This is a genomic window from Streptomyces sp. UW30 (genome assembly GCF_008042075.1).
Lineage (GTDB): Bacteria > Actinomycetota > Actinomycetes > Streptomycetales > Streptomycetaceae > Streptomyces.
The window spans coordinates 858,540-915,051 of sequence record NZ_RDBN01000005.1 but is presented as its reverse complement, the minus strand read 5'-3'; the positions used below and the strand labels follow the sequence as shown (position 1 = coordinate 915,051).

Genomic DNA, 56,512 nt, shown 5'->3' with positions numbered 1-56,512 from the left:
GGCGAGCAGCGCCCCGGTCACGGCAGCCGTCCAGCGGGCCCGCCGCGCCACCTGCGCCGGGTCGTCGGCGTCGTGGGCGTCGTCGATGTCGTCCGGGTCCTGGATGTCCTCCAGGTCCTCGGCGTGCTCGTGCTCGGGCCTGTCGGTCCGGTCCTCCCCCGTCTCGGATATCTCGGAATCACCGCGTCCACTCATGGCGGGCGAGCGTAGCGCGTCGCGCTGCGAAAGCGGGTGCGGGGCCGCGCGGCCGGCTGCTAGCTTCCGAAGGTCGACCATCTCGCGGCACACCGCCGCCGACCTGGGCAGGTGCATTGTTTGAGCGTCCGACCGAGCTCCTTTCGTATCCCTTTCCGCTTCCCCGGACTCAAGGAGCCCGTTCACCGATGCCAAACGTCACCCGGAGGACCTCGGACGAGGACCTCGCCAAGCGGCTGACCCACCCCGGCCACCCGCGCAGCAACAGCTACGACCCCCGCTGGGTCGTCGAGAACCAGATGGGCCCGAACGCACTCTGGCTGCTGGAGTGGCTGGCCCCCGCCCTCGGCCTGGACGCCCTGCGCCCGTGCGCACGCGTCCTCGACCTGGGCTGTGGCCGGGCGATGACCTCCGTGTTCCTGGCCAGGGAGTACGACGCCCAGGTCACCGCCGCCGACCTGTGGATCGAACCCGACGACAACGCGCGGCGCGTCGCCGAGGCCGGTTTCGCCGACCGTGTGCTGCCGGTGCGTGTGGAGGCGCACGACCTGCCGTTCGCCGAGGGCGGCTTCGACGCGATCGTGAGCATCGACGCCTACCAGTACTTCGGGACGAACGACCTGTATCTGCCCACGCTCACCCGCCTGTTGAAGCCGGGCGGGCGGATCGGCGTCGTCGTACCGGCGCTGCGGGAGGAGCCGGACGGCATCGAGCCGCCGGAGCATCTGAAGCCCTACTGGGAGCCCGACTACTGGTGCTTCCACTCGGCCGACTGGTGGCGGCGGCAGTGGACCCGCAGCGGCGCCGTCGAGGTCGAGGCCGCCGACTGGCAGCCGGACGGCTGGCGGGACTGGCTGCTGTGGTGCGACGTGATCGCCGAGGAGAGCCCGGAGGAGTTCCATCGCACGATGGCCCGCCAGGTCGGTGACATGCTGCGGCTGGACGAGGGGCGTGCTCTGGGTTTCGTACGACTCGTGGGACGCCGGGTCTGAGAACGCGCCGAGGGGGATGCGTCACGGTCGACGCATCCCCCTCGGGGTTCACCACTGCGTGCCTCAGCCCTCGCTGACGCCCAGCTGCTCCAGGATCAGCTCCTTGACGCGCGCCGCGTCGGCCTGACCCCGGGTCGCCTTCATGACCGCGCCGACCAGGGCGCCGACCGCGGCCACCTTGCCGCCGCGGATCTTGTCGGCGATGGCCGGGTTGCCGGCGATGGCCTCCTCGACCGCGGTGGTCAGGGCGCCCTCGTCGGAGACGACCTTCAGACCGCGCCGGTCGACGACCTCGTCCGGCGTGCCCTCGCCCGCGAGGACGCCCTCGATGACCTGGCGGGCCAGCTTGTCGTTCAGGTCGCCCTTCGAGACCAGCTCGGCGACGCGGGCGACCTCGACCGGCGTGATCGACAGCTCGTCCAGCGACGTGCCCGACTCGTTCGCGCTGCGCGCCAGTTCGCCCATCCACCACTTGCGGGCGGACGCGGCGTCGGCACCGGCGTCGATGGTGGCGACGATCAGGTCCAGCGCACCGGCGTTGAGGATCGCCTGCATCTCGACGGCGGAGATGCCCCACTCGGCGAGCAGCCGGTTACGGCGGGCCAGCGGCATCTCCGGCAGGCCGGCGCGGATCTCCTCGACCCACTCGCGAGACGGTGCCACCGGCACGAGGTCCGGCTCGGGGAAGTACCGGTAGTCCTCGGCCTCCTCCTTCACGCGGCCCGAGGTCGTGGACCCCGTGTCCTCGTGGAAGTGCCGGGTCTCCTGGATGATCGTGCCGCCGCTGCCGAGGACGGCCGCGTGCCGCTGGATCTCGAAGCGGGCCGCACGCTCCACGGAACGCAGCGAGTTCACGTTCTTCGTCTCGGAGCGGGTGCCGAACTTCTCGGTGCCGTTCGGGCGCAGCGACAGGTTCACGTCGCAGCGCATCTGGCCCATCTCCATGCGGGCTTCCGAGACACCGAGCGCCTTGATGAGCTCGCGCAGCTCACGGACGTACGCCTTCGCCACCTCGGGGGCGCGCTCGCCCGCACCCTCGATCGGCTTGGTGACGATCTCGATGAGCGGGATGCCGGCGCGGTTGTAGTCCAGCAGCGAGTGCGAGGCGCCGTGGATACGGCCCGTCGCGCCGCCGACGTGCGTCGACTTGCCGGTGTCCTCCTCCATGTGGGCGCGCTCGATCTCCACACGGAAGGTCTCGCCGTCCTCCAGCTGGACGTCGAGGTAGCCGTTGAAGGCGATCGGCTCGTCGTACTGGGAGGTCTGGAAGTTCTTCGGCATGTCCGGATAGAAGTAGTTCTTCCGGGCGAAGCGGCACCACTCGGCGATCTCGCAGTGCAGCGCGAGACCGATCTTGATCGCCGACTCGACGCCGGTCGCGTTGACGACCGGGAGCGCGCCGGGCAGGCCGAGGCAGGTGGGGCAGGTCTGCGTGTTGGCGTCCTGACCGAGTTCGGTCGAACAGCCGCAGAACATCTTGGTCTTGGTGCCGAGTTCGACATGGACCTCAAGGCCCATGACGGGGTCGTACGACGCCAGCGCGTCCTCGTACGACACCAGGTCGGTCGTGGTGGTCACGGTGAAACTTCCCTCTCAGCCCAGCAGGACGTCGTCGTCGCCCAGCCGCTTCAGCTCGCGGTAGAGGATGGCGAGGCCGGTGGCGATGGCGGCGGCGGACACGGCGGCGTCGATCAGGCGCAGCGTGTCACTCTCCACGCGGGCCTTCTTCGCCTGCTTGGCGACACTGACCGCACCGAACGCGGTGGTGGCCATGGACAGGTACAGACCGGACTTGGACTTCTTGAAGTCCTTCGCCTTGGACAGCTTGCTCACAGCGACGGTGCCTCCTCGAGGAGCGGGTGCCCCCACTTTTCCACGAAGGCGGCCTCGACGGCGGCGCCGACCTTGTAAAGACGGTCGTCCTTCAGCGCCGGCGCGATGATCTGCAGCCCGACCGGGAGGTTGTCCTCCGGGGCCAGACCGCAGGGCAGCGACATGGCCGCGTTGCCCGCGAGGTTGGTGGGGATGGTGCACAGGTCGGCGAGGTACATCGCCATCGGGTCGTCGGCACGCTCGCCGATCGCGAAGGCGGTGGTCGGTGTCGTCGGGGAGACGATCACGTCGACCTGCTCGAAGGCCTTCTCGAAGTCCCGGGTGATGAGCGTGCGGACCTTCTGCGCGGAGCCGTAGTACGCGTCGTAGTACCCGCTCGACAGGGCGTACGTGCCGAGCATGATGCGGCGCTTCACCTCGGGGCCGAAGCCCGCCTCACGGGTGAGGGAGGTGACCTCCTCGGCGGAGTGCGTGCCGTCGTCGCCGGTCCGCCGGCCATAGCGCAGGCCGTCGAAGCGGGCGAGGTTGGAGGAGCACTCCGAGGGCGCGATCAGGTAGTACGCCGACAGGGCGAGGTCGAAGGACGGGCAGTCCAGCTCGACGATCTCGGCGCCCAGTTCCTTCAGCATCTCGACGGACTCGTCGAAGCGCTGGATGACACCGGCCTGGTAGCCCTCGCCGCGGAACTGCTTGACGACGCCGACGCGCATGCCCTGGACGCTGCCGTTGCGGGCGGCCTCGACGACCGGCGGGACCGGGGCGTCGATGGAGGTGGAGTCGAGCGGGTCGTGCCCGGCGATGACCTCGTGCAGCAGGGCCGCGTCCAGGACCGTACGGGCACAGGGGCCGCCCTGGTCGAGGGAGGACGAGAAGGCGACCATGCCGAACCGCGAGACCGCGCCGTACGTCGGCTTCACGCCCACCGTGCCGGTGACGGAGGCCGGCTGGCGGATGGAACCGCCGGTGTCGGTGCCGATGGCGAGGGGGGCCTGGAAGGAGGCGAGGGCGGCGGAGGAGCCACCGCCGGAGCCGCCGGGGATCTTGGTGAGGTCCCAGGGGTTGCCGGTGGGCCCGTACGCGCTGTTCTCGGTGCTCGACCCCATGGCGAACTCGTCCATGTTGGTCTTGCCGAGGATGACGACGTCGGCGGCCTTGAGACGCTTGGTGAGGGTGGCGTCGTACGGCGGGATCCAGCCTTCGAGGATCTTCGAACCGACGGTCGTCGGAATGCCCTCGGTGGTGAAGATGTCCTTCAGCGCGAGCGGGACACCGGCCAGCGGGCCGAGCTTCTCGCCCTTGGCGCGCTTGTCGTCCACGGCACGGGCCGCCGCGAGGGCGCCCTCGCGGTCGACGTGCAGGAAGGCGTGCACCTTCTCGTCGACGGCCTCGATGCGGGCCAGGTGTGCCTCGGCGACCTGCACGGCCGTGAGCTCGCCGGAGGCGATCTTCTCGGCGGTCTCGGCGGCCGTCAGCTTGATGATGTTGACGTTGTCCGTCATGGCGGTTAGTCCTCCCCCAGGATCTGCGGCACCTTGAAACGCTGCTGCTCCTGGGCCGGGGCGCCGGAGAGCGCCTGCTCGGGGGTGAGCGACGGACGGACCTCGTCCGCCCGCATGACATTCGTCAGCGGGAGCGGGTGCGAGGTCGGCGGTACGTCTTGGTCGGCGACCTCGCTGACGCGTGCGACCGCGCCGATGATGTCGTCCAGCTGTCCCGCGAAGTGCTCGAGCTCTTCGGGCTTCAGCTCCAGACGCGCCAGCCGTGCGAGGTGGGCGACCTCCTCGCGCGTGATGCCAGGCATGCAGCGATCCTCTGGGGTGAGTGTGTGTGTTTGAGGCCAATCCTATGGGGCGGGGGCCTGTGGCCGTGAAACGGTTTCCCCGCCCCGCGCCGGTGGGTGCCTCGTCACCGGCTGCGCCCGTCCCAGGCCTCGCTCCTGAGGAAGTGGTTGTCGTACCGCTCCTGCACCTCCAACAGGCTCTCCACGGTGGCCTCGCCGAGGGCGATGCGCTGGAGGTGGCGGAAGTACTCGAAGCGCTCGACGCCCGGGGTGATGACGATCAGCAGGTCTGCGTCGGCGCCCGGAACGGCGGAGAAGGCATGCGGCTTGCCGGGCGGCACGACGACGAGGTCGCCGGGGCCGGCGGTGACGACGTCGTCGCCGGAGAGGATCTCGGCGGCGCCGTCGAGCAGGAAGAACATCTCGGCGGAGTTGTCGTGCCAGTGCGGCTTGGCGCCGTCGGCGCCGCCGGTGAGCGTGACCCGCTGGGTGGACAGCGCGCCGCCGGTCCGACTGCTGTCGGCCAGTAGCCGGACGGTGGTGGGCGCCCGGCCGACGACTTCGGCCTCGGCCTCGCGGACGATCACGGACTCGTCGAACTTCGGAACGAACAGCGACATTTCCCCAACCCCCGGTGCGATGACGTTGTGGACGTGCTCAGACGAGGAAGAGCAGGACGGCACTGATGAGCACGACGACCGCCGTGGCGAAGTGAATCCCGAAGGCCACGGCCTTCGTGCCGCCGTGCCGCAGCACTATCAGTGTGTCGAACATCGGCACGATCGCCACGGCGAGCATGAACCAGGCCTCGGCGCGGGCGCCGACGAAGAACAGCAGCGCCAGGCCGAGCAGGCCGAAGGTGCCGTCCCGCAGGCCCTTGATGGAGAGATAGGCGCCGGCGTCGCCCTCCGGCCGGGCCGGGACGCCGTAGCCGGTGGCGGCGGAGGCGGGCTGGAACAGGAACCGGTAGCCGAGGAACACGCAGAACAGGTTGAGCACGACGGCCAGGGTGTACGCGGTCACGGTCATGGCTTCACTCCTTGCTAGCAGTGCTAGGGACAGGAGCGAAGCTAGCAGAGCACCGACAGTTGCGCTAGCGGTGCTAGAATTCCAGGCATGTCGATCCAGACGCGCAAGCAGCGCGAACGAGCGGAACGCGAGCGGCTGATCGTCACGGCCGCGCGGGAACTCGCGGAGTCGGAGGGCTGGGACGCGGTGACGACCCGCCGCCTCGCGGCGGAGATCGAGTACAGCCAGCCCGTCCTCTACAGCCACTTCAAGGGCAAGGACGCGATCATGGCCGCGGTGGCGGTGCAGGGCTGCGCCGACCTGGCGGAGGAACTACGCACGGCCCGTACGGCAGCGAAGGGCACGCGCGAGGCGCTGGCGGCGGTGGGCGAGACGTACACGGCCTTCGGCCGGCGACGGCCGGCGCTCTACGACGCCATGTTCACGTACCGGGTGGACCTGCCGTTCGCCACGGCCGAGGCCCCGGAGCCACTGAAGCGGGCCTTCGGCGAGCTGGCAGCGGCGGTGGAGCCTGTCGCCAAGGAGGGCGAGGACCTGGGAGTGCTGACGGAGACGTATTGGGCAGGGCTCCATGGGCTGGTCACGCTGATGCGCAGCGGCCGGCTGCCGGAGAGAGCTCATGAGCAGAGGTTGGCGCTGCTGATCGGACACTTCGCGGCAGCGCCCTGAAGGGGCGCGGGGCCGTATCGATCTGCGGCTCCGCCGCGATGGGAGTCCCCCTGATCCGAGCGAAGTCGAGAAACTCGGGGGGAGCGACCGGCCACGACGACCGGCCACGACGAACCCGCACACGCCCTACGACACGGCGCGGCACTCACACATGGAGAACTACTCGGCGGCCGGCAGCGCCGCGCGCGGCCGTTGCCATCCTCGCGAACCGCGCGCCCGCAGCCATGCCGTCGTCTCCTCCGGCGGCATCGCGGCGGCCACCAGCCATCCCTGTACGGCGTCGCAGCCCAGGTCCCGCAGCCGCTCCCACGTCTCGTCGTCCTCGACGCCCTCGGCGACCACGAGCAGGCCCAGCGAATGCGCCAGGTCCACCGTGCAGCGCACGATCTCCGCGTCCTCGTTGTCCACCGCGAGCCGGGCCACGAACGAGCGGTCGATCTTCAGCTCGCTCACCGGCAGCCGTCGCAGATGCACGAGGGACGAGTAGCCCGTGCCGAAGTCGTCCAGGGACATCTTCACGCCGTGCCCGGTCAGCCCGGCCAGCGTGTCCGCGGCCCGCTGCGGGTCCTCCAGCAGGACGTGTTCCGTTATCTCCAGTTGGAGCGCTCCCGCCGGGACACCGTGCCGGGCGAGCCGCGCGGCGACCGAGCCCGCGAACCCGGGGGTGTGGACGTCACGCGGCGAGACGTTGACCGCCACGGGCACATACAGCCCCTGGGCCCGCCACCGGGCCACCTGCGCGAGCGCCGTCTCCAGCACGTACTCCGTCAGATGCGGCATCAGCCCCGACGACTCGGCGATCGCTATGAACTCGTCCGGCGCCACCCTCCCACGCTCCGGGTGCACCCACCGGACCAGGGCCTCCAGCCCGGCGACCTGACCGTCGAAGCGGACCTTGGGCTGGTAGTGCAGCTCGACCTCCTGCGCGTCGAGGGCGCGCCGCAGGTCTCCGAGCAGGCCCAGCCGGTCGGGGGTGTTCGAGTCGCGCTTCGACTCGTAGACCTCCACGCCCGTGCGGTCCCGCTTCGCCTGATACATCGCCACGTCCGCGCGCCGCAGCAACCCCTCGGCGTCGAGGGCGTGGTCCGGGAAGACGGCGACTCCGGCGCTGGCCTCCAGGACCAGGGTGAGGCCGTCGAGGTCGAGCGGGGAGCTCAGGGCCGTGACCAGAGCGCGGGCGACCCGCGTCGCGGACGTCGTGGAGTCGGCGACCGGCAGTAATACGGCGAACTCGTCACCGCCGAGCCGCGCGGCCTCCGCTCCGCGCGGCAGCGCCAGGCGCAGCCGGTCCGCTATCTGCAACAGCAGCCGGTCACCGGCCAGATGACCGAGCGTGTCATTGACCGACCGGAAGCGGTCGAGGTCGATCAGCATCAGGGCGGCCCGGGCGCCGATGCGCTCGGCGTCGTCGAGCGCGGTCCAGATGCGCTCCAACAGCCACTGCCGGTTGGGCAGCCCGGTCAGCGGATCGCGCAACTGCTCCTCCGCCCGGGCCCGCGCTATCCAGAGGGTGGAGTCGAGGGCGACGAGCGGGATGGCGAACAGCGGCAGCAGCAGGGGCTTGGCGATGGCGACGACGCACACCAGGGGCGCGATGCCGAGCAGCGCGACCGCGACGAGGCCCTGTCTGACCAGGGCGGTGCGCTCGACGGTGGGCAGGCCGCCGCGCGGGGACTGCAGGTACCACAACAGGACCCGGGTGACCGCGAGATACGCGGCGGCGACGAGCACCACTCCGGGGGCGGTGTAGAGCGTCCAGCTGTCCGGGTTCCAGGGGTTCTCGACGGTCGGCACCCGGCCGAAGGCGGCCAGCACCAGTGCTCCGGCGGCGATGCCGAGGATGTCCACCGCGCCGTGCAGCACGCCCTGGCGCCAGCGGTTACGGCGGGCCACGCCGACGAGGACGACGACGGTGAGGCTGACCATGCCGGCGGGCACCCAGCCGTAGAGCATCAGCACCGCGAGGGTGAGGGCGGCGCCGGAGCCGGTGCCGCCCCACCAGCGCGCGCGGCCGAGGGCGACGAGATGGCCGACGATGACGCCGGTCAGCACGGCCAGCGCCCAGCCGACCGTGCCGGACGGGAAGAGGGCGTGGTGGTCGGTGAACGCCCGGTAGAACCCGGCGCCGAGGACGAACCCGGCGGCCGCGACGACCGCCGCGGGCAGCGCGGGCCACGACAGGTGGCGGTCGTGCTCGGCGTGCGGCAGCCCCGCGGTGTGGTCGACGCCGAGCTGCACGGCGCTGCGGCCGTCCGCCACGGTGGGCGGCCCGGCGGCACTCCCCGCGCCTCTTTCCGCGCGCGAACGCTCCGCGGTCCGCGTCGCCCACCCTCGCCATGCGTCGGCCATCCGACGCAGCCGTGAGTGCGGGGCGGCGCTCTCGGTCGGTTTCATTCCCGTCCCTCTCACAGCCGGCGGTGCCCACGCCACGCGGCCCGATGCCCGACAACGACCCTCAACGGCACCGCGTTGGAAAGCCCTTCCCCTCACCCTCCAAAGCCCTTCCAGAGCAAGGGGATGCCCCAACCGCAGCTGGGCACGGCAGGCGCACATCTCAACAGTAGGCCGCATAAGGCTTCCACGGGCAGCGGTCGTCGACGGTTGCCCGAATGCGCCCCAGCCACCCGTATGCATCTGATATGCGCCGATCGGGTGGCCTTCAACCGCTACTCCTCTGCGGGTAGGGCAACTTCGGCCGCCTCGTCGGGTCCCTGCTCCAGCAGGACATTGAAGCCGTCCTCGTTCAGAACAGGGACCTTGACCTGCATGGCCTTGTCGTACTTGGACCCGGGGTTGTCGCCCACCACAACAAAAGATGTCTTTTTCGAAACGGAACCGGTTACCTTCGCTCCGCGGCTCTGGAGCGCGTCCTTCGCCCCGTCGCGCGTGAAGTGCTCCAGTGTGCCGGTGACAACGACCGTGAGCCCCTCCAGCGGGCGCGGCCCCTCGTCCTCACCGGAGCTCTCCTCCTCCATGCGGACGCCGGCCGCCTTCCACTTGCGAAGGATCTCCTGGTGCCACTCCTCGGCGAACCACTCCTTGAGCGAGGCGGCGATGATCGACCCGACGCCGGCGGTGTTCGCCAGCTCCTCCTCGCTCGCCTGCTCGATGCGGTCGACGGAGCGGAACTCACGCGCCAGCGCCTCGGCGGCGACCGGGCCGACGTGACGGATCGACAGGCCGGTGAGGATGCGGGCCAGCGGGCGCTCCTTGGCGGCGGCGATGAACTCCAGCATCGAAACCGCGTTCTTCTTGAGCTCGCCCTGCTGGTTGGCGAAGACCGTGGCGATCTTCTCCTCGCCGGTCTTCGGGTCGCGCTTGGGCAGGCCGCTGTCCTGGTCGAGGACGTACGCCTTGATGGGCAGCAACTGCTCGACGGTCAGGTCGAACAGGTCGCCCTCGTCCACCAGCGGCGGATCGGCAGGCTCCAGCGGCTTGGTCAGCGCGGCGGCGGCGACATAGCCGAAGTGCTCGACGTCCAGCGCCTTGCGGCCCGCGAGGTAGAACAGCCGCTCACGCAACTGGGCAGGGCAGGAGCGGGCGTTCGGGCAGCGCAGGTCGACGTCGCCCTCCTTCATCGGCCTGAGCGCCGTACCGCACTCCGGGCACTCGGACGGCATCACGAACTCGCGCTCGCTGCCGTCGCGCAGGTCGACGACCGGTCCGAGGATCTCCGGGATGACCTCACCGGCCTTGCGCAGCACCACCGTGTCGCCGATGAGGACGCCCTTGGCCTTGACCACGTCCTGGTTGTGCAGGGTGGCGAACTCGACCTCGGAGCCCGCGACCGTGACCGGCTCGACCTGGGCGTACGGCGTGACCCGTCCGGTGCGGCCGACGCCCACGCGGATGTTGACGAGCTTGGTGTTGACCTCTTCCGGCGCGTACTTGTACGCGATGGCCCAGCGCGGTGCGCGCGAGGTGGAGCCGAGGCGGCCCTGGAGCGGGATCTCGTCGAGCTTGACGACCACTCCGTCGATCTCGTGCTGCACGGAGTGGCGGTTCTCGCCGTAGTACGCGATGAACTCACGGACGCCGTCGAGGTCGTCGACGACTCTGTTGTGCGTGGAGGTGGGCAGGCCCCAGGACTTGAGCAGGTCGTACGCCCCGGAGAGCCGGGTCAGGCCCTCGAAGCCCTCCAGGGCGCCGATGCCGTGGACGACCATGTGCAGCGGAAGGGTCGCGGTGACCTTCGGGTCCTTCTGCCGCAGCGAACCCGAGGCGGAATTGCGCGGGTTGGCGTACGGCTTCTCGCCCGCCGCCACCCGGCGTGCGTTGAGCTCTTCGAAGGCCTCCATCGGGAAGTAGACCTCGCCGCGGATCTCGACGAGCTCCGGAACGTGGTCGCCCGTCAGACGGTGCGGAATCTCCGCGATCGTCATGACATTGGGCGTGATGTCCTCACCGATCCGGCCCGTGCCGCGGGTGGCCGCGCGCGTCAGCCTGCCGTTCTCGTACGTCAGGTTCACCGCGAGGCCGTCGACCTTGAGCTCGCACAGGAAGTGGTACCCGGGGGTGCCGACGTCCTTGTGCACGCGCTCGGCCCAGGCGGCGAGCCCGGCGTCGTCGAAGACATTGTCGAGGGAGAGCATGCGCTCTCGGTGCTCGACCTCGGCCAGGTCTGTCTGGAACTCGACGGACACCTTCTGCGTCGGCGAGTCCGGCGTGCGCAGCTCCGGATACTCGTCCTCCAGCGCTTCGAGGGTGCGCAGCAGCTCGTCGAACTCCGCGTCGCTGACGACGGGAGCGTCCTTCACGTAGTACCGGAAGCGGTGCTCCTCGATCTGCTCAGCGATCTTCGCGTGCTTCTCCCGTGCCTCGACGGGCACCGTCGTCTCCGCTTGATTGTCGCCGGCCACCGTGTTGTCCTCCCGTTACTCTGGGTTGTCCGCGAGGGATCTCGCCGCCCGGGCGCAGTGGGCGAGAGCCTGGCGTGCGTACTCGGGGGAAGCCCCCGCGAGTCCGCACGACGGCGTGACCGTGACGGCCTCCGCGAGAAGCCCCGGTGACAGCCCCAGCCTGCGCCACAACGTCCTGACACCCATGACGCTACCGGCAGGGTCTGACAATGGGCCGTCCGTGCCGGGGACGACACCTGCGAAGAGCCGGGTCCCCCCTTCCACCGCCTCGCCGATCGCGTCGTCGTCACGCTCGGTGAGGAGCGAGAAGTCGAAGGAGATCGCCGCCGCCCCCGCCCGGCGCAGCAGGGCGAACGGGACGTCCGGTGCGCACGAGTGGACCACGACGGGTCCGTCGCCGTGAACCCCGACGACGTCGCGGAGCGCGGCTTCGACGATCTGCCGGTCCACGGCGCGGTGGGTCCGGTACCCGCTGGCGGACCTCACCTGTCCGAGCAGGACGGCTACGAGGGAGGGCTCGTCGAGTTGCAGCACCACCTGGGCGCCGGGGAAGCGGCGGCGGACCTCCGCGAGGTGCTGGCGCAGCCCCTCGGCGAGCGAGGCGGCGAGGTCGCGGCAGGCGCCGGCGTCGGAGAGGGCGGCCTCGCCGTTCCTCAGCTCAAGGGCGGCGGCCAGGGTCCAGGGCCCCACGGCCTGGACCTTCAGCGGCCCCTCGTATCCCTGGGTGAACTCCTCCAGTGCGTCGAGGTCCTCCCCCAGCCACGACCGGGCCCGCCTGGTGTCCCGCCCCGGCCGGTCGCCGAGCCGCCACCCGCTGGGCTCCACGCGCGCGTACAGCTCGACGAGCATCCCGGCGGTGCGGCCGATCATGTCCGCGCCGGGTCCGCGAGCGGGCAGCTCGGCGAGGAACGGAAAGTCCTCGAAGGACCCGGTGACGGTCCTGGCGGCCTCGCGGGCGTCGCCGCCGGGCATCGAGCCGACGCCGGTGGCTGCGCCGAAGCTGAACTGGGTGGTGTTGTCGCTCACCCCCGAAGCGTACGTAACCCTCCGGGGGGACCGTGCCCGGCCCGGCGCCGTAGAAGTGCCGTCAGTTTCCCGGGCGTACCGTCAGGTCGTTGACCTCCGCGTCCCTCGGGAGGTCCAGGGCCATCAGGATCGTCGTGGCGACCGACTCGGGGTCGATCCACTTCGACTCGTCGTACGCCTTGCCCTCCTGCTGGTGGACCTTCGCCTGCATGGGACTGGCGGTGCGGCCGGGGTAGACGGACGTGACCCTGACGCCGTTGTCGTGCTCCTCGTTGCGCAGGGAGTCGGCCAGCGCCTTCAGGCCGTGCTTGGACGCGGCGTACGCGGACCACTCGGCGCTCGCGCGCAGACCCGCGCCCGAGTTCACGAAGATCACATGGCCGCGGGCGACGCGCAGCTGCGGCAGGAAGTGGCGGGTGAGTTCGGCCGGGGAGATCAGGTTGACGTTGAGCTGGTGACGCCAGGCCTTCGGTGTCAGGTCACCCACCGGGCCCAGGTCGACGACGCCGGCGATGTGGAGCAGGGAGTCCACCCGGTCCGGCAGCGACTGGTGGGAGAAGGCCCAGGACAGCTTGTCCGGGTCCGCCAGGTCGCCGACCAGGGTGCGCGCGCCGGGGAACTGCGCCGCCAGCTCCTTCGCGCGGGCCGCGTCGCGCGCGTGGAGCACGAGATCGTCCCCGCGCGCGTGCAGGCGGCGGGCGACGGCCGCGCCGATGCCGGAGCCGGCTCCGGTGATCAGATGTGTAGCCATGCCCGCCATGCTCGCATCAGTGCCCGGTCACTCCGCGCCCCGGCTCTCCTCCAGGTACGCCAGCGCCCCCACCGGCTCCTGCGCGAAGAACACCAGGTCGGCCAGCGGGTGGGGCAGGAAGCCCTCGTCCTCCATGCGGCGGAACTGCTCCTGAAGGCCGTCGTAGAAGCCGGCGGTGTTGAGCAGGACCACCGGCTTGTCCGTGTGGCCGTGCTTCTTCAGCTCCAGGATCTCGGTTGCCTCGTCGAGGGTGCCCGTGCCGCCGACCATGATCACCACGGCGTCGGCCTTGTCCAGCAGCAGCCTCTTGCGCTCGGCGAGGTCCTTGGCGATCACCATCTCGTCGACGCCCGCGCGGGCCTTGGCGGCCAGGAACTCGACGGAGACCCCGACGAGCCGTCCGCCCGCCTCCTGCACGCCGTCCGCGACCACCTTCATCAGCCCGACGTCGGAACCGCCCCACACGAGCGTGTGCCCGCCCTTGCCCAGCAGTTTCGCGAACTCGCGTGCGGGGCGCGTGTAGCGGTCGTCGAGGTCGGCGGCGGAGAGGAAGACGCAGATTCGCATGCAGCCACCGTACGCGGGAAGAACCCGGCGCCCGCGAGTGCTTTCCCGGTATGGCTGATGGACACACGATCACGATCGAGCAGGACACACGACGCGTGCGCGCCGTTCACGGCGGCCAGGTCCTCGCGGAGAGCGAGCGGGCCCTGGCCCTGCGGGAGACGGGCTGTCCCGTGCGCTACTACATCCCCGCCGAGGACGTACGACTGGAGCTGCTGACCCCCTCCGACACCCACACCTACTGCCCCTTCAAGGGAACGGCCTCCTACTGGTCACTGCCGGACGCGGCGGACCTCGTCTGGTCGTACCCGGACCCGAAGCCGGACGTGGCCGAGATCAAGGACCACCTCTGCTTCTACGAAGTCGAAGTGTCGTGAACGATTAGTTCCGCGCCGTACGGCAATCTCCACAGACATGGACAAGCACACCAATTCAGCCGACGGGACGTCGATCGCGTACGAGACCAGCGGTGACGGCCCGGCGGTGATCCTCGTCAGTGGTGCGATGTCGACCGGGGGCACGGTGGCGCCGTTGGCCGTGCCCCTGTCGGAGCGGTTCCGGGTCGTCGTGTACGACCGGCGTGGACGCGGCCAGAGCGGCGACGCGTCGCCGTACGCGGTGGAGCGCGAGGTCGAGGACCTGGCCGCGCTGATCGACGCGGTGGGCGGCGAGGCGGCGCTGTACGGCACCTCCTCGGGCGGCGCGCTGGTGCTGCGGGCGGCGGCGAGCGGTCTGCAGGTGCGCCGGGTCGCGGTCTACGAGGTGCCGTTCGCCGTCTACGAGGGCGGTGCGCGCGAGCGCGCCGAGTACACCGAGCGGCTGACCGAGGCACTCGACGAGGGCCGGCGCGGGGACGCCGTGGAGCTGTTCCTGCGGATGACGGGGATGGCCGAGCAGATGATCCAGGGCGCCCGTCAGTCCCCCATGTGGGCCGGCATGGAGACGATCGCGCCGAGCCTGGCCTACGACAACGCCGTCATGGGCGACGGTCTGGTGCCCCGGGACCGGCTCGCCTCGATCACGGCGCCGGTGCTGGCCGTCGCGGGCAGCGCGAGCCCCGCGTGGATGCGCGAGGCGACGCGGACGGTCGCGCAGAGCGTGCCTGAGGGGACGTACCGGAGCCTGGAGGGGCAGACCCACATGGTGGATCCGGACGTTCTCGGGCCGGTGCTGGCGGAGTTCTTCGGGGCCTGATCGGGGCGGGGGACGGGCACACGCGTGTGCCCGGAGTTCGGCTCCGCCCGGGAGCCCCGTCTCAGACGGCCGTCGGAGTCGCCCGCACCGTCGACGCGATCGTCGCCGAGCCCACCACGCGCGTGCCGTCGTACAGGACGATCGCCTGGCCGGGCGCCACGCCACGGACCGGCTCGGTGAAGGAGACCTCCAGGGCGCCGTCGACCAGCTCGGCGCTCACCTCGGTCTCGCCGCCGTGGGCGCGCAGCTGGGCGGTGTAGGTGCCGGGCCCGGTCGGGGCGGCGCCGCACCAGCGGGGCTTGATCGCGGTGAGGGCACTCACGTCGAGGGAGGCCGCCGGGCCGACCGTCACCGTGTTGTTCACCGGCGAGATGTCGAGGACGTAGCGCGGCTTGCCGTCGGAGGCCGGGGTGCCGATGCGCAGGCCCTTGCGCTGGCCGATGGTGAAGCCGTACGCCCCGTCGTGGGTGCCGAGCTTGGCTCCCGCCTCGTCGACGATGTCGCCCTCCGCCTTGCCGAGGCGGCCTGCGAGGAAGCCCTGGGTGTCGCCGTCGGCGATGAAGCAGATGTCGTGCGAGTCGGGCTTCTTCGCGACCGCGAGGCCCCTGCGCTCGGCCTCCGCGCGGATCTCGTCCTTGGTCGTCAGGGTGTCGCCGAGCGGGAACATGGCGTGGGCGAGCTGCTTGTCGTCCAGGACGCCGAGGACGTACGACTGGTCCTTGGCCATGTCGGAGGCGCGGTGCAGCTCGCGCGTGCCGTCCTCGCCCAGCACGACCGTGGCGTAGTGGCCGGTGCAGACGGCGTCGAAGCCGAGGGCCAGCGCCTTGTCGAGCAGGGCCGCGAACTTAATCTTCTCGTTGCAGCGCAGGCAGGGGTTCGGGGTGCGGCCTGCCTCGTACTCGGCGATGAAGTCCTCGACCACGTCCTCGCGGAAGCGGTCGGCGAGGTCCCACACGTAGAACGGGATGCCGATGACGTCGGCGGCGCGGCGGGCGTCGCGGGAGTCCTCGATGGTGCAACAGCCCCGCGCGCCCGTACGGAAGGATTGAGGGTTCGCGGAGAGGGCGAGGTGGACGCCGGTCACGTCGTGGCCCGCCTCGGCGGCGCGGGCGGCGGCAACGGCGGRGTCGACCCCGCCGGACATGGCGGCGAGGACGCGGAGGGGGCGGGAGGGCTGCGCGGTGTCAGTCATAACCCTTCCAGGGTAAGGGGGCGCGGGAACCAGGGCCCGCGAGTATCCGTTGACGATCACATGGGACAGCGGAAGGCTTCGAAGGACGGCGACCGGAAGGTCGGGCGTCGTGCGTTGCTCATCGGGGGGACGGCGGCCGCGCTGGGCACTGCCGTGCTGGCCCGCGACGAGCTGGCGCGCCTGTGGTGGCGGGTGCCGGGCGTGGAGAAGCCGCGCAAGGAGGGCGAGGTCGACTTCGCCGGGGCGCGGTGGGTGGCGGCGTCGGACGCGAACTGGCGGCGGGCGGACCGGCCCGACGACTACGGCATAGACATGGTGATCATCCATGTCACCCAGGGCAGCTTCGACAGCGCGGTGAAGGTCTTCCAGGACCCGGAGCACGGGGCGGCCGCGCACTACATCGTCCGCAAGGACGGCCGCATCACGCAGATGATCCGCGAGCTGGACGTGGCGTACCACGCGGGCAACCGCGACTACAACGAGCGCAGCGTCGGCATCGAGCACGAGGGCTTCGTGGAGCGCCCGCAGGACCTCACGGACGAGATGTACGAGGCCTCGGCGCGTCTGACGGCCCGGATATGCGCGCGCTACGACATCCCCGTCGACCGCGAGCACATCATCGGGCACGTGGAAGTGCCGGGCACGGACCACACCGACCCCGGGGAGCACTGGGACTGGGACCGGTACATGAAGCTCGTGCGGGCGGCTCGTACGGCGAAGGCGTAGCCGCAGCCGCTCCATGTCAGGCCGGCCGCCTTACGTCAGGCCGGCCGCCCGTGCCCGTTCCACCGCCGGGCCGATCGCCTTGGCGACCGCCTCGACGTCGGCCTCCGTGGAGGTGTGGCCGAGGGAGAAGCGCAGAGTGCCGCGGGCCAGGTCGGGGTCGGTGCCGGTGGCCAGCAGGACGTGGCTGGGCTGGGCGACGCCCGCCGTGCAGGCGGAGCCGGTGGAGCACTCGATGCCCTGGGCGTCCAGCAGCAGGAGCAGGGAGTCGCCCTCGCAGCCGGGGAAGGTGAAGTGGGCGTTGGCCGGGAGGCGGCCGCCGGGTGCCGGGTCGCCGCCGAGGATCGCGTCCGGGACGGCCGTACGGACCGCTTCGACCAGGGCGTCGCGCAGGGCGCCGATCTCGCGGTCGAACCACTCGCGCTGCTCGGCGGCGAGGCGGCCGGCGACCGCGAAGGAGGCGATGGCGGGGACGTCGAGGGTGCCGGAGCGGACGTGGCGTTCCTGGCCGCCGCCGTGCAGGACGGGGACGGGGGTGCGGTCGCGGCCCAGGAGCAGCGCGCCGATGCCGTACGGGCCGCCGATCTTGTGGCCGGAGACGGTCATCGCGGCGAGGCCGGAGGCGGCGAAGTCGACGGGGACCTGGCCGAAGGCCTGGACGGCGTCCGCGTGCAGGGGGACGTCGAACTCCCTTGCCACGTCGGCCAGTTCACGGATCGGCATGATCGTGCCGATCTCGTTGTTGGCCCACATCACGGTGGCCAGGGCGACGTCGTGGGGGTCGCGGGCGATGGCTTCGCGCAGGGCGTCGGGGTGGACGCGTCCGTGGGAGTCGACCGGGAGGTACTCGATCGTGGCGCCCTCGTGCTCGCCGAGCCAGTGGACGGCGTCGAGGACGGCGTGGTGTTCGACGGGGCTGGCGAGGACGCGCGTGCGGGCCCTTTCCGGGTCGGCGTCGCGGCGGGACCAGTAAAGGCCCTTGACCGCGAGGTTGTCGGCCTCGGTGCCGCCGGAGGTGAAGACGACCTCGCTGGGGCGGGCGCCGAGCGCTTCCGCGAGGGTCTCGCGGGCCTCCTCGACGGTACGCCTCGCGCGGCGGCCGGATGCGTGGAGGGAGGAGGCGTTGCCGGTGACGCTCAGCTGGGCGGTCAGCGCCTCTGCCGCCTCCGGGAGCATGGGGGTCGTCGCGGCGTGGTCGAGGTAAGCCATGGTGGCCACGATTCTAAGGGGCGCCGGTAAGGGACCTGGCGTCAAGGTTGGCCCACTGCGGCCGGCTCGCGCGCCCCACTTGCGTCACCCGTGGAGGCGATGGCCTCATCGCCCCTGCGAAACGGCTGGTGACGCGGATGCTTCAGCGCCGTCGGCTCGCGGCTGCGGCTCGTCCCTGGCCGCTTGCCGCAAGCTCGGGGCCCTGCCCCGGGCGACGGTCAGAAGCTCCACGACAGCGTGCTGTCCATCTGCATGAACGCCAGCAGGACGAGCAGGTCGGCAACCCCCAACCCCATGCCCAGGTACGCCCGGCCCTTGCGGCCGGTGCCCCGCCAGAGGGACGCGGCGGCCAGGACGATCGCGGTCGGGCCGAGGAAGACGTTGAAGACCAGCAGGCCGAGGAGGCCGAGGATGAAGGACGCCACGGCCATGCCGTCGGCGTCGCGGGTGCGGGTGCCGGGGCGGGCGGTGGCCGGTGCGGTGAGTTGCATGGGTGTCAGCTCCCGAGGTGTCGGTTCGGTCCGGTGGATGGAGTCAGTTGCGGCGGGCGTGACGCTCGCGGGCGGCGAAGACGGCCAGCCAGACGGCGATCACAGCGGCGGTGACGACGGTGAAGGCGAGCGGTGCGTGGGCGACGGCGCCCAGCAGCACGCCCAGCAGCAGGAGCGCGGCGACGAGGAACAGCATGGGTCGGATCCCCCTCCGAGATCTCGTGTGACGATCTCTCTCGTTACATTTCGGTGAACAGTTGTAGTAACAGTTGTTCACTGACTCCAAGTCTAGCGCGCCCCACGGCTTTTCAATTCCAGAGAACAGTTGTTAACTGCATGGCATGAGTCACACCCTCGGCCTTCGGCAGGCCCAGAAACAGAAAACCCGCCAAGCGCTGCTGGACGCGGCGTTGGCACTGCTGGAGGAGCAGAGCCTGAGCAGTCTGGGCCTGCGCGAGGTCACCCGCGCCGTAGGCGTCGCCCCGACCGCCTTCTACCGGCACTTCCGCTCCACCGCCGACCTCGGCGTCGCCCTCGTCGAGGAGGCGCTGGGGAGCCTGCACCCGATGATCCGGACGATCGTGTCCTCGGCCGGCGAGAGCGACCAACGCGTGGAGCGTGCCGTCGATCTGATCGCCCGCCACGTCGAGACGCATCCGGCGCACGTCCGCTTCATCGCCCGCGAGCGGCACGGCGGGGTGCAGTCCGTGCGGGAGGCGATCCAGGACCAACTGGCCCGGTTCGCCGACGAGGTGAAGGTCGCGCTCGCCAAGGACCCGATCTCCGAGGGCTGGAACGACGACGACCTCCTCATGCTGGCCAACCTCTACGTCGACCAGATGCTGATCACCGCCTCGCTGTTCCTGGACGTGCTGGAGGCCCCGCAGGAGGAGCGGCGCCGCGTCACGCAGGCCGCGAACCGCCGGATGCGACTGATAAGCATCGGCCGGGAGCACTGGCTGGACTGAGCACCGCAGGCACGAACAGGGCGGCACCCCCGGTCACCGGGAGTGCCGCCCTCGCCGTTCGGCTGCGTACGGCGTCGTGCGTCAGCTCTTGGTCGCCGAAGCCGCCGCGCTGGGCGCGCCGCTCGGGGCACCGCTGGGCGCCGCCCCGCCGCCCTGGCCTGCGCCCGGACCGCCGCCGCAGCCGCCGCCCTGACCCCCGCCGGGACCGCCCGGCCCGCCCTGACCGCCACCCTGGCCACCGCCGGGAGCGCCACTGGGAGCGCCACTGGGAGCCCCGCTCGGCGCACCCGAGGGAGCACCGGACGCCCCGGCCTGACCGGCCGCCCCGGCCGACGGCGCGCCGGAGGGCGCCCCGCTGGGCGCACCCGAAGGCTGCTGACACGACGACTGCTGCCCGGAGTTGCCGCCGTTCGAGGTCGACGACGAGTCGCCGGACCCGCAGGCCGCTAGGGCCAGGGGCGAGAGCGCCAGCAGGGCCACGGCGGGGAGGAGACGCGCACGCTTCATGAGAAACAGCTCCAAGGAAGATGAGGAAAGTCCTGGGGCGGGAACTCAACCAACGCCGCTTAGGGCTTCCTTGGGGGCCTGCTGTCGACGGCCTGTGCGCGCGGCAAAGTAAGACTCAAGTCACCCCGCTGACCTGCACGTTCACCGAGAGCCTCGCGCTACTCGCTGGTACAGGGCCGTGACAGAAGGAGCCGTCAGCTCCCGGCGCCGCCGAGCCTCGCCCGTGCAAGCTGCCTCGACTGGGCCACCAGTCTGTCCGCGCTGTCCCAGACCTCCGCGTCCTCCTCCAGGAAGCCGCCCGCGAGGTTGCGGGTCGTGATCGACACCCGCAGGGGGCCCGGGGCCGGGCGGCAGCGTATGTGGACGGTCAGCTCGACCGTGGGGACCCAGCCGGAGATGCCGATCTCGAAGGCGGTCGGAGGCAGCGCGTCCACCGCGAGGAGCAGGGAGAAGGGGTCGGCTTCGCGGCCGTCGGCCAGGCCGAACCAGGCCCTCATCTCGCCCTTGCCGGAGGGCTGCCCGAGTGCCCAGCCCAGGGTGGACGGGTCGAGCTTGAGCATCAGACGGTCGGCGATGGCAGAGCTGCCGTCGACGGGGGCGGGGCCGTCCTCGGGGCCGAAGCAGTGGTCCATCGGCGGGATCGCGGGCGGCTTGGCCGTCGTACGGACGTCGTCGGGCAGGGAGTCCAGGTCGCCGTAGGAGGCGAGGACGCGGATCCGCTCGACCTCGCGGCCCTGCTCGTCGTACTGGAAGAGCGAGGCCTGGCCGGTGGACAGGGTCCGGCCCGTGCGCACCACGTCCGTGCGGACGACCGCCGGGCCCGGCTGGGAGGCGGTGAGGTAGTGCGCGGAGATCGTGAACGGGTCGCCGTGCGGCAGGGCGTCCGCGAGGGCGCGGCCGAGAACTGCCAGCAGATAGCCGCCGTTGACGGCGCTGATGATGGTCCAGCCGGCGGAGAGGTCGATGTCGTAGACGCCGGGCTCGCGCCGGGTGAGCGCGGTGTCACGGTCGAACTCGCTGTCGCCGATGGTGGCCCGCGGGGCCGTCGGGGCAGAGGCTGCTTCTGGCATGGATGAACGGTACAACAGCTAACTACTAAGCGGTAGCTTTTGAATCTGGCGAGACGCGGCCCACTTTTCGGTAAGTGTCCGGCTCGCCCGAAACCCGAAGCCCGATCTCCCCCTCTATCAGGACATGAGTCTCACCGGGACCACGTTCCTCTACACGCTTGTCGCGCTGTGCGTCGTCGCCGTCGTCCTGCCCCTGATCTTCTGGTCACGGGTGCGCGGACCCCAGGTGGTGCGGGCCGCCGCCCGGGTGCTGATGGTGTTGTTCGCCCAGGGCACGGCCGTCGCCCTGGTCTTCACGATGGTCAACAACTCCAACCAGCTGTACGACAACTGGGGCGACCTGCTGGGCACGAGCGACCATGTGCACGAGGCCGCCGACCTCGGCGCGAGCGGAACCGGCGGGATCGCCCTGGAGAAGCTGCCCAAGGTCCGGCAGACCTTCAAGCCGGGCAAGGGGCCGGGCATGCGCGCGGAGGGCGGCGTGCTCGTCACACAGCTCAAGGGCCGGGTGTCCGGGGTGCACGCCGAGGTCAACGTCTGGCTGCCGCCGCAGTACCACGAGCCCGCCTACCGCAACCACAGGTTCCCGGTCGTCGAGGTGCTGCCGGGCTATCCGGGCTCGTCGAAGGCGTGGTACGGCACGATGGACGCGCCCCAGCAGCTGGCGCCGCTCATGCGCAGCGGGCAGATCGAGCCGTTCATCATCGTCTCGCCGCGCACCACGCTGCTGCCCGGCAAGGACACCGGCTGCGCGAACATCGCCGGCAAGGTCAACGCCGACAGCTGGATCAGCCTCGACGTGCCGAAGATGGTCACGGACAACTTCCGGGCCCAGGCCGCGCCGGACGGCTGGGCGGTCGCCGGGTACTCGGCGGGCGCGCACTGCGCGGCCAAGCTGGCCGTCGCCCACCCCGACCGCTACCGGGCCGCGGTCAGCATGTCCGGCTACAACGACCCCGTCGCCGTACCCCAGTCGCTGGCCGGCAAGTCCCCGGCCCTGCGGAACGCGAACAACCCGTACGTGCTCCTCCAGAACGCCCCTGTCCCGCCGCGCATCGCCCTGTACATGTCCGGTCAGCCGAACGACGGGTACGAGGCGGCCATGGCCCTCAAGCGGATCGCGAAGGCGCCGACGCGGGTGGACGTGGTGTTCGTCCCGAGCAGCGCCGGCGGCCACACCATGGCGCTGTGGAAGCCGCAGGTCGTCCCGGCGTTCCGCTGGCTGAGCGAGGTGATGGGGAGCCCGCACCGGGCCCGTACGGCGCCGGGCTCCGGCGGTACTACTCCTCTCGCACCGTCGACCGACGGTTCCAGGCACGCGGAGCTCGCCAGTGGAACCTCATCGCCAGCAGACGCAGCACGAAGGCCGTGATCGCCGCGAGCGTGCTGGTGAGCGGGGTCAGGGCGTCGTAGTGGATGCACAGGACGGTCATCGTGGCGCCGACGATCGCAGGCACCGCGTACAGGTCACGGTCCCAGCGCAGCAGTGACGGGACCTCGTTGGCCAGGACGTCACGCAGCACACCGCCGCCCACGGCGGTCGCGAGGCCCAGGGCGACGGAGGCGGTGAGGTTGAGGCCGTAGTCGTACGCCTTCGTCGTCCCGGCGACGCAGAACAGGCCGAGGCCCGCCGCGTCGAAGACGTTCACGCCGGTCTGGATGCGCTCCACGTGCGGGTGGAGGAAGAAGACCAGGAGCGCGGCGAGCAGCGGGGTGAGGAAGTACCCCAGGTCCGTGAAGGCGGCTGGCGGCACAGCGCCGATGACCACGTCCCGGAACAGTCCGCCGCCCAGGGCGGTGACCTCGGCGAGGACGGCGATGCCGAAGACGTCGAAGTTCTTGCGAACGGCCAGCAGGGCGCCGGAGATCGCGAAGACGAAGATGCCGATCAGGTCGAGCGTGTGCTGGACGGACGGGCTGAACAGTTGATGGAGCACCCGTACATTCTCACCCAGCACCGGGCCCCCGCCTTGCAAAGGAAGGCGGGGGCCCGGCTTGGGTTACTTCTCGGTGGTTTCGGAGGACGACGCCTCGGTCTCGCCGGTCTCCTCCGAGGATCCCGTGACCTCGCCGGTCTCCTCGCCGGTCTCCTCCGAGGACTCCGCGCTCGCCTCGGTCTCGTCGGCTGCCTCGGACGCGGCCTCCGGCTCCGCCGCCTCGGACGCGGTCTCCGGCTCCGCCGCCTCTTCAGCGACCGCCGCCGACTCCACGACCGCCCCCGCCTCCGCGACCTTCGCCGACTCCGCGAGCACCTCGTCGGCCACCAGCTCCGCCGCCTCCTTGGCCACGCTCAGCAGGACCGTGTCCTGCGGCTGCTGGTCCTCGAAGTTCTCGGGGTGGTGGCACGCCACCTGCTGCCCGGGCCGCAGCTGCAGCAGCGGCGGCTCCGTCGTCCGGCAGATCTCCGTCGCCTTCCAGCACCGCGTGTGGAAGCGGCAGCCGCTCGGCGGGGAGATCGGCGAGGGCACGTCGCCGCGCAGCAGGATGCGCTCGCTCTTGACGCCCCGGCGCTTGGGGTCCGGGATCGGCACCGCCGACAGCAGGGCCTTGGTGTACGGGTGCATCGGCGCCTTGTACAGCGACTCACGGTCGGCGAGCTCGACGATCTTGCCGAGGTACATCACCGCGATGCGGTCCGAGACATGCCGTACGACGGACAGGTCGTGGGCGATGATCACGTACGTGAGGCCGAGCTCCTCCTGGAGGTCGTCCAGCAGGTTCACCACCTGCGCCTGGATCGACACGTCCAGGGCGGAGACGGGCTCGTCGGCCACGACCAGCTTGGGGTTGAGCGCGAGGGCGCGCGCGATGCCGATGCGCTGGCGCTGGCCGCCGGAGAACTCGTGCGGATAGCGGTTGTAGTGCTCGGGGTTGAGGCCGACCACCGACAGCAGCCGCTGGACCTCCTTCTTCACCCCGCCTTCGGGCTGGACGCCCTGGAGCTTGAAGGGGGCGCCGACGATCGTGCCGATGGTGTGCCGGGGGTTCAGCGAGGAGTACGGGTCCTGGAAGATCATCTGCACGTCACGGCGCATCGGGCGCATCTGCCCGACACCGAGGTGCGTGATGTCCCGGCCCGCGAACTCCACCGAGCCGCCGGTCGGTTCGAGCAGCCGGGTGATCAGCCGGCCCATCGTCGACTTGCCGCAGCCCGACTCACCGACGACGCCCAGCGTCTCGCCCTTGCGCACCTCGAAGTCGATGCCGTCGACCGCCCGCACCGCGCCGGTCTGCCGCTGGAGCAGGCCCTTGCGGATCGGGAAGTGCTTCTTCAGACCGGTCACCTTCAGCAGGACCTCGCCGTCGCCGGCACTGTCCTTGATGAGGGGCGGACCGCTCTGTTTCGGGATGCTCACCGCTTTTTCGTCGCTCACAGCTTCGGCGCAATCTCTTCGGTCCAGATCCGCTCCCGCTGCTCCTGGCCCATGTGGCAGGCGGCCCAGTGCCGCTCGCCGACCTCGGTCAGCTCGGGGCGGACCGTGCGGGTGACGTTGTCCTTCGGGATGTCGGCGTAGGGGCAGCGCGGGTTGAAGGCACAGCCCGACGGGACGTTGATCAGGGAGGGCGGGGACCCCTTGATCGGGATGAGGCGGTCGGTSTCGTCGCGGTCCAGGCGCGGCATCGAGCCGAGCAGGCCCCAGGTGTAGGGGTGGCGGGGCTCGGAGAAGACGGAGTCGGCGGGGCCGCGCTCCACGGGCCGGCCGCCGTACATCACCAGCAGGTCGTCGGCCATCTCCGCGACGASACCGAGGTCGTGCGTGATCATGATGACCGCGGAGCCGAACTCCTTCTGCAGATCCCGGATCAGGTCGAGGATCTGCGCCTGCACGGTGACGTCCAGGGCGGTGGTCGGCTCGTCGGCGATGAGCAGCTCGGGGTTGTTCACCAGCGCCATGGCGATCATGGCGCGCTGGCGCATACCGCCGGAGAACTCGTGCGGGTAGCCGTCGACGCGCTTGTCGGGCTCGGGAATCCCCACCCGGTCCAGCATCTCGACGGCCCGCTTGCGGGCCTCCTTCTTGCTCACCTTGTGGTGGACCCGGTACGCCTCGATGATCTGCTGGCCCACCGAGTAGTACGGGTGCATCGAGGACAGCGGATCCTGGAAGATCATCGCCATCTTGCGGCCGCGCAGCCGGCGTACGTCGTCGGGGTGGGCGGCGATCAACTCCTGGCCGTCCAGCCAGACTTCGCCGGTGACCTTGGCGTTGGCCGAGCGGTGCAGGCCCATCACGCCGAGCGAGGTGACGGACTTGCCGGAGCCGGACTCGCCGACGATGCCCAGGGTCTTGCCCCGCCGCACGTCGAAGCTGACGCCGTCGACGGACTTGACCAGACCGTCGTCCGTGTTGAAGTGGATACGCAGATCACGTACCGAAAGGAAGGCGTCGTCCGTGTCGGACGGGGCGGCTGCGGCGGGTTCGCCGAGCGCCGCTTTCTCGAGCTTGCTCACGAGTACCTCACCCGGGGGTCGATGGCGGCGTACACCAGGTCGACGACGAGATTGCAGAAGACGATGAAGAACGCGGCGACCAGCGTCACGCCCATGACGATGGGCAGGTCGTTGTCCTTGATGGACTGGACCGCGTAGGCACCGATGCCCTGCAGGGAGAAAACGGTCTCGGTGAGCACGGCGGTGCCTACCAGGGTGCCGAAGTCCATGCCGAAGATGGTGACGATGGGGGTCAGCGCGGCGCGCAGGCCGTGCTTGGTGACGACCGTCGTCTCCTTGAGGCCCTTGGCTCTGGCCGTGCGGATGTAGTCCTCGCCCATCGTCTCCAGCATGCCCGCCCGGGTGAGTCGGGCGTAGAGCGCGGAGAAGAGGAAGGCGAGGCTGACCCAGGGCAGGATCAGATGCCAGGCCCAGTCGGCGGGGTTCTCGATGAACGGAACGTACTCGATGCTGTCCCAGACCGGGACTTCATAGACGAAGATCGCGTTCAGCAGCTGGCCGGTGAAGAAGATCGGCAGGGAGACGCCGGCGAGCGCGATGAACATCGAGATGCGGTCGATCGGACTGCCCTTGCGCAGCGCGGAGATGACGCCGATGGTGACACCGGTGATCACCCAGATCACGGCCGCGCCGATGGCCAGCGAGAAGGAGACCGGAATCCGCTCCGTCAGCTGGGGCCACACCTCGACATGGCTCTTGAAGGAGTAGCCGAAGCAGGGGGCGCCGCAGTGGGTCGCCTCGGGGCCGAACTTGTAGTCGGCGCCCACCACGAGACCCTTGATGTAGTCCCAGTACTGGACGGCGATGGGCTGGTCCAGCCCGAGGTTCTGCTTGACGGCGGCGATGGACTCGGGGTTGGCGTCCTTACCGACGTACTGCGTGGCCAGCTGATCGGCGGTCTGGCCACCGAGGCGTGGCACCAGGAAGAAGATCGCGAAGGTGACTGCGCTGACCACCAGCAGCAACAGCACTGCGCCAAAGACGCGTCGGATGATGTACGCAGCCACAGCTGTACGGCTCCGGGTGGCCGCGGCGGTTTGTGGCCGCCGCGGCCACCCGGTACCTTCACCTGCCTTTCAGGGTTCCGGCCTGCGGGTTACTACTTGGTGGAGCTCATCAGCAGGTAGTCGTACATGCCGAGGTAGGCCTGCGTGACCGTGACGTTGGCCGCGGACTCCGGCCGGAGCAGCAGGTTCTTGCGGTAGATGACGGGGACGACCGACGCGTTGTCGAGAACCATCTTGTCGATGTCGCCCCAGGCCTTGGTGCGGGCCGCGTCGTCGGTGTTGGCGATCGCGTCCGTCAGGGCCTTGTTGATCTTCGGGTCGTTCAGCTCCATGAGGTTGGTGCCGCCCGAAGGCTTGATGGCGGAGCCGTTGACGACCTGGTCGAGGAAGCCGTACCCGGTCGGCCAGTCAGAACCCCACGCCATGGACAGCATGCCGAGCTTGTGCTCGTGGACGTAGGTCGGGACACCGGCGAAGTTGGTGAAGTACTTGCCGGAGGGGAACTGCTTGATCTCGACGTTGACGCCGATCTTCTTCAGCGACGCCTGGACGGCCGTGGCCTGCGCCACCTCGGCGGGGCGGTCGGAGCGAGCGGTCAGGATCGTGTCGAAGCCGCTGGGCTTGCCACACTGCTTCAGCTCTTCCTTGGCCTTCGCCACGTTGCCCTTGTGGCCCTCGGTCGCGTAGGTGTCGAACTTGGCGTAGCCGTTGACCGACGGCGGCAGCAGCGTGGTGGCCACGTCACCCTTGGGCGTGCCGCCCATGGCGTCGAGGACCGACTGCTTGTCGAGGCCCCACTGGACCGCCTTGCGGCAGTGGATGTTGTCGAACGGCGCCACGTTGACGTTCAGCGCGATGTACTGCGTCGCACCGGCGTACGAGTTGTCGGTCATGGCGGCGTTCTTGCCCTGCAGGACCTTCGGCTGCGTCTGCGGCTGGACACCGGTGCCCGCCGCGTCGGCCGTGATCTTGTCGGCGAGCAGGTCGTTGTCGACCGTCACCGGGTTGACCTTGAACTTGATCGAGATCTTGTCCGGCAGCGCCTTGCGGATCGGGTCCGTCTTGGCGTCCCAGTTCTTGTTGCGGACGAGGGTGGCGGCACGGCCCTCCTCGTACGACTCGAACTGGTACGGGCCGGAGGACACGATGTTCTGGACGTACTTGGCGCCCGTGTCCTTGGCCTGCGGCACCGGAGCCGTCTGCGAGAACGTCGCCAGGTAGTCGAAGTCGGCGAACGGCTGCTTCAACTTGAAGACGATCGTGGTGTCSTCCGGCGTCTCGATGGACTTGATGCCGTCCGCGGACTTGTCCTTGTAGGGACCCTTGTACTTGYCGCCRCCCTCAAGGTACGCCTTGAAGTACGTCGGGCCGTTGGACAGGGCCTCGGGCGCGAAGTTGGAGCGCTCGATGGCGTACTTCACGTCCTTGGACGTGATCGGCGTACCGTCCTGGTACTTCAGACCCTTGCGCAGCTTGTACGTCCAGGTCTTGGCGTCGGCACTGGCGGTGCCGAGAGACTCTGCCAGGTCCGGGACGACCTCCAGGCCTTCCTTGCCGGCCGCCGGCTTGAAGCTGGTCAGCGCACGCGCGTAGAGGCGGGAGAAGTTCTGCACCCAGCCGTAGTACGTGTTGCCCGGGTCAAGGGAGTCCGGTACGTCCGAGTGCTCGTACGTGACCGTGCCCCCCTTCTTCGTGGACGCGTTGACAATGGAGGACAGAGCGGCGTCCTTCTTGCCGCTGCCTCCGCCGCTGCCGTCGTTGTCGTCTCCGCCACCACATGCGGCAGCACCCAGCGAGAGCGCCAGGACCGACGCTATGGCGGCGGTCACCCTTCTCGTCTTCACCTGAGGAAAGCCCCCTCTATCGATGGATCACTTGCTGCGAGGGTCGAGGGCGTCACGCAGCCCGTCACCCAGCAGGTTGAAGGCCAGGACGGTGATGAAGATCGCCAATCCGGGCACGAACATGTACTGCGGATCTGCTGTGTACAGATCGACAGCGTTGCTGAGCATCCCGCCCCAAGAGGCCTGCGGCGGTGCGATGCCGACTCCGAGGAAGCTCAGCGCCGCCTCGAAGAGGATGTTCGTCGGGATGATCAGCGTCGAGTAGACGAGGATCGGCGCGACGAGATTGGGGAGCAACTCGCGGAACAGGATGTACGGCCCGCGTGCGCCCAGGCTCGTGGAGGCCTCGATGAACTCCCGCCTGCGCAGGGTCATGGTCTGCGCACGCACGATGCGGCCGATGTACGGCCAGCTGAAGAAGCCGATCACGAAGATCAGCACGCAGATGCGCAGCGGAAGTCCTTCGAGCCCGAAGAAACCGTCCTGCACGGAGGCCGAGATGGAGATCGCGAACAGCAGCAGCGGGAACGCCAGGAAGGTGTCCATCAGCCTGCTGATGATGCTGTCGATCCAGCCGCCGTAGTACCCGGCGATCACGCCGAGCACGGTGCCGATGGCCACGGACAGGACCGTGGCACCTCCGGCGACCAGCAGCGACACCCAGGAGCCGTCGATGATGCGGGCGAGCATGTCGCGGCCGTACTGGGGGTCGATGCCCAGCGGGTGGTCCCAACTCATTCCGCCCCAGCCGCCCTTGGGGGCGAGCAGGGCCGGGTCGATCAGGTCCTGGTTGAACTTGTTGGGGTCGAGGTCGAATACCCAGAGGATCGGCTTGGAAAGCACCGCCATCAGTACGAGACAGACGACGACCACGCCTCCGGCCATCGCCACCTTGTCCCGCTTGAAGCGCATCCAGGCGATCTGGGTGAGCGAGCGCCCCTCGATCTGGCTCTTCTTGACGCCGGAGAGCACGGCCTCGGGCTGCGCTCCGGCCTCCGCGCCCGTTGTCTCGATCGGTGCGGTCACAGTGAGATTGACCCCTCTCGGCCGGCGGTTGCCGACCCCCCTGGTTGCCGCTGTAGCGGTTGAGTGAACTCGTACACAGGACCGACCGGCCCGTGTCTTGCCGGGAGTCTTCAACGCCATGGCGATCTGTTGCCAGAGTTGGCCGGGAAAGTATGCGCAACCGTGATGCTGTCTGGGGGGTTCCGTTATCCGAACAGCGGGTAACGACCGTCGGACGCGAGCCACTTGGGGCGTATGAGGGCGGACCGGGACCTTCCGATCGCATCTACGCGCGGAGATGTGCCTATGAAACCGCAGTCAGCGGCCCTCTGCACCTACGAAGTCGGGCCGCCGACTGAACGGTAGGTTAGCGCGGGAATGATCAGTAACGGCCCTGTGCCGGTGGGTAACCGTAACCACCCGCGGGGGCCTGCGCGGGCGCGGCGTGCGCCTCGCGGTCGTAGAACGGACGGGCACCCGCCCGCATCCACATCGCGATCGGGTCGTCCTCGTCGGACATCGCCACGGTCGACACCGGCAGCCCGTCCGGGACCGCGCCGATCGACTGGAGCATCATCGAGCGCACCGAGTCCACCGCGGGCGGGCTGGTGTCGTACACATCGAGCCCGATGGCGAGATACGGCGCGCCGAGCGCCGGCTGCACCCAGGCGCGGCGCAGCGAGCGGACGGCCGGGGTGCGGTGGGCGTTCTGCGCGAGCAGGGCGTAGAACTGCGGGATCTCGATGCCGGGCTCCGACAGCCGCAGCGGGCCGGCGGGCTGGCGGTCCAGGCCGGTGGCGATCCGGCGCAGGTCGAGCCAGGGGATGCCGACGCCGCCGCCCGGGGCGTGCGGGTTGAGCCAGAGGCCGTAGTGGTCCGGGTAGAGGGTGCGGGCCACGTCGACTCCGTCGACCACCTCGTAGCTGCGGTTCCAGCCGCTGGCCGACAGCTCCTGGGCGGAGGTGACGCACGGGGCGTAGCCGTAGCCCTCGACCTCCATGTTGGCGTACTGGGCGTCCGGGGAGCCGGCCTGGCCGTGCCACAGCAGCATCCAGACCTGGCCGGCCGAGGGGGTGGCGAGGGCCCGCAGGAGGGCCTCGTAGGCGTCGTAGCGCCCGGGCGTCACCTGGCGCAGCATGTGCTCGACCTGCCCGGTCGAGGTTGTGCCGCTCGCGCTCACGATTACCGCCCCTTCGGGAAACATGGGTTTTCGCTCCCAGCTTAGGCGCTCCGCTGGTCGAGCCGTTGAGAGCTCGGGACTTAATGTGGTTTGCAGGTCGCGGGTCGTGTGTGGCTGCTCCCTCCCCCGGCGGAGCCGCGTGTCGATACAGCCCCGCGCCCCTCAGGTTCTCAGAGTGCCCGCGTGTAGAAGGGGCGGACCCTTTGGCGCAGCCACTCGATGACCGGGTCCTGGGCCACGTCCATCAGGACCAGGTTGACCGGCCACTGGAGCGGGGCGTGGGCCAGGGCTCGGGCGAGGGCGTCCATGGGAGCCGCGCGCAAGTCGCCCTCCCAGTGGGAGAGTTCCACGCCTATGAACATCACCGGGTTGGCCGTCTCGATCGCCGCCAGGCAGCGGCGGGCCGTCGCGACCACGCCGGTCCCGGCGAACTCGGCGGACGCCGCCGCGAGGAAGTCGACCGGGTCGTCCTGCCAGTCGGGCTCGTAGAGCTTGACGCGGCCGCCGGAGGTGAGGCCGTCCAGCGGGGTGCGGCCTACTCGGCACAGGTCGGCCACCGCCGCCGGGGGCAGCGGGACGCCGACCACGCCGCCCGGGTTCACGGCGATGCCCACCTGCGGGGGCAGACCGCGGGCGAACTCCACGGCGGGGGCGATGGTGTACGACAGGTGGGCGCCGACGACCTGGCGGAACTGTTCCTCGGAGCTGAACACGGGGACGTAGGCCTGGCCCTCGATCTCCACCGTGGGCAGGTCCAGCGGGCCGCTGTGCGGGCCGCCGCCGCCCGGCAGGGGCACCCAGACGAAGCTGCGGCCCAGCACCTCGATGATCCGGCCGCCGGCCGAGGGGATGCCGAGGGAGGCCGAGAGCACCTCCTCCAGTTCGTTGCCGGGCCATCCGCCGTGCGGATGGGGGTGTGGGTGTGCCGGGAAGTCCGCGGGGAGATCCGCTGCGAAGTCCATCTGTGTGACCGCCTGCTGTGAACCACGTCTGTGGCTCAAAAGGCTATCCGGTGTCCGCCCGGCACCGGTATACGGCCGGTCAGCCGGCGAAGCCGATCCGGCGCAGGACGTCCGCCGCGTCCCGGTCGATCAGCACCGCCGAGCCGCTGCCCTGGGGCAGGTCGCCCTTCGCCGCCGCGCGCAGCAGCCGGGAGGCCGCCGTGCGGTGGCGCAGGAAGGCGTACCGCGAGACGCCACGGCCGCGCTCGCGCTGGCCCTCCAGGGCGGCGGTCGGCGTCACGTCGAGCAGCAGCAGATGCAGGGTGCCGCCGCGGCGCCGGGCCTCGCGGGCCAGCCAGGCGCGCACCCAGGCCTGCGTACCGCAGTCGTGCACGACGACGCCCTTGCCGGAGCGCAGCGCGCGGCGCAGTCCCGCGTAGTGGGCGAGGCGGACCAGGGGGCGGTAGACGGCGTAGGGGAGGAAGCCGGGCATGCGGGCGTCCCAGCGGTCCCGGGTGTCCTGGGAGTCGATGCGCAGGCCCTTCACGGTCCGCTTCATCAGCGTGGACTTGCCGCTGCCGGGCAGGCCGGTGATCACGACGAGGTCCTTGGGGCCGAAGAGCAGCGCGTGCGGGCTGTGGCCGGAGCGCTCGCGCAGATCGCGGACCACGGGCGCGGGGCACGGGGCGTGGCCTTCGACAGCGGGGGCCGCGGGCTGCTTGGGCAGCGCGAGTCCCGAGGTCGTGGCGTACGCCGTGGTGCGGTTCACCGTCATCGTCCTCCTCCGGGGTCAGGAGTCCCCATCCCCACTGAGCGTAAAGAGAAGGTAATAGAGGATCTCTCGTATTTTCGTTCGCTTCCTGCCACAAGCCGGTTACAGACATGGCCCTGCCGCGGACGAGCCCGGCATGCAATGATGGCCGCGCCAACTGCATACCGGCCGCTTGAATCCGCGCGGGAGAGTCCCCAGCAGTCCACCGCTGGGGCGCCGAAGGAGCAAGTCCCTCCCTTGAATCTCTCAGGCCCCGTTACCGCGCGGGCGAGGCACATCTGAAAAGCGGGCCGCTCCCCTGTCCTCGGACGGGCGTGGCTCCACCCAAGGTGCAAACCGTGATCGTCCCCGTGGCGGTCGTGGCGAACCTCTCAGGTTCCGATGACAGATGGGGAGGAACGACCTCGCCTGTCATGCCTTGGGAGACAACCGACCGATGAGCAGTACTGACCCCTCCGAGAAGCGCCGTACCGCGCTCGATGCCCTGCATCGCTCGCTCGGCGCGACGATGACCGACTTCGCCGGCTGGGACATGCCCCTGCGCTACGCCTCCGAGCGCGACGAGCACAACGCCGTACGCACCAAGGCCGGCCTCTTCGACCTCTCGCACATGGGCGAGATCACCGTGACCGGTCCCGCCGCGGCCGCCCTGCTGAACCACGCCCTGGTCGGCAACATCGCCTCCGTCGGCGTCGGCCGCGCCCGCTACACCATGATCTGCCAGGCCGACGGCGGCATCCTGGACGACCTGATCGTCTACCGGCTCGCCGAGACCGAGTACATGGTCGTCGCCAACGCCTCCAACGCCCAGGTGGTACTTGACGCCCTGGTGGAACGATCCGCCGGCTTCGACGCCGAGGTCCGCGACGACCGCGACGCCTACGCGCTGCTCGCCGTCCAGGGACCCGAGTCCCCCGGCATCCTGAAGTCACTCACGGACGCCGACCTCGACGGCCTGAAGTACTACGCCGGCCTGCCCGGCACCGTCGCCGGCGTCCCCGCACTCATCGCCCGCACGGGCTACACCGGCGAGGACGGCTTCGAGCTGTTCGTGAAGCCGGAGCACGCCGTCGAGCTGTGGCAGGCGCTGACCAAGGCGGGCGAGGGCGCCGGCCTGGTCCCCTGCGGGCTGTCCTGCCGGGACACGCTGCGCCTGGAGGCGGGCATGCCGCTGTACGGCAACGAGCTGACGACCTCCCTCACTCCCTTCGACGCCGGGCTCGGCCGGGTGGTGAAGTTCGAGAAGGAGGGCGACTTCGTCGGGCGCGAGGCGCTGACCGAGGCCGCCGCCCGTGCCTCGCAGAACCCGCCGCGCGTCCTGGTCGGCCTGGTCGCCGAGGGGCGTCGGGTCCCGCGCGCCGGGTACCCGGTCGTCGCCGGCGGCGAGGTCATCGGCGAGGTCACCTCCGGTGCGCCCTCCCCCACCCTGGGCAAGCCCATCGCCATGGCGTACGTCGACGCCGCGCACTCGGCGCCGGGCACGGCCGGCGTCGGCGTGGACATCCGCGGCAGCCACGAGCCGTACGAGGTCGTGGCGCTGCCGTTCTACAAGCGGCAGAAGTAGCGCCACGCGAAGAGACTGACAGCGGTGCGTGCGTGACCCTGCGCACATTTCCGCTGATCACGCACGTATCCAGCAGTCCCCCATTCACCACCACTCCCGCGCGTACAGGAGAATTCAGGCCATGAGCAACCCCCAGCAGCTGCGCTACAGCAAGGAGCACGAGTGGCTGTCGACCGCCGAGGACGGCGTCGCGACGGTCGGCATCACCGAGTTCGCGGCCAACGCGCTCGGCGATGTCGTCTACGCCCAGCTCCCCGAGGTCGGCTCGACCGTGGCCGCGGGTGACACCTGCGGCGAGCTGGAGTCGACCAAGTCGGTGTCCGACCTGTACTCCCCGGTCAGCGGCGAGGTCACCGAGATCAACGAGGACGTGGTGAACGACCCGGCGCTCGTGAACTCCGCGCCCTTCGAGGGTGGCTGGCTGTTCAAGGTCCGCCTCACCCAGGAGCCGGACGACCTGCTCTCCGCCGACGAGTACGCCGCCCACACCGCCGGCTGAGGAGCCGTATCCCTTATGTCTGACACGTCTTACACGTCTGACAAGTCGCTTCTGAACGCGCCCCTGCACGAGCTGGACCCGGCGGTCGCGGCCGCGCTGGACGCCGAGCTGGAGCGTCAGCAGTCCACCCTGGAGATGATCGCGTCGGAGAACTTCGCTCCGGTCGCGGTGATGGAGGCGCAGGGTTCGGTCCTGACGAACAAGTACGCCGAGGGCTATCCGGGCCGGCGCTACTACGGCGGCTGCGAGCACGTCGACGTCGCCGAGCAGATCGCCATCGACCGGGTCAAGGAGCTGTTCGGCGCCGAGTACGCCAACGTGCAGCCGCACTCGGGCGCCTCCGCCAACCAGGCCGCACTGTTCGCGCTGGCCCAGCCCGGCGACACGATCCTGGGCCTGGACCTGGCGCACGGCGGCCACCTCACCCACGGCATGCGGCTGAACTTCTCCGGCAAGCAGTTCAACGTGGTCGCCTACCACGTGGAGACCGAGACCGGTCTGGTCGACATGGCCGAGGTGGAGCGCCTGGCCAAGGAGCACCGCCCGAAGGTGATCATCGCCGGCTGGTCGGCGTATCCGCGGCAGCTGGACTTCGCCGCGTTCCGGCGGATCGCCGACGAGGTCGGCGCCTACCTGTGGGTCGACATGGCGCACTTCGCGGGCCTGGTCGCGGCCGGCCTGCACCCCAACCCGGTGCCGCACGCGGACGTCGTGACCTCCACCACCCACAAGACGCTGGGCGGCCCGCGCGGCGGCATCATCCTGGCCCGCAGCAAGGAGTTCGCGAAGAAGCTGAACTCCTCGGTCTTCCCCGGCTTCCAGGGCGGCCCGCTGGAGCACGTGATCGCGGCCAAGGCGGTCTCGTTCAAGGTGGCCGCTTCGCAGGCGTTCAAGGAGCGCCAGCAGCGCACGGTCGAGGGCGCCCGCATCCTGGCGGAGCGGCTGACGGCCGCCGATGCCCGTGCGGCCGGGGTGAACGTGCTGTCCGGAGGCACTGACGTGCACCTGATCCTGGTCGACCTGCGCGACTCGGAGCTGGACGGCCAGCAGGCCGAGGACCGCCTCCACGAGGTCGGGATCACGGTCAACCGCAACGCCGTCCCGAACGACCCCCGCCCGCCGATGGTCACCTCCGGCCTGCGCATCGGCACGCCCGCCCTGGCCACGCGCGGCTTCGCGGCGGAGGACTTCGCCGAGGTCGCCGATGTCATCGCCGAGACGCTGAAGCCGTCGTACGACGTCGACGCGCTCAAGGCCCGGGTCAAGGCACTGGCCGAAAAGCACCCGCTCTATCCCGTTCTGAACAAGTAGTTCCTTTCCGTGGGGTGTCCCGCACACTGGTCAGTGAGCGGGCGGGGCACCCCGCGGAAGCCTTCTGCACCACCCCGTATTGAGGAGTCCCCGTGGCCATCTCGGTCTTCGACCTGTTCTCGATCGGCATCGGCCCGTCCAGCTCCCACACGGTCGGCCCGATGCGCGCGGCACGCATGTTCGCCCGCCGCCTGCACAACGAGGGCGTGCTGCCCTCCGTCGCTTCCATACGCTCCGAGCTCTACGGCTCGCTCGGCGCCACCGGGCACGGCCACGGCACCCCCAAGGCGGTGCTGCTCGGCCTGGAGGGCGACTCGCCCCGCACCGTCGACGTGGAGACCGCCGACGAGCGGGTGGAGAAGATCAAGTCGACGGGCCGCCTCAGGCTCCTCGACGAGCACGAGATCGCCTTCGCCTTCGACAAGGACCTCGTGCTGCACCGCCGTAAGGCACTGCCCTACCACGCGAACGGCATGACGCTGTGGGCGTACGACGCGTCCGGGGCGGAGCTGATGTCCAAGACGTACTACTCGGTCGGCGGCGGCTTCGTCGTCGACGAGGACGCGGTCGGCGCCGACCGGATCATGCTCGACGACACGGTCCTGAAGTACCCCTTCCGCACGGGCGACGAGCTGCTGCGCCTGACGCAGGAGACGGGCCTGTCGATCTCGGCGCTGATGCTGGAGAACGAGCGGGCCTGGCGCACCGAGGAGGAGATCCGCGAGGGCCTGCTGGAGATCTGGCGGGTGATGCGGGAGTGCGTGGCGCGGGGAATGGCGCGCGAAGGCATCCTGCCGGGTGGCCTGAAGGTCCGCCGCCGGGCGGCGAACACGGCTCGCAAGCTGCGCTCCGAGGGCGACCCGAAGGCGCTCGCCATGGAGTGGATCACGCTCTACGCGATGGCCGTGAACGAGGAGAACGCGGCGGGCGGCCGCGTCGTCACCGCCCCGACGAACGGCGCGGCGGGCATCATCCCGGCGGTCCTGCACTACTACATCAACTTCGTGCCGGGCGCCGACGACGAGGGCGTGGTCCGCTTCATGCTCGCCGCGGGCGCGATCGGCATGCTCTTCAAGGAGAACGCGTCCATCTCCGGCGCCGAGGTCGGCTGCCAGGGCGAGGTCGGCTCGGCCTGCTCGATGGCGGCGGGCGCGCTGGCCGAGGTCCTCGGCGGCTCCCCGGAGCAGGTCGAGAACGCCGCCGAGATCGGCATGGAACACAACCTCGGCCTCACCTGCGACCCGGTCGGCGGCCTCGTCCAGATCCCCTGCATCGAGCGCAACGGCATGGCCGCGGTGAAGGCGGTCACGGCCGCCCGCATGGCCATGCGCGGCGACGGCTCCCACAAGGTGTCCCTCGACAAGGTCATCAAGACCATGAAGGAGACGGGCGCCGACATGTCCGTGAAGTACAAGGAGACGGCTCGGGGCGGGCTCGCGGTCAACATCATCGAGTGCTGAGCCGCACGTCCAACGCCCGCTGAGGGTTCAGGCGGACGCCTCGTCGGCTCCTGAGACGGGTTTCCCGGTCTTGCCGCTGGGCTGACGGGACTCACCGTCGGGCTGACGGGACTCACCGTCGTCACCCTCGGCGGCCACAGGAGCCGGGGCACGGCGGCTCGGCAGGCAGAGCTGGGCGGAGATCACACCGGCGACCCCGATCGCCGCCCACAGCGCCCACTCGTTGTAGGCGTAGATCGCGGCGCCGATGAGAGGGCCGACGCCGGTACCCAGCGTGAAGGCGGCTCCGTACAGACCCTGGTAGCGGCCGACCATGCCGGACGGAGACAGTCCCGCCAAGTGGGCGTTGGCCACGGAGGAGTACATCATCTCGCCGAGTGACCACAGGACGACGGTCGCGGCGAGCCAGATCATGTCGGTCGCGAAGCCGGTCAGCGCGAGGCCGACCCCGGTGGCCAGGTTCCCCCAGGCCAGGACATATGCGGCCCGGCGTTTCACCACAAGGCCGGCGATGGGCAGCTCGCACACCAGGACGAGCAGACCGTTGAGGCCGATCAGCAGCCCGAAGTCGGCCTCCGACAGTCCGCTGGCGGTGACGTGCAGGGGCAGGCCGACGGTCGACTGGATGTAGACCAGCTCGGCGATCACCGTCATGAGCAGGAACCGACGCAGGCGACGGTCGGCGAGCGCCAGCCGGTAGCTGCCCTGCTCCTGCTCCGTCGCTCCGGACGTGTCCGCTCCGCCTTCGCCGGACCCGCCGCGCGGCACGTCGCGCAACAGCAGCACCGCGATCACGCCGAAGAGCAGACAGGCGGCGGCGTTGCCGAGGAACAACTCCGTATACGAGTTGGCCGCCAGCCAGCCACCGAGGAAACCTCCGGCGGCGGCACCGAGGTTCATGGCGAACCGGAAGACCGCGAAGGCCGCCACCCGCTGCTGGTTGGTCGTCACGGAGTCGGTCAGCAGGGCCGCGGCGGCCGGCCGGTAGAGCTGTGACGCCGCTCCGACCAGGCCGACCACGATGATGTTCAGGGCCAGGGTGTCCAGCATCGGGATGACCGCCGTCAGCGCCGCGGTGGTGCCGCCGGACAGGGCGATGGTCCAGCGCCGGCCGAGCTGGTCGGCGAGGTATCCGCCGAGCGCGCTGCCGAGCACGTTGCCCAGCCCGGCGGAGCCCAGCACCAGCCCTGCGGCGCCTGGCGAATAGCCCTGGCTGGTCAGGTAGAGGACGATGAACACCGGCAGGAAGTTGCCGCATCGGTTGACGAGGATGCCGAGGCTGACGATCCACACCCGGGCCGGCAGCTCTCGCACGGTCTCGCGGAACGGCGGGTCGCTCACGTCGGGCTGCTCGGTACTCACGTGATCGGCTCCGTGTGGATGTGGACCGCCGCCAGCAGCCGCTCGCAGTTGGCGATCGCCTCCTCGGCGGTCGCGCCCCTGGCGACGACATGGCCGACCCGGTCCTCGCTCCAGGTGAGCGGTCGTACCTCGTCTCCGGGCTCTACCGAGATGACCAGGTCGAACAGTGCGGGGTCGTCGGCGATGGCCTCGGCACCGGTCACCTCCGTCACCCGCCCCGGCGCAGGTGTGAAGAAGCGGATCGCCGCGCCCGCGACCGGCTGGGGAGCCTGCTGGAGTGGCTCGACCAGGCCGAACCGCGAGCCGAGCGCATACCGATCCATGTCGATGCCGTAGGCGATCTCGGTCAGGTCGTGGATGCGGTCACCGCCCACGCGGTTGTGCGACTCGATGATCACCGGGCCGCGAGAGGTCAGCTTGACCTCGGTGTGCGCCGGGCCATGGCGCAGCCCGACCGCATCCAGGAACTTCAGCACCAGCTCCTCGACATCGCGCAGCAGTGAAGCGGGGTGACGGCTCGGCTGGGAGTGGCCGGTCTCGACGAAACCCGAGTCGACGCAGACCTTGTCGGTCGTCCCCACGAGCACGTGGCGACCGTCGAAGCTCAGCGTCTCCACGCTGATTTCCGGGCCGTCCAGGTACTCCTCCATCAGGAACCGGTCGAGATCTCCTGCCAGGTCCTTCTTGTCGATCTGCTTGCCGAGCGCGTGAAAGCGTTCCACGACCGACGCCAGGTCCGACTCGTCGCGCACCAGGAAGATGCCGATGCTGCCGGCCTCGTCGATGGGTTTCACCACGACCGGCAGTCCGTTGGCCCGCGCGAACTCCCGCAGATCCTGCTCGGTTCGGCCCACCTCGGCGGCAACGGGGCTGATTCCCGACGCATTGAGATGGCTGCGCATCCTCGACTTGTCCAGCAGCAGCTCCACCGTCTCCAGGGAGTTGCCGCCGAGCCCGAGCTCGTTGTCGATCTTCGCCGCAGGTAACAGCCCGAGTTCCCACGGCGACATGACCATCTGGAACGGAAAGGTCTCGTACAACGACCGCACCACGGGCAGCACCCGCTCGGTGTCCGCGTAGTCGACGAGCAGAGCCTGGTCGACATACGGCCAGTGGGCGCTGTCGTACTCGTCCTGGTACTGGATGTAGACCACGCCCAGCCCGAGGTCATGGGCCTTCCGGAGGATCTTCGGCTTCCCTCCCACCACGGCAATAACCGGCCTGAGTCCAGCGCCGACGGGATCACTTAACAACGTGGAACCTCTCTTACCGGCCGGTGAATTTCCCCTGACGCCATGCGCGCACAGCACAGGAAGATACTCCGCGCCGGGCGGCCGGCGCATCACTCCACAGACATGGTGGCCGGAAAGGGCCATGACGGGACACCGTCGCGATGATCTCGGAATCTCTCCATCAGCACCGGTGAATCGAGTAAATGGGAGCATGCTATTCCGGCGACGAGAACACGCCATTCACTTATCACCACCACATTTCACTTTCGTGTCGCGACGGCAAGGAGGTAGCGTCGACGAAGCGCCAGGTACGGGCATTGAGCGACCACACGTCCGGCCTGACCCGGGAGCGAGGATCGCGATCCGTGTACGGGGGTGCCAGCGAAGATCAACGCCTGACCGCGTCCTGCGATCGCTTCCGGGTTTCAACTTTCCGCGCTATTTCACCGTGCACGACAAATACTGTGCGCCTCTTTCCTGTGGCCCGGCGGACGATTGCCGGCGCCACTCCTCTCAGTGCCTTTGTTGGGCCATCACCCGCAATAAGGGGGAGCTCCGAAAGTGACGGAACACGCAATCACCGAAAAGCCGAGGCAAGCCGATGTCGTGATCGTGGGCAACGGGGCGCTCGGCCTGTTCCTGGCCGACGAACTGATGGAGCGCGGAATGGGCTCCGTCGTCGTGGTCGGGCCCAGCCACCGCGAGACGGGGGCCAGCCAGGCGGCCGGCGCGATGCTGGGCTGCTTCGGCGAGACCACCACGGAGTCGTTACGTACCGACGCCGCCCGCACCCGGTTCGAACTCGGCGTCAACGCGCACGAGCGGTGGCCTGCCGTGCTGGCCAAGCTCGAGGAGTTCTCACGGACGGGACGCCCGCTGCTGAGCGCACCCGACACGCACGTCGTGCTCAACTCGATCGGCGCCGAGCTGGACACCGACAACTTCAAGGCGATGCTGGACGCGCTCGACCAGTACGGCAAGCCGTGGGAGGAGATGGATCCGCACGACATACCCGGATTCAACCCCCGTCTGGACACCAGGGCACTGCGCGCCGTGCATCTGCCGACCGAAGGTGCCGTGGACGCACGCGGTGTGCTGCTCGCACTGGAGGCCCGGCTGCGCGACGCGGGTGCGGTTCAGGTGGACCAGTCGGTGCGCCGGCTGGTGAGCAGCGACGACGTCGTGACCGGGGTCGAGCTCGACGACGGTCATCTCATCGAGGCCGGCACCGTAGTCGTGGCAGCCGGTATCCACAGCGAGTCGCTGGTCCGGACCGTGTCCGAGGACATCGATCTGATCCCCACGTTCCCCGGTCTCGGCTTCGCGATGATCGCGCGGCGCACCGGTGGGGACCCGTTCCGCAGCGTGGTGCGCACCCCGAACCGCGGCTTCGCGTGCGGGCTGCACGTCGTGCCCCAGGGCGACGGGCTGGAGTACTACGGCGCCACCAACCGTCTGGTGGACTCCATCACCGGTGTCACCTGGATGGCCGACGTCAGGTTCCTCGCCCAGTACTCGATGCAGCAGCTGGACGAACGGGCCGCGGGCCACGAGGTCGTGCAGTGGCTCGCCGGGAACCGCCCGGTGACCTTGGACGGCTTCCCGATGATCGGCTGGCTGCCGCCGTCCGGTCTCTACCTCATGACCGGCACGTACCGCGACGGGTTCCACTGCGCGCCGCTGCTGGCCGAGCACGTCGCGAACGAGCTTCAGGGCAAGCCCGGGACCATCGACCCGATGTTCGCGCCGACGCGGGAACCGATCGTCACCCGGACGGTCGAGTGGTCGATCAACGAGTACGTCGAGCACAACCTCGCCGGCTGGTTCGAGACCGGCGCGGAGGCCGCGCCGCAGATGACGACGGCGCAGATCGCGGAGTACTACCGGACGCGGTGTGTGCAGGCGTACGACCAACTCGGCATCGACTACGGGCTCGGCCCGGACATCCTCTGGTACGCGCAAGGCAGCCTGCTCGGCGCCCGCCGGATCAGGCGCTATCTGCGCAGCCACCGGGGCGGCGGCGAGACTCAGGCCCGGTCGGTCGGCACCGGAAGCGGGGACACGCAGTGACCACCTCCCCCACCTCCACGGTGGACATCGTCAGGAAGCTGATCGACCAGCAACTCAACCTCTCCGGCCACGGCTTCGAGCTGAAGCACGACGACAACCTGTGGGACATGGGCATGACCTCGCTGACATGCCTGGGGCTCATGCTGAGCATCGAGGACACCTTCGGTGTCGAGCTGCCGGAGGACGCACTCAAGGAATCGACGTTCCGCAGCGTCGACACGATCACCGCGGCCGTCGACGGGGTGCTGAGCTCCGCGCAGAGCTGAGATCCGAGTCCCGATCCACCTCCCCGCCCGAAGGGATGCGCAGGTCCACATGGTGAAGTTCGAGCCACGTCCGACGAACCCCTTTCCACTGGTGCGCGGTTCCACTGCCCACTTCCCGCTGTCGGCGGGACAGGAACGCCTGTGGTGGCTGCACCAGGGGGACGCGTCGGACGAGTACCACATCACCGGCGGATGGCGCTTCCCGGACGGAGTGGACCGCGCGGCGCTGGCCGCCGCGGTGACCGGGCTGGTCCGCAGGCACCAGATCCTGCGGACCAGGTTCGTCCTGCACCCGGACGGCAAGGTCGCGCAGGAGGTGGCCGACGAGATCGACGTCCCCGTCGTCTGGGCGGGGAGCGACTGGCGAGCCGCGGTGGACCGGGCGGTTCGCGAACCCTTCGATCTCGCCCGGCCGCCCCTGCTCCGGGTCGTCGTCGCGGAACTGGACGACGGATACGGCGTGTTGACGTCGTTGCACCACATCATCACCGACCGCTGGTCCATGGACGTACTGGCCAGGGACCTCTTCGAGTTGTACGACGCCGCACTGGAGCACCGTGAGCCGGCGCTTGCGGAACTCGCCGTCCAGTACGGCGACTACGCGGACTGGCAGCGCCGCTTCCTCGGGAGCGGCGCGCTCCAGCCGCAACTGGACCACTGGGTGCGGGCGTTGCAGGGGAGCGAGCGGCTGGACCTTGCTCTGGACCGCCCCCGGTCCGCGGCCAATGACGCGGCGGGCGGCACCGTCGTCGTCGAGCTGCCGGAAGAGGCCACCGCGGCCATGACCGCGTTGGCCTGGCGCGCCCGGGCGACCCCGGCCGTCGTGGTGACGGCGGCACTGGCCGCGGCCCTGAGCGCGTTCAGCGGTCAGACCGACGTCGTCGTCGGCGCGATCGTCTCCGACCGGCCGCGCCCGGAGCTGCAGGACCTGATCGGCTTCTTCATCAACACCGTGGCGCTGCGCGTCGACCTGTCGGGCGAGCCGCTGACCTTCCGCTCCCTGGTGACCCGCACACGGGACGCCTGGATGGCGGCGGACGCGCACCAGGACGTGCCCTTCGAGAGAATCGTGGGCGCGCTCCACGCCGGGTCCGAATCCCAGCGCAACCCGATCTTCGACATCGCGGTGAACCACGCCGGTGACCGGGTGAGCCTCGCCGAGGCTCCGGGCGCGCCGACATGGTGGTATCCCGAGCTGCCGGTGACGGCGCGCTTCGACCTGTCGCTCACCACGCAGGTCGTCGACGGACGGCTGCGCGCCACATTCGTGTACCGGTCGGCGCTGTTCGACGAGGCGCCGATCTCCGCACTCGCGACGAGCTACATCCGGCTGCTGGAACAGGGCGTGAGCGCCCCCGAACTGCCGTTGCACCAGGTGGACCTGGTCGAGGAGTCCGAACGCAAAAGGCTGCACGGGGCCAACGACGCGACTGCCGCGCCGGAGACGACGATCGTCGAGCTCGTGCAGGCGCAGGCGCAGGCGCGACCGTCGGCTCCCGCCGTGGTCGGCGCGGACGGTGCGCTGACGTACCAGCAGCTCAACGAGCGCGCGAACCGACTGGCCCGGCACCTGCTCACGCAGGGTGCGGGGCCCGAGCGGGTGGTCGCCGTCTGCCTGGACAAGACGGTCGAGCGTTTCGTCGTGCTGCTGGCCATCGCCAAGGCCGGTGCGGCGTACCTGCCGCTCGACCCGGACCATCCGGCCGACCGGTTGCGCTTCCTGGTCTCGGACGCGGGCGCGGTCCTCACCGTCGTCAGCCCCGGACTCCACGACCGCCTGCCCGCGAGCGGGCTGCCGACGCTGGTGTTCGGGGCCGGGACGCTCGATCTGAGCGGCTACGACGCCGGGGACCTGCCGCGGGCCGCGTCCCCCGACAACCTGGCGTATCTCATCTCGACGTCGGGCTCGACCGGGACACCCAAGTCGGTGGCGGTCCCGCACCGGGCGCTGAGCCGGCTGGTGGCGGGGGTACCGCGCCACCTCGACGTCGGGCCGGGTACGACCTTCCTCCAGTGCGGGCCCCTGACCTTCGACGTCGCGGTGCTGGAGTGGACCCCCCTCGCGCACGGCGGGAGCGTCGTGGTGACCGACACCGGAACCCTCCTCGACCGCCTGGACGAAGTCGTCCGTGCCCACGGCGTGACCACGCTCAAGCTGGTCTCCCCGCAGCTCGACCTGCTGGTGGAACGGGACATCCGGACGCTCACGGGCCTGAGCCGGCTGGTCGTCGGGGGCGACGTGGTCAACCCGAGGAGCTTCGCCGCCGCGCGTGAGGGCCTGCCCGGGTGTCGCGTCACGGCGTCCTACGGACCGACCGAGTGCACGGTGCTGGCCACGCTGTTCGACGGCGAGGAGTGGAAGGCCGGCCGGGTACCGATCGGGTACGCCCTTCCGCATACCCGCGTGTACCTCCTCGACCGGGAGCTGCGACCCGTCTCCGTCGGCATGCGGGGCGAGATCTACCTGGCAGGCGACGGACTGGCCCGCGGCTACCACGGCCGCCCGGGAGCGACCGCGGCGGCGTTCGTCCCCGATCCGTACGGCCCGCCCGGCGCCCGTATGTACCGCACCGGTGACATCGGGCGGTATCTGCCGAGCGGTGCGATCGACTTCCTGGGCCGCGCAGACAAGCAGGTGAAAGTCCGCGGCTTCCGGATCGAGCTGAGCGAGATCGAGCAAGTCCTGCTGCGCGAGAGGGGCATCACCTCGGCCGTCGCACTGCGGGTCGAGTCAGCCACCGGACCGGCCCTGGCCGCCTACGTCGTGGCGACGGACCCGGTGGACGTGCCCGCGCTGCGCGCCAGGCTCGGCGCGACGTTGCCGGCGTACATGGTCCCGGACCATGTGGTCGAGGTACCCCGCATCCCGTTGACCGCCAACAACAAGGTGGACCGCACGGCGCTGCCGCCCGTCGCCGAGGTCGAATCGGCGGCCGCGGCGCCAACGACGGGGCTTCAGGCGCGTGTTGTCGAGGCGTGGTCCGCGGTACTGGGCCGGACAGTGCCCGCCACGGCGGACTTCTTCGCCTCCGGTGGTCACTCCCTGCTCGTGCCGAGGGCGACCGCGGCGATCCGGCGGTTGCTCGGCCGCGAGGTCCCGCTGCGGCTGATGATGACGCACCGGACGCCGGCCGCGTTCGCGGCCGCGATCCTGGAGGAGAGCGCCCCCGACCTCGGCGCCGCTACTCGCGAGCACCGCCTCGAACAGCACGTGTGGCACAGCCGGACGTTCCCCGGCGCACGCCGGCTCGACCTGTTCGTCTCGGCCGGGGAACCGGGCCCGGACCTGCGGACCCTGATCGTGCTCGACGGCTCCGAGTTCGTCGACATCATGCGGCTGCCCGCTCTGCTCGACCGACTGGTCCTGCAGGGCCGGATCCCGGCGACGGCGGCATTGTTCGTGAGCCCGGCCGAGTGGTCGGTCCGCAACCGGGAACTGCTCCACGAGGACTTCGTGGACGTGCTCGCCGACGAGCTGATCCCGCACCTGCGGGACTGGCTGGGCGAGCGATGGCGGGGCGGCGGACGTACGACGGCCGTCGGTGCGAGCCTCGGCGCCGTCACCGCGGTGCGTGCCGCACTGCGCCGCCCCGACAGCTTCGACGCAGCCGTCGGCATGTCCGGCCCGCTGACCGACCACCGCCTCCTGCCGACGGCCGACGCCGAGCCGAGCCCCGCCCGGCTCTTCCTGTCCGCGAGCCGTGAGGAAGCGGACGCGATGCTCGACGGCGGCATCAGCCAGCTGGACGCCACCAAACGCACCGGGGAGGACCTGGCCCTGCGCGGCCACAGCGTGCGGTGCGTGTACGGCGACGGCGGCCACACCTACGCCGCGTGGGAGGCGATGCTCCCGGAGGCGATCGGCTGGGCGCTGGGCGGCGCACCAGGAAAAGCGTGAACCGGCGACCGGGAGGACGACGCAGACCATGTTCGACGACGAGGACCGTGAGTTCAGCGTGGTGGTCAATCACGAGGGACAGCATTCGATCTGGCCCGCCGACCGTGACGTTCCGTCCGGTTGGCGCGCCGAGGGATTCAGCGGCGACAAGGCGGCGTGCCTCGCCCACGTCGATCGCGTGTGGACCGACCTGCGGCCACTGAGCCTGCGCAGCCAGATGCAAGCCGACTGAGGAGAAGTCATCGTGGAATCCAGGCCGCGTACGGTGGTCGATCTGTTCGCGCAGCAGGTCCGGATACGGCCGCATGCCCCCGCCGTCCGGACGCGGGAACGGTCGTGGACCTACGCCGAGTTCGACCGCGCGACGGCCCGGCTGGCCCACCGCCTGCGACGCGCGGGGGCGGGCCCGGGAACGGTGGTGGGGCTGGTGGCGCCCCGCGGCGCGGCCGCACTGACCGGCCTCGTCGCCGTGCTGCGCTGCGGTGCGGCGTGCCTGCCGCTCGACCCGGGCGATCCGCCCCGGCGCAACCGGGAGGTGCTGGACGACGCCGGATGCGAGCAGGTCCTCGTCGCCGCACCCACCGAATGGTGTCCCGAAGCGCTGTTGATGGGCGACCTGGACGACATGGCCAACCCGGGCCCGGTGGACGAGGGCACCTCCGCGCTCCCCCGACCCCGGCCGCTCGACCTGGCGTACGCGATCACGACATCGGGCTCCACGGGCCGCCCCAAGATCGTCGGGGTGCCGCACGAGGGGATCCACAATCTGATCGTCGCCTCGATCGAGGACCTCGACCTGATCAGGGCGGACGACGTCATGCTGTGGACGACCGCGCCGACCGTCGACAGCACGATGCACGATGTGCTGATGCCGCTGTGCGCGGGCGCCTGCGTAGCGATCGGCGACGACGCCGACCTGCCCGCGAGCCGGATCCTGGTCACCGTGCGCGCGCTGGGCGTGACCGCGCTGGAGATCCCGGCCGCCGTACTCGGGCCTTACGGCCAAGCGCTCCTGCCCCGGCTGGCGCAGGCGGGCGTCCGTCTCGTCATCACCGGCGGCTCCCAGCTCGACGGTCTCGGTCTCGCGGACTCCCCGCCCCTGGTCGTGGTCAACGGCTATGGCCCGACCGAGGCATCGGTCGCCGCCACCTGGTACCGCTGCACCACGTCGACGCCGAGCTGGGTGCCGATCGGCAGTCCGGTCCGGGGGGTACGGGCCTATGTGCTCGACGACGATCTGCGGCCCGTCCCGGTCGGCGCCGAGGGCCAGTTGTTCATCGCGGGAGCCGGCCTGGCCAGGGGCTATCTCGGGCTGCCGGGCCGCACGGCGGCGGTGTTCCTGCCGGACCCGTTCGCGCGGACACCCGGCACACGCATGTACGCCACGGGGGACCGCGTACGGCTCCAGCCGGACGGCGACTACGTCTACCTCGGCCGGATCGACGACCAGGTCAAGATCAGGGGCTTCCGCGTCGAGATCGGCGAGGTCGAGCACGCCCTGCGCGAGTGCGCCGGAGCCGTTGACACCGCGGTGCTGCTCCGCGAGGACGCGCCCGGAGGTGCCGCCATCGTCGCCTTCCTGGTCGGCGAACGGTCGTCCGCCGAGGTGATGACCGGCCAGCTGCGCGACCGGTTGCCGAGCCATATGATGCCGCGCTTCTTCGTGTGGCTGGACGAGATGCCCCTCAACCGGGCAGGCAAGGTCGACCGCAAGGTGCTGGCCGCGATGCCGGTCGGGGACCCGGTCCGTCGTGCGTGAAGGAGGAGTCAGTGGTGCTACGTGAAGCAACCGGCGTGCACGGTGTGTGTGACGCCTATGTGGACGATTACGCCCGGTTGAACCCGCTCGCGGCCACCGAGTTCGGCATACTCGGCCACGACGACAGGCTGCCCGACCTCTCCCCCGACGGCCATGAGGCACGTGCCGGACTCGCCAGGGCCGCGTTGGCCGGCATGGCGGCCACAGCGCCGGTGGACGAAGGCGAGCGCATCGCCAAGGCGGTCTTCTGCGAGCGACTCGAAGTCGATGTCGACATGCACGAGGCCGGTCTGCCCGCGGCGTCGCTGAACATGATCGCGAGCCCGCCGCAGGACATCCGGTACGCCTTCGACCTGATGCCGACCGAAACCGCCGATGACTGGGCGGTGATCGCGAAGCGGCTGTCCCGGGTGCCGGAGACGCTCGCGGGATACCGGGCGGCACTGTCGGCATCGGCGGACAAGGGCGTCGTGTCGGCGGCACGTCAGGTGCGGCGGACGCTCGAACAGTGCGAGACCTGGTCCGCCGCAGGATCCTTCTTCACCAAGCTTGTCGCGTCCGCCGAGGGCACGCCGGGGGTCGACGGTGCCCTGCGGGCCGACCTCGATGCCGGCGTGCGCGTGGCCGGGGAGGCGTACGCGGAGCTGGCCGCCTTCCTCCGTGACGATCTCGCTCCGAAGGCCGGCGACGAGGACGCGGTCGGCGAGGACCTCTACGCGCTGTGGTCGCGTAAGTTCATCGGAGCGAAGGTGGATCTGCGCGATGCCTACGAGTGGGGTTGGGCCGAGTTCGGCCGGATCGAGGCGGAGCTGACCGAGGTCGCGGGCAGGATCAGGCCCGGGGCGAGTCCGGCCGAGGCGGCCGAGGTGCTCGACGGCGACCCTCGGTACCGCGTCGGGAGCAAGGCCGCGTTCCAGGCGTGGATGCAGGAACTGTCCGAGCGTGCGCTGGCCGACCTTCGGGGGAAGCACTTCGACATCCCGGACGAGCTGATGCGGTTGGACTGCAGGATCGCCCCACCGGGCGGCGGGCTGGGCGCCTACTACACCAACCCGGCCGACGACTTCAGCCGACCGGGCACGATGTGGTGGTCACTGCCCACGGACAAGCAGGAGTTCTCTACCTGGCGCGAGGCCAGCACGGTGTACCACGAGGGCGTGCCGGGCCATCACCTCCAGATCGGCACGGCGGTGGCGACCCCGACTCTCAACCGGTTCCAGCGCCTGCTCTGCTTCATCGACGGACACGGTGAGGGCTGGGCGCTCTACGCCGAGCGCCTGATGCGGGAGTTCGGCTATCTCGATGACGGATACCTGCTCGGCATGCTCAACAAGAACATCTTCCGCGCGGCACGGGTGATCGTCGACATCGGCATGCACCTGAAGCTGGAGATTCCGGCGGGCTCCGGGTTCCACGAAGGGCAGCGCTGGACCCCTGAACTCGCCCAGGAATTCCTGCGGACGAGAACACTCACCGACAAGGCGCGCGCGGTCGACGAGATAGACCGCTACCTCGGCTGGCCGGGCCAGGCGCCCTCGTACAAGCTCGGTGAGCGGCTGTGGCTGTCCATGCGCGAGGAGATCAGGGCGAGGCACGGCAGCGGGTTCGATCTCAGGGACTTCCACATGCGTGCTCTGCGCAGCGGTCCCGCGGGTCTGGAAACGATGCGGGACGTCCTCGTCGGCGGCTGACCTTTCCACCTGACATCTCCACCTGACATCTCCACGTGCGGGACGGATCACCGGCACCCTGATGGGGCATACACCAAGTCCAACTCCTGTCACCCCACATGCACTTCAGGGAGTCCCCCATGATCCGCGGCATCGATGTCAGCGCGTACCAGTCCTCCTCCTACGACACCGACGGCCTCTCCTTCGTCTTCGTCAAGGCGACGGAGGGCCGCTCCTACATCAACCCCAAACTCGCCGCCCAGACAAAACGCGCCCGCGACGCCGGCCTGGTCGTCGGCTTCTACCACTTCCTCTGGCCCGGCAACCTCTCGGCCCAGGCCGACTACTTCGTCAGCAAGGCCCCCGAGAAGGCGGGCGACATCCTCGCCGTCGACTGGGAAACAACAAGCGAGGGCACCCACGCCAGCAACGCGGAGAAGGACCTCTTCATCCGCAAACTGAAGGAGAAGCGACCGAACAACCCGGTCGTCCTCTACTGCAACCGCCACTACTGGCTGAACGTCGACACCACCTCCTACGCCGGCGACGGCCTCTGGATCGCCGACTACGTCACGGCCGGCAAGCCCCGCATCCAGGCGAAATGGCGCTTCCATCAGTACACGGACGACCCGCTGGACAGGAACGTCGCGAACTTCTCGAGCAAGGCGGCGCTGCGGGAGTGGGCCGAGAACGCCTGAACATGACGAAGGGGCGCCTTCCCCGGAGGGAGGGCGCCCCTTCGTGGGGCGTTACTTGCTCAGGAAGGCCCAGAACTCGTCGAACGACAGCTGCTTGTCGCCGTCGAGGTCGCGGCTCTTGATGATCGCCTCGGCGACGGACTCGGTCACGTTCCAGTCGCCCCCCTGCGCCAGCGCGGACTTGAACTCGGCGGCGGTGATGGAGCCGTCACCGTCCGCATCGATGCGCTCGAACTGCTTGCGTGCTTCCTCGATGTCGATGTGCGCCACCGGTCCGCCCCTTTACTCGCGTCTACTCGCGTCTGTCGTGTTTGTGCTGGCCTGCTGCCGCAGGTCACATTAGCCGCGGCCAGATTAGCCGCCCACCCGCGCCTCCAGCGCGGCGACCACCCAGGCGAGCTCCGCACGGTACGCCGACTCGGGCCCGCGGCCCTTCACGACCAGTAGCGGATGGTCCGCACGGTCAGTCCGGTGGCCCGGGCCAGCTCGCCGATGGTGAAAGTCCGGTGCCGTCGTCGATCATGTCTGCGAGTGTGGGCCTTCCAGTGGGTGGAGACTCAAGGAGCGGGACGGGGCGGCCGTGGCGGAGACCTTGCGGGACATTGTCGACGCGGTGGCGAGGGGAGTCTTCCCGCCCGCTGACGGTCGTACGACGGTCCTCCCCCAGCCCTCCCACCGCGACGCGGGCGTCCTCGCCTTCACCGCGCACTCCGTCGTCTTCGCCGACGAGGATCCGGCGTGGGTGTACGACACGCTGCGTGGCGTGGGCTGCGACGCGCTGGCCGCGCCGATGAACCCGCGTTTCCTGGCGGCCCTCATGGAGCGGACGGGGCGTGCGGCGGAGACCGTCGACGCGGTGTTCGTCGGCTCCCCGCTGCCGGGGGCGCCGCCGCTCGCGCTGAAGGAGATCGAGGACGCCGGGCATTCCCGGATCGTCTACGCCCGACGACGACGCGACGAGGTGCGCGCGTGGGCCGTGGAGGGCGGGGTCCTGGTGATGGGCCGCGGGGTCGCCGGGCGGCTGGAGGTGTCGGTCGAGGTCGACGAGGACGTACGGCACCGGGGGCTCGGGCGGCTGCTGGTGACCGCGGCCCGGCATCTCGTCGCGGAACCTCTGTGGGCGCAGGTCGCGCCGGGGAACGCCCGCAGTGTGCGGACGTTCCAGGCGGCGGGCTATCGACCGGTGGGCGCGGAGCTGTTGCTGCACGCCCGGTAGGGGACGGCGCCCGGCGTCAGTGCCAGGCCTCGAAGTGCGGGTTGCTCCGGCAGCCGCTCATGATCTCGACCTTGGTGGTCTTGTCCACCGGGCAGCCGCCGATGACGTACTGGCGCGCGACACCGCCCGGGAAGGCCACCTCGACCTGGTCGGCCCATTTGTGGGTGTCGCCGATGGTCTTGTTGATGTCGACGCCGCCGGGGGCGTCGATGTAGTAGTTCCAGCCCGACTTCCACCACTTCTTGTACAGGTCGTGGTCGTAGGTCGTGGAGACGTACGGGGAGGGCTGGTTGACCAGGACGTACTTCTCCAGGTCGTACTGGCCCGTCTCGACGTCCCTGGGCTTGAAGCCCTCCTCGAAGACGACCTCCGGGCCGCGGCCGTCGGCCCGGTAGAGCGTGCCGCAGCTGGTGCGCCAAGCCGGGGCAGGGGTGATGCGTTCGACGTCGACCCCGCGGTCGGCGGCGGCCTTGATCTTGTCGTCGTACTGGACGGGGCAGGCGGCGGGGGTCGGAGCGGCGGCCTTGGCGAGGGTCGTGCGGGCCGAGGTGGGGACGGTCTCGGGGGCCGTGGCGGCCGTCGTCGCGAGGACGGCCGAGAGGGACAGTACGGCGGCAGCGGCCCGCCGCCGCAGGCGAGTTGTGATCATGGGGGCCACGATTGCGGGCCTACGGCGGCATGCCGGGGATCTTCACCCGTTCGGCGGCGTGTCCGCTGACGAAGGGTCAACGGGGCGCCGGTCAGCGGAAGATGCCGGTGTGGCCGAGGGAGTAGCGGCCGGGCTGCGGGTAGACGGCGAGGCCGTGCGGGCCTTCGCCCACCGGGATCCGGGCGAGTTCGGCGCCGGTTCGGGTGTCGAGGGCGTACACCTCGGAGTCGTAGCGGCCGGACAGCCACAGCACCCTGCCGTCGGCGGAGACGCCTCCCATGTCGGGGCTGCCGCCGCCCGGGAGCTGCCACTTCCTGGTGAGCGCGTTCTTGGTGAAGTCGAAGACGGAGACGGTGCCTTCGCCGCGGTTGGAGACGTACATCTCGCGGGAGTCGCGGGCGACGTAGAGGCCGTGGCAGCCCTTGCCCGTGGGCAGGAGGGTCGGGGTGCCGAACGTGTCGCCGTCCAGCACCCACATGCCGTCGGCCATCATGTCGGCGATGTAGAAGCGCTTGCCGTCCGGGGAGACCTTGACGTCCTGCGGCATGGCGCCGTCGAAGGGGAGCTTCTGCCGTCCGACGACCTTCATCTTTTCGGTGTCGACCTTCAGGAGCTCTCCACTGAACTCGCAGGAGACGATGAAGTAGCGGCCGTCGAGGGAGAAGTCGGCGTGGTTGACGCCGTAGCAGGTGACCGGTTCGGTCTTGAGCCGCTTCATCGTGTGGGGGTCGCGGAAGACGAGTTCGCGGTCCAGGGAGGCCATGACGACGGCGTACTTGCCGTTGGGGGTGAAGTAGAGGTTGTAGGGGTCGTGGACCTCGACCTCCTCGCCCGCCTTGCCGGTCTTCGGGTCGATGGGGGTGAGGGTGTGGCCGCGGTTGTTGTTGACCCAGAGGGTCTTCAGGTCCCAGGACGGGACGACGTGCTGGGGCTGGCGGCCGACGGGGATGGTCTCGATGACCTCGTATGTCTTCGGGTCGATGACGGAGACGGTGTCCGACTCGCTGTTGGGGACGTAGACGCGGGACGGGAAGTCCTTGACGACCGGGGAGAGCTTGTTCGGGCGGTCGGCGGCGTAGACGTCCTTCGGGTCGAGGACGGGGGGCATGCCGGGGAGGCCCTTTACGGTGTCGTCCTTCGCCGGGGCGGGGATGGCGGCCTGGGTGCCGTGGGGTGTCTCGGCGTGGTCCTCGCCCTTGGGGGCGTCGGTGCCGCAGGCGGCGAGCGCGAGGAGGGCCAGGCCGGCGAGGAGGGTGCKGTACGTGTGGTTCATCGGCAGTTCTTCCGGTGCGGCGGGGTGGGGGCGCGGCAGTCACCAAAGATCACCGGACTATTTAATGAGGATTACGTCGAAAATCACGCTATTGACCTGATTGGCCGCCGGTGCGGGTCGCTGGGGCCCCGGATTTTCCTCGCCCCCGCCGCCCCTACCCGTCCCTCCCCCAAGCTCTTCGAGCAGGGGGGACCCCCAGACAGGCTGAAAGATGCCGACCGGCGGCGAGAGGCGCGCGCCTTGCAGGCGCCGATCCAGTCGCGGCGGGCCGCGTGGTTCGTCGGCTCAGCCGCCGGAGGCGACCGTCAGCGGTCTGCCACCCTCATCTCGAACCACGTCGTCTTGCCGCGTGGCAGCAGGTCCACGCCCCAGCGGTCGGAGAGTTTGTCGACGAGGAACAGGCCCCGGCCGCTGATGTCCATCTCCTGCACCGGCATCAGGCAGGGCAGGCCGCGGGACGGGTCGCGGACCTCGATGCGGATCCAGCCGCGGCGGCGGCGCATGCGCAGGCCGAAGACCCGGGCACCGGTGTGGCGGACGGCGTTGCCGACCAACTCCGAGACGAGTAAGACCGCGTCCTCGGTCATCTTGGGGGTGAGGCCCCACTGACGCAGGACCACCACTTGCGCCAGCCGGCGAGCCGTCGCGGCGGACTCCGGGCGGGACGGGAGCGGAACCTCTGCCTCCGTGGGATTACCGAACAGCTCCAGCGCCTTTGAGGCAGCTTCGTCCTCGACCGCCGGCGACCAGCGTGCCGCAGTCGCACGGCCGTTTCCCCGCGGGTGTTCGACACCCTCCAGCCCCGCCATGCCCCCATCATGGCCGCCCGCACGGCCCTCCGGGGCCGTTCCCGAGGAATACACCCCCCGGAAGCCTTCATTCCGCAGTGCACGGTTGGCATATGACGGTGGCAGTTCGGAGCCTGCCATGGCCCATCTGAGCTGCGAAGAAGGAGCCGCCGGCGGCAATCGACGGGCTCCCTCGACAAGGCACGCTTAAGGTTGCCTTAAGGCTGGCATAAACCGCCCCATCGAGGGACCCGGATCAGACACCCCGTCAATGGCAAGTGATTCGGCAGCCCTCGTCAGAGGAACTTGGCCTTGCCCGGCCCCTCCTCCACGAAGCTCCGCATCCCCCGCTCCCGGTCCTCCGTCGCGAACAGCCCCGCGAACCAGCCGCGTTCCACCGCCAGGCCCGTCTCGATGTCGGTCTCCAGGCCCGTGTCGATCGACTCCTTGGCCGCCCGCAGCGCGATCGCCGGCCCCTGCGCCAGCTTCGCCGCCCATGCGTGCGCCTCGGCGTAGACCTGGTCCGGCGCGACGACCCGGTCCACCAGACCCAACTCCCGCGCCTCGTCGGCCTTCACCATGCGACCCGTGAAGATCAGGTCCTTCGCCTTGGACGGTCCGATCAGCCGGGCCAGGCGCTGGGTGCCTCCCGCGCCCGGGATCAGGCCGAGCAGGATCTCCGGCTGGCCCAGCTTGGCGTTGTCCGCGGCGATGCGGAAGTCCGCGCACAGCGCCAACTCGCAGCCGCCGCCGAGCGCGTAGCCGGTCACGGCCGCCACCACCGGCTTCGGGATCCGGGCCACCGCGGTGAACGACTCCTGCAGGCCCCTCGCGCGCAGGACCATCGCCGTATGGTCCATGGCCTGCATCTCCTTGATGTCCGCGCCCGCCGCGAACACCTTCTCCCCGCCGTAGATCACCACGGCCCGCACGTCGTCGCGCCGGGTCGCCTCCTCGGCGAGCTCCTTGAGCCGGTCCTGGGTGGCGACGTCCAGCGCGTTCATGGGCGGGCGGTCGAGACGGAGGGTACCGACACCTTCGGCGACTTCGAGATTCACGGTCATGCGAGCAGGTTAACGGGGACTAACGGCAAGGGCCGGAGTGCGGTCAGTCACACACGGCCGGGGGTCCGGGGGTTGCCCCCGGACAGGCACAGCACGGGGACTAACGGCAAGGGCCGGAGTGCGGTCAGTCACACACGGCCGGGGGTCCGGGGGTTGCCCCCGGACAGGCACAGCACGGGGACCAACGGCACGGGCCGGAGCGCGGTCCGTCACACACGGCCGGGGGTCTGGGGGTTGCCGGTTGCCCCCCGGACAGGCACAGCACGGGGAGCAACGCCGACGGCCCCGGTGCCGTACCTCTCATGAGGTCGTACACCGGGGCCGCCGTACCGGAAGGCCGTCACGCCTTCCACTTCTCCCAGGACATGTTCCAGCCGTTCAGCCCGTTCTCCGGGGCCACCGTCGCGTCGGCGGAGTTCTTCACGACCACCACGTCACCGATCATCGAGTGGTTGAAGAACCACGCCGCCGGGGTGCCCTTGTCCCAGGCGCCCTTGACGTCGCGCAGGCCGATGCAGCCGTGGCTGGCGTTGTAGTTGCCGAAGGCGCCGCCGCCCCAGTAGTTGCCGTGGATGAAGGTGCCGGAGTCGGTCAGGCGGGTGGCGTGCGGGACGTCGTCGATGTCGTACTCGCCGTCGTAGCCGACCGTGTCGCCGTTCATCCGGGTCTGGACGAACTTCTCGGTCATCACCATCTGGCCGTTCCAGGTGTCGTACCCGGGCTTGCCGGTGGTGACGGGGATGGTCTTGATGACCTTGCCGTCCTGCGTGACCTTCATCTTCTTGGTCTTCACGTCGACGACCGAGACCTGGTTGCGGCCGATCGTGAAGGAGATCTTCTTGCCCTGCTCGCCGTAGACGCCCTCGCGGCCCTCCACACCGTCGAGGTTGAGCTCGACGGTGACCTTCGTACCGGGCTTCCAGTACTTCTCGGGACGGAAGTCGAGGCGGTCGTTGCCGAACCAGTGGCCCGCGACCTCGACGGCCGGCTCGGTCTTGACGGTGATCGCCTTCTCCACGTCCTCGGGGCTGGTGATGCCCCGGGTGAAGCGCAGGGAGAACGGCATTCCGACGCCGACCTTGGAGCCGTCCTCGGGGGTGAAGCGGCCGAGGAAGGTGTTCTTCGGGGTCAGGGTGGTGAAGTCGGCCTCCTTGGCGGCCTCCAGGCCGTCGGCGTCCTTGGCGACCGCGTGCACCGAGTACTTCGTGGCGGCGGCGAGGTGCGTGGCCGGAGTCCACGTGGCGCCGTCGCCGGATATCTTCCCGTCTATCGCGTTGCCCTTGGTGTCCTTCACCTCGACGGCCGTCAGCTTGCCCTTGGCCGCGGTCACCTTCAGCGCACCGCTGGTGTCGACGGACTTGGCGCCGTCGCCCGGAGCTATCGTCACGACGGCCTGCGACTTCCGTCCCGAGAAGTACTGGAAGCCCGGTACGAAGGTCACCGTCGAGCTCAACCTCGACGGTGTGGAGGGCCGCGAGG

General features: G+C 70.0%; 54 protein-coding genes, 2 pseudogenes and 1 riboswitch (1 of these 57 running past the window's edge). Of the genes and pseudogenes, 20 read left to right on the top strand and 36 right to left on the bottom strand.

Annotation, left to right across the window (positions count from 1 at the left end; translation table 11 throughout):
* Nucleotides 1-195, bottom strand: partial view of a hypothetical protein gene (locus EAO75_RS05850; protein ID WP_147993898.1) — the 5' portion only. 192 nt of this gene lie to the left of the window's left edge; only the first 195 of its 387 coding nucleotides appear in the window; it begins with the start codon at nt 193-195; its stop codon lies beyond the left edge, outside the window.
* Nucleotides 196-383: 188 nt separating this feature from the next.
* Here EAO75_RS05850 and EAO75_RS05845 point away from each other — a divergent pair, with 188 nt between their 5' ends.
* Nucleotides 384-1,187 (top strand): SAM-dependent methyltransferase, encoded by an 804-nt coding sequence (locus tag EAO75_RS05845; RefSeq protein ID WP_147993897.1) that lies wholly within the window; start codon nt 384-386, stop codon nt 1,185-1,187.
* A 63-nt stretch (nt 1,188-1,250) separates the two neighbouring features.
* On the opposite strand, the gene gatB is transcribed toward EAO75_RS05845, so the two are convergent.
* The 6 genes from gatB to EAO75_RS05815 all read right to left on the bottom strand — a co-directional run bounded on the left by gatB (nt 1,251) and on the right by EAO75_RS05815 (nt 5,829).
* Nucleotides 1,251-2,765, bottom strand: coding sequence for an Asp-tRNA(Asn)/Glu-tRNA(Gln) amidotransferase subunit GatB (gatB, locus tag EAO75_RS05840; RefSeq protein ID WP_147993896.1), 1,515 nt, complete (start codon nt 2,763-2,765; stop codon nt 1,251-1,253).
* A gap of 15 nt (nt 2,766-2,780) precedes the next feature.
* Nucleotides 2,781-3,020, bottom strand: coding sequence for a hypothetical protein (locus tag EAO75_RS05835; protein WP_147993895.1), 240 nt, complete (start codon nt 3,018-3,020; stop codon nt 2,781-2,783).
* Complete coding sequence (gene gatA, locus EAO75_RS05830; RefSeq protein ID WP_147993894.1) at nt 3,017-4,519, bottom strand: Asp-tRNA(Asn)/Glu-tRNA(Gln) amidotransferase subunit GatA; 1,503 nt, start codon at nt 4,517-4,519, stop codon at nt 3,017-3,019. The genes EAO75_RS05835 and gatA overlap by 4 nt, the downstream gene beginning before the upstream one ends.
* A gap of 5 nt (nt 4,520-4,524) precedes the next feature.
* Nucleotides 4,525-4,821 (bottom strand): Asp-tRNA(Asn)/Glu-tRNA(Gln) amidotransferase subunit GatC, encoded by a 297-nt coding sequence (gene gatC, locus EAO75_RS05825; RefSeq protein WP_007384860.1) that lies wholly within the window; start codon nt 4,819-4,821, stop codon nt 4,525-4,527.
* A gap of 104 nt (nt 4,822-4,925) precedes the next feature.
* Nucleotides 4,926-5,420, bottom strand: coding sequence for a cupin domain-containing protein (locus tag EAO75_RS05820; protein WP_147993893.1), 495 nt, complete (start codon nt 5,418-5,420; stop codon nt 4,926-4,928).
* A 37-nt stretch (nt 5,421-5,457) separates the two neighbouring features.
* Entirely contained in the window at nt 5,458-5,829 is a 372-nt protein-coding gene (locus EAO75_RS05815) for a DUF4267 domain-containing protein (protein ID WP_147993892.1), read from the bottom strand.
* Between the two features lie 87 nt (nt 5,830-5,916).
* Here EAO75_RS05815 and EAO75_RS05810 point away from each other — a divergent pair, with 87 nt between their 5' ends.
* The gene (locus EAO75_RS05810) at nt 5,917-6,498 is read left to right on the top strand and encodes a TetR/AcrR family transcriptional regulator (RefSeq protein ID WP_147993891.1); all 582 of its coding nucleotides are present in this window, start codon (nt 5,917-5,919) and stop codon (nt 6,496-6,498) included.
* Nucleotides 6,499-6,657: 159 nt separating this feature from the next.
* Here the strand turns inward: EAO75_RS05810 and EAO75_RS05805 are convergent, their stop codons facing one another.
* The 5 genes from EAO75_RS05805 to EAO75_RS05785 form a co-directional block, all read right to left on the bottom strand.
* Nucleotides 6,658-8,892 carry a putative bifunctional diguanylate cyclase/phosphodiesterase gene (locus tag EAO75_RS05805; RefSeq protein WP_147993890.1) on the bottom strand — a complete coding sequence of 745 codons (2,235 nt, stop codon included), beginning with the start codon at nt 8,890-8,892 and terminating at the stop codon, nt 6,658-6,660.
* 272 nt (nt 8,893-9,164) lie between these two features.
* Nucleotides 9,165-11,357, bottom strand: a complete 2,193-nt coding sequence (gene ligA / locus EAO75_RS05800; protein ID WP_147993889.1) for an NAD-dependent DNA ligase LigA — start codon at nt 11,355-11,357, stop codon at nt 9,165-9,167.
* 15 nt (nt 11,358-11,372) lie between these two features.
* Complete coding sequence (locus tag EAO75_RS05795; protein WP_147993888.1) at nt 11,373-12,383, bottom strand: methionine synthase; 1,011 nt, start codon at nt 12,381-12,383, stop codon at nt 11,373-11,375.
* A 61-nt stretch (nt 12,384-12,444) separates the two neighbouring features.
* Entirely contained in the window at nt 12,445-13,143 is a 699-nt protein-coding gene (locus tag EAO75_RS05790) for an SDR family oxidoreductase (RefSeq protein WP_147993887.1), read from the bottom strand.
* An 18-nt stretch (nt 13,144-13,161) separates the two neighbouring features.
* Complete coding sequence (locus tag EAO75_RS05785; RefSeq protein WP_147993886.1) at nt 13,162-13,701, bottom strand: TIGR00730 family Rossman fold protein; 540 nt, start codon at nt 13,699-13,701, stop codon at nt 13,162-13,164.
* Nucleotides 13,702-13,751: 50 nt separating this feature from the next.
* On the opposite strand from EAO75_RS05785, the gene EAO75_RS05780 reads away from it, so the two are divergent.
* Together EAO75_RS05780 and EAO75_RS05775 are read left to right on the top strand one after the other, a co-directional pair.
* Nucleotides 13,752-14,075, top strand: coding sequence for a DUF427 domain-containing protein (locus tag EAO75_RS05780; RefSeq protein ID WP_147993885.1), 324 nt, complete (start codon nt 13,752-13,754; stop codon nt 14,073-14,075).
* 37 nt (nt 14,076-14,112) lie between these two features.
* A complete protein-coding gene (locus EAO75_RS05775) occupies nt 14,113-14,892 on the top strand; it encodes an alpha/beta fold hydrolase (protein ID WP_147993884.1) in 780 nt (259 codons plus the stop codon).
* Nucleotides 14,893-14,953: 61 nt separating this feature from the next.
* On the opposite strand, the gene mnmA is transcribed toward EAO75_RS05775, so the two are convergent.
* Nucleotides 14,954-16,084, bottom strand: a complete 1,131-nt coding sequence (mnmA, locus tag EAO75_RS05770) for a tRNA 2-thiouridine(34) synthase MnmA (protein ID WP_147993883.1) — start codon at nt 16,082-16,084, stop codon at nt 14,954-14,956.
* A gap of 60 nt (nt 16,085-16,144) precedes the next feature.
* On the opposite strand from mnmA, the gene EAO75_RS05765 reads away from it, so the two are divergent.
* Complete coding sequence (locus EAO75_RS05765; protein ID WP_147993882.1) at nt 16,145-16,810, top strand: N-acetylmuramoyl-L-alanine amidase; 666 nt, start codon at nt 16,145-16,147, stop codon at nt 16,808-16,810.
* Nucleotides 16,811-16,840: 30 nt separating this feature from the next.
* Here EAO75_RS05765 and EAO75_RS05760 read toward each other — a convergent pair whose 3' ends face one another.
* The 3 genes from EAO75_RS05760 to EAO75_RS05750 all read right to left on the bottom strand — a co-directional run bounded on the left by EAO75_RS05760 (nt 16,841) and on the right by EAO75_RS05750 (nt 18,784).
* Nucleotides 16,841-18,016 carry a cysteine desulfurase family protein gene (locus tag EAO75_RS05760; RefSeq protein ID WP_147993881.1) on the bottom strand — a complete coding sequence of 392 codons (1,176 nt, stop codon included), beginning with the start codon at nt 18,014-18,016 and terminating at the stop codon, nt 16,841-16,843.
* 218 nt (nt 18,017-18,234) lie between these two features.
* On the bottom strand, nt 18,235-18,507 hold the full coding sequence (locus EAO75_RS05755; protein ID WP_147993880.1) for a DUF4190 domain-containing protein: 273 nt from the start codon (nt 18,505-18,507) through the stop codon (nt 18,235-18,237).
* A gap of 43 nt (nt 18,508-18,550) precedes the next feature.
* The gene (locus EAO75_RS05750) at nt 18,551-18,784 is read right to left on the bottom strand and encodes a DUF3099 domain-containing protein (protein ID WP_147993879.1); all 234 of its coding nucleotides are present in this window, start codon (nt 18,782-18,784) and stop codon (nt 18,551-18,553) included.
* Nucleotides 18,785-18,848: 64 nt separating this feature from the next.
* Between EAO75_RS05750 and EAO75_RS05745 the strand changes: the two genes are divergently transcribed.
* The gene (locus EAO75_RS05745; RefSeq protein WP_147993878.1) at nt 18,849-19,475 is read left to right on the top strand and encodes a TetR family transcriptional regulator; all 627 of its coding nucleotides are present in this window, start codon (nt 18,849-18,851) and stop codon (nt 19,473-19,475) included.
* 81 nt (nt 19,476-19,556) lie between these two features.
* Here EAO75_RS05745 and EAO75_RS45615 read toward each other — a convergent pair whose 3' ends face one another.
* Complete coding sequence (locus EAO75_RS45615; RefSeq protein WP_187284319.1) at nt 19,557-19,982, bottom strand: hypothetical protein; 426 nt, start codon at nt 19,980-19,982, stop codon at nt 19,557-19,559.
* Between the two features lie 194 nt (nt 19,983-20,176).
* Nucleotides 20,177-21,052, bottom strand: coding sequence for a thioesterase family protein (locus EAO75_RS05735; protein WP_147993877.1), 876 nt, complete (start codon nt 21,050-21,052; stop codon nt 20,177-20,179).
* Between the two features lie 124 nt (nt 21,053-21,176).
* Here EAO75_RS05735 and EAO75_RS05730 point away from each other — a divergent pair, with 124 nt between their 5' ends.
* On the top strand, nt 21,177-22,424 hold the full coding sequence (locus EAO75_RS05730) for an alpha/beta hydrolase (protein ID WP_147993876.1): 1,248 nt from the start codon (nt 21,177-21,179) through the stop codon (nt 22,422-22,424).
* On the opposite strand, the gene EAO75_RS05725 is transcribed toward EAO75_RS05730, so the two are convergent.
* From EAO75_RS05725 to EAO75_RS05685, 9 genes are all read right to left on the bottom strand, one after another.
* On the bottom strand, nt 22,333-22,989 hold the full coding sequence (locus EAO75_RS05725; protein WP_147993875.1) for a trimeric intracellular cation channel family protein: 657 nt from the start codon (nt 22,987-22,989) through the stop codon (nt 22,333-22,335). The two genes, EAO75_RS05730 and EAO75_RS05725, sit on opposite strands and share 92 nt — an antisense overlap.
* 63 nt (nt 22,990-23,052) lie before the next feature.
* Nucleotides 23,053-24,408: an ABC transporter ATP-binding protein gene (locus EAO75_RS05720; protein WP_261989153.1), complete on the bottom strand. Its 1,356-nt coding sequence runs from the start codon at nt 24,406-24,408 to the stop codon at nt 23,053-23,055.
* Between the two features lie 14 nt (nt 24,409-24,422).
* Entirely contained in the window at nt 24,423-25,505 is a 1,083-nt protein-coding gene (locus tag EAO75_RS05715; protein WP_147993873.1) for an ABC transporter ATP-binding protein, read from the bottom strand.
* A complete protein-coding gene (locus EAO75_RS05710; RefSeq protein ID WP_147993872.1) occupies nt 25,502-26,512 on the bottom strand; it encodes an ABC transporter permease in 1,011 nt (336 codons plus the stop codon). Before EAO75_RS05710 ends, EAO75_RS05715 begins: the two co-directional genes overlap by 4 nt.
* Before the next feature lie 92 nt (nt 26,513-26,604).
* Nucleotides 26,605-28,356, bottom strand: coding sequence for an ABC transporter substrate-binding protein (locus EAO75_RS05705; RefSeq protein ID WP_147993871.1), 1,752 nt, complete (start codon nt 28,354-28,356; stop codon nt 26,605-26,607).
* A 27-nt stretch (nt 28,357-28,383) separates the two neighbouring features.
* Entirely contained in the window at nt 28,384-29,382 is a 999-nt protein-coding gene (locus EAO75_RS05700) for an ABC transporter permease (protein ID WP_147993870.1), read from the bottom strand.
* Between the two features lie 361 nt (nt 29,383-29,743).
* Complete coding sequence (locus tag EAO75_RS05695) at nt 29,744-30,541, bottom strand: enhanced serine sensitivity protein SseB C-terminal domain-containing protein (RefSeq protein WP_147993869.1); 798 nt, start codon at nt 30,539-30,541, stop codon at nt 29,744-29,746.
* A 170-nt stretch (nt 30,542-30,711) separates the two neighbouring features.
* Complete coding sequence (locus EAO75_RS05690; protein WP_147993868.1) at nt 30,712-31,503, bottom strand: enhanced serine sensitivity protein SseB; 792 nt, start codon at nt 31,501-31,503, stop codon at nt 30,712-30,714.
* A gap of 79 nt (nt 31,504-31,582) precedes the next feature.
* Nucleotides 31,583-32,257, bottom strand: coding sequence for an AAA family ATPase (locus EAO75_RS05685; RefSeq protein WP_187284318.1), 675 nt, complete (start codon nt 32,255-32,257; stop codon nt 31,583-31,585).
* Between the two features lie 170 nt (nt 32,258-32,427).
* Nucleotides 32,428-32,526: riboswitch (glycine riboswitch) on the top strand.
* 164 nt (nt 32,527-32,690) lie between these two features.
* Here EAO75_RS05685 and gcvT point away from each other — a divergent pair.
* The 4 genes from gcvT (at nt 32,691) to EAO75_RS05665 (ending at nt 37,088) form a co-directional block, all read left to right on the top strand.
* Nucleotides 32,691-33,818 carry a glycine cleavage system aminomethyltransferase GcvT gene (gcvT, locus tag EAO75_RS05680; RefSeq protein ID WP_147993867.1) on the top strand — a complete coding sequence of 376 codons (1,128 nt, stop codon included), beginning with the start codon at nt 32,691-32,693 and terminating at the stop codon, nt 33,816-33,818.
* A 121-nt stretch (nt 33,819-33,939) separates the two neighbouring features.
* On the top strand, nt 33,940-34,317 hold the full coding sequence (gcvH, locus tag EAO75_RS05675) for a glycine cleavage system protein GcvH (RefSeq protein ID WP_147993866.1): 378 nt from the start codon (nt 33,940-33,942) through the stop codon (nt 34,315-34,317).
* A gap of 15 nt (nt 34,318-34,332) precedes the next feature.
* The gene (gene glyA, locus EAO75_RS05670; protein ID WP_147993865.1) at nt 34,333-35,628 is read left to right on the top strand and encodes a serine hydroxymethyltransferase; all 1,296 of its coding nucleotides are present in this window, start codon (nt 34,333-34,335) and stop codon (nt 35,626-35,628) included.
* 92 nt (nt 35,629-35,720) lie between these two features.
* The gene (locus EAO75_RS05665) at nt 35,721-37,088 is read left to right on the top strand and encodes an L-serine ammonia-lyase (RefSeq protein WP_147993864.1); all 1,368 of its coding nucleotides are present in this window, start codon (nt 35,721-35,723) and stop codon (nt 37,086-37,088) included.
* 27 nt (nt 37,089-37,115) lie between these two features.
* On the opposite strand, the gene EAO75_RS05660 is transcribed toward EAO75_RS05665, so the two are convergent.
* Both EAO75_RS05660 and EAO75_RS05655 read right to left on the bottom strand, forming a co-directional pair.
* Complete coding sequence (locus EAO75_RS05660) at nt 37,116-38,450, bottom strand: MFS transporter (RefSeq protein ID WP_147993863.1); 1,335 nt, start codon at nt 38,448-38,450, stop codon at nt 37,116-37,118.
* A complete protein-coding gene (locus EAO75_RS05655) occupies nt 38,447-39,826 on the bottom strand; it encodes an ATP-grasp domain-containing protein (RefSeq protein WP_261989152.1) in 1,380 nt (459 codons plus the stop codon). The genes EAO75_RS05660 and EAO75_RS05655 overlap by 4 nt, the downstream gene beginning before the upstream one ends.
* Before the next feature lie 417 nt (nt 39,827-40,243).
* Between EAO75_RS05655 and EAO75_RS05650 the strand changes: the two genes are divergently transcribed.
* From EAO75_RS05650 to EAO75_RS05620, 7 genes are all read left to right on the top strand, one after another.
* On the top strand, nt 40,244-41,752 hold the full coding sequence (locus EAO75_RS05650; RefSeq protein WP_147993861.1) for an NAD(P)/FAD-dependent oxidoreductase: 1,509 nt from the start codon (nt 40,244-40,246) through the stop codon (nt 41,750-41,752).
* Nucleotides 41,749-42,018 (top strand): phosphopantetheine-binding protein, encoded by a 270-nt coding sequence (locus tag EAO75_RS45610; RefSeq protein ID WP_187284317.1) that lies wholly within the window; start codon nt 41,749-41,751, stop codon nt 42,016-42,018. Before EAO75_RS05650 ends, EAO75_RS45610 begins: the two co-directional genes overlap by 4 nt.
* 91 nt (nt 42,019-42,109) lie before the next feature.
* A complete protein-coding gene (locus EAO75_RS05640; protein WP_187284316.1) occupies nt 42,110-45,916 on the top strand; it encodes a non-ribosomal peptide synthetase in 3,807 nt (1,268 codons plus the stop codon).
* A 28-nt stretch (nt 45,917-45,944) separates the two neighbouring features.
* Entirely contained in the window at nt 45,945-46,148 is a 204-nt protein-coding gene (locus EAO75_RS05635) for an MbtH family protein (RefSeq protein ID WP_147993859.1), read from the top strand.
* Between the two features lie 12 nt (nt 46,149-46,160).
* The gene (locus EAO75_RS05630; protein WP_187284315.1) at nt 46,161-47,675 is read left to right on the top strand and encodes an amino acid adenylation domain-containing protein; all 1,515 of its coding nucleotides are present in this window, start codon (nt 46,161-46,163) and stop codon (nt 47,673-47,675) included.
* 14 nt (nt 47,676-47,689) lie between these two features.
* Nucleotides 47,690-49,366 (top strand): DUF885 domain-containing protein, encoded by a 1,677-nt coding sequence (locus EAO75_RS05625; protein ID WP_261989151.1) that lies wholly within the window; start codon nt 47,690-47,692, stop codon nt 49,364-49,366.
* Nucleotides 49,367-49,485: 119 nt separating this feature from the next.
* Entirely contained in the window at nt 49,486-50,043 is a 558-nt protein-coding gene (locus EAO75_RS05620; RefSeq protein WP_147993857.1) for a glycoside hydrolase family 25 protein, read from the top strand.
* 51 nt (nt 50,044-50,094) lie between these two features.
* Here the strand turns inward: EAO75_RS05620 and EAO75_RS05615 are convergent, their stop codons facing one another.
* Together EAO75_RS05615 and EAO75_RS05610 are read right to left on the bottom strand one after the other, a co-directional pair.
* Complete coding sequence (locus EAO75_RS05615) at nt 50,095-50,313, bottom strand: EF-hand domain-containing protein (protein WP_147993856.1); 219 nt, start codon at nt 50,311-50,313, stop codon at nt 50,095-50,097.
* A 167-nt stretch (nt 50,314-50,480) separates the two neighbouring features.
* Nucleotides 50,481-50,566, bottom strand: a pseudogene (locus tag EAO75_RS05610) (MerR family DNA-binding transcriptional regulator); the annotation flags it as partial.
* 57 nt (nt 50,567-50,623) lie between these two features.
* Between EAO75_RS05610 and EAO75_RS05605 the strand changes: the two are divergent.
* Nucleotides 50,624-51,259, top strand: a complete 636-nt coding sequence (locus tag EAO75_RS05605; protein ID WP_147993855.1) for a GNAT family N-acetyltransferase — start codon at nt 50,624-50,626, stop codon at nt 51,257-51,259.
* Between the two features lie 16 nt (nt 51,260-51,275).
* Here EAO75_RS05605 and EAO75_RS05600 read toward each other — a convergent pair whose 3' ends face one another.
* The 5 genes from EAO75_RS05600 to EAO75_RS47040 all read right to left on the bottom strand — a co-directional run bounded on the left by EAO75_RS05600 (nt 51,276) and on the right by EAO75_RS47040 (nt 56,474).
* Nucleotides 51,276-51,908 carry an ADP-ribosyltransferase gene (locus EAO75_RS05600; RefSeq protein WP_147993854.1) on the bottom strand — a complete coding sequence of 211 codons (633 nt, stop codon included), beginning with the start codon at nt 51,906-51,908 and terminating at the stop codon, nt 51,276-51,278.
* 91 nt (nt 51,909-51,999) lie between these two features.
* Nucleotides 52,000-53,181 carry a hypothetical protein gene (locus EAO75_RS05595; protein ID WP_147993853.1) on the bottom strand — a complete coding sequence of 394 codons (1,182 nt, stop codon included), beginning with the start codon at nt 53,179-53,181 and terminating at the stop codon, nt 52,000-52,002.
* Nucleotides 53,182-53,486: 305 nt separating this feature from the next.
* Nucleotides 53,487-53,990: an ATP-binding protein gene (locus EAO75_RS05590; protein WP_147993852.1), complete on the bottom strand. Its 504-nt coding sequence runs from the start codon at nt 53,988-53,990 to the stop codon at nt 53,487-53,489.
* A 275-nt stretch (nt 53,991-54,265) separates the two neighbouring features.
* Complete coding sequence (locus tag EAO75_RS05585) at nt 54,266-55,033, bottom strand: enoyl-CoA hydratase/isomerase family protein (RefSeq protein WP_147993851.1); 768 nt, start codon at nt 55,031-55,033, stop codon at nt 54,266-54,268.
* A 340-nt stretch (nt 55,034-55,373) separates the two neighbouring features.
* The gene (locus EAO75_RS47040) at nt 55,374-56,474 is read right to left on the bottom strand and encodes an Ig-like domain-containing protein (protein WP_410092213.1); all 1,101 of its coding nucleotides are present in this window, start codon (nt 56,472-56,474) and stop codon (nt 55,374-55,376) included.
* Here EAO75_RS47040 and EAO75_RS47035 point away from each other — a divergent pair.
* Nucleotides 56,461-56,512 (top strand): annotated as a pseudogene (locus EAO75_RS47035) (hypothetical protein); the annotation flags it as partial. The gene EAO75_RS47040 and the pseudogene EAO75_RS47035 overlap by 14 nt on opposite strands.

Bases quoted from the DNA above. Each gene is read 5' to 3' on its own strand.
- EAO75_RS05685 (WP_187284318.1), bottom strand. From the start codon at position 32,257: ATGACGGTGAACCGCACCACGGCGTACGCCACGACCTCGGGACTCGCG.
- EAO75_RS05815 (WP_147993892.1), bottom strand. From the start codon at position 5,829: ATGACCGTGACCGCGTACACCCTGGCCGTCGTGCTCAACCTGTTCTGC.
- EAO75_RS05845 (WP_147993897.1), top strand. From the start codon at position 384: ATGCCAAACGTCACCCGGAGGACCTCGGACGAGGACCTCGCCAAGCGG.
- EAO75_RS45615 (WP_187284319.1), bottom strand. From the start codon at position 19,982: ATGAAGCGTGCGCGTCTCCTCCCCGCCGTGGCCCTGCTGGCGCTCTCG.
- gcvH (WP_147993866.1), top strand. From the start codon at position 33,940: ATGAGCAACCCCCAGCAGCTGCGCTACAGCAAGGAGCACGAGTGGCTG.
- EAO75_RS05635 (WP_147993859.1), top strand. From the start codon at position 45,945: ATGTTCGACGACGAGGACCGTGAGTTCAGCGTGGTGGTCAATCACGAG.
- EAO75_RS05785 (WP_147993886.1), bottom strand. From the start codon at position 13,701: ATGCGAATCTGCGTCTTCCTCTCCGCCGCCGACCTCGACGACCGCTAC.
- EAO75_RS05735 (WP_147993877.1), bottom strand. From the start codon at position 21,052: ATGCCAGAAGCAGCCTCTGCCCCGACGGCCCCGCGGGCCACCATCGGC.
- EAO75_RS05765 (WP_147993882.1), top strand. From the start codon at position 16,145: ATGGGACAGCGGAAGGCTTCGAAGGACGGCGACCGGAAGGTCGGGCGT.
- gcvT (WP_147993867.1), top strand. From the start codon at position 32,691: ATGAGCAGTACTGACCCCTCCGAGAAGCGCCGTACCGCGCTCGATGCC.
- glyA (WP_147993865.1), top strand. From the start codon at position 34,333: ATGTCTGACACGTCTTACACGTCTGACAAGTCGCTTCTGAACGCGCCC.
- EAO75_RS05755 (WP_147993880.1), bottom strand. From the start codon at position 18,507: ATGCAACTCACCGCACCGGCCACCGCCCGCCCCGGCACCCGCACCCGC.
- EAO75_RS05730 (WP_147993876.1), top strand. From the start codon at position 21,177: ATGAGTCTCACCGGGACCACGTTCCTCTACACGCTTGTCGCGCTGTGC.
- EAO75_RS05810 (WP_147993891.1), top strand. From the start codon at position 5,917: ATGTCGATCCAGACGCGCAAGCAGCGCGAACGAGCGGAACGCGAGCGG.
- EAO75_RS05820 (WP_147993893.1), bottom strand. From the start codon at position 5,420: ATGTCGCTGTTCGTTCCGAAGTTCGACGAGTCCGTGATCGTCCGCGAG.
- EAO75_RS05745 (WP_147993878.1), top strand. From the start codon at position 18,849: ATGAGTCACACCCTCGGCCTTCGGCAGGCCCAGAAACAGAAAACCCGC.
- EAO75_RS05790 (WP_147993887.1), bottom strand. From the start codon at position 13,143: ATGGCGGGCATGGCTACACATCTGATCACCGGAGCCGGCTCCGGCATC.
- EAO75_RS05620 (WP_147993857.1), top strand. From the start codon at position 49,486: ATGATCCGCGGCATCGATGTCAGCGCGTACCAGTCCTCCTCCTACGAC.
- EAO75_RS05655 (WP_261989152.1), bottom strand. From the start codon at position 39,826: ATGGCCCTTTCCGGCCACCATGTCTGTGGAGTGATGCGCCGGCCGCCC.
- EAO75_RS05690 (WP_147993868.1), bottom strand. From the start codon at position 31,503: ATGGACTTCGCAGCGGATCTCCCCGCGGACTTCCCGGCACACCCACAC.
- EAO75_RS05805 (WP_147993890.1), bottom strand. From the start codon at position 8,892: ATGAAACCGACCGAGAGCGCCGCCCCGCACTCACGGCTGCGTCGGATG.
- EAO75_RS05760 (WP_147993881.1), bottom strand. From the start codon at position 18,016: ATGGCTTACCTCGACCACGCCGCGACGACCCCCATGCTCCCGGAGGCG.
- gatA (WP_147993894.1), bottom strand. From the start codon at position 4,519: ATGACGGACAACGTCAACATCATCAAGCTGACGGCCGCCGAGACCGCC.
- EAO75_RS05585 (WP_147993851.1), bottom strand. From the start codon at position 55,033: ATGACCGTGAATCTCGAAGTCGCCGAAGGTGTCGGTACCCTCCGTCTC.
- EAO75_RS05590 (WP_147993852.1), bottom strand. From the start codon at position 53,990: ATGGCGGGGCTGGAGGGTGTCGAACACCCGCGGGGAAACGGCCGTGCG.
- gatC (WP_007384860.1), bottom strand. From the start codon at position 4,821: ATGCCTGGCATCACGCGCGAGGAGGTCGCCCACCTCGCACGGCTGGCG.
- EAO75_RS05780 (WP_147993885.1), top strand. From the start codon at position 13,752: ATGGCTGATGGACACACGATCACGATCGAGCAGGACACACGACGCGTG.
- EAO75_RS05775 (WP_147993884.1), top strand. From the start codon at position 14,113: ATGGACAAGCACACCAATTCAGCCGACGGGACGTCGATCGCGTACGAG.
- EAO75_RS05600 (WP_147993854.1), bottom strand. From the start codon at position 51,908: ATGATCACAACTCGCCTGCGGCGGCGGGCCGCTGCCGCCGTACTGTCC.